Origin of the sequence: Marinobacterium alkalitolerans (assembly GCF_017776525.1) — a bacterium.
Taxonomy (GTDB): domain Bacteria; phylum Pseudomonadota; class Gammaproteobacteria; order Pseudomonadales; family Balneatricaceae; genus Marinobacterium; species Marinobacterium alkalitolerans.
In genome coordinates, this window is record NZ_JACVEW010000020.1 from 1 (window position 1) to 57442 (window position 57442).

Annotated in this window: 53 protein-coding genes, 5 tRNA genes and 1 other RNA gene (1 of these 59 cut by a window edge); 35 read left to right on the forward strand and 24 right to left on the reverse strand. The window is 57.2% G+C overall.

Going from position 1 to position 57442, the window contains the following annotated elements; all coding sequences use genetic code 11:
• Together H9C73_RS12385 and H9C73_RS12390 are read right to left on the reverse strand one after the other, a co-directional pair.
• The coding region (locus H9C73_RS12385) for a DUF4194 domain-containing protein (protein WP_209288142.1) at positions 1-692 on the reverse strand (692 nt) is incomplete at its 3' end.
• Positions 693-2093: a Wadjet anti-phage system protein JetA family protein gene (locus H9C73_RS12390; protein WP_209288144.1), complete on the reverse strand. Its 1401-nt coding sequence runs from the start codon at positions 2091-2093 to the stop codon at positions 693-695.
• Between the two features lie 309 nt (positions 2094-2402).
• Between H9C73_RS12390 and H9C73_RS12395 the strand changes: the two genes are divergently transcribed.
• The 7 genes from H9C73_RS12395 to H9C73_RS12425 all read left to right on the forward strand — a co-directional run bounded on the left by H9C73_RS12395 (position 2403) and on the right by H9C73_RS12425 (position 5052).
• Positions 2403-2478 (forward strand) — tRNA-Asn (locus tag H9C73_RS12395).
• Positions 2479-2498: 20 nt separating this feature from the next.
• A tRNA-Asn gene (locus H9C73_RS12400) sits at positions 2499-2574 on the forward strand.
• 4 nt (positions 2575-2578) lie between these two features.
• Positions 2579-2655 (forward strand) — tRNA-Pro (locus tag H9C73_RS12405).
• 15 nt (positions 2656-2670) lie between these two features.
• A tRNA-Thr gene (locus tag H9C73_RS12410) sits at positions 2671-2746 on the forward strand.
• 7 nt (positions 2747-2753) lie between these two features.
• Positions 2754-2830, forward strand: a tRNA-Asp gene (locus H9C73_RS12415).
• A 196-nt stretch (positions 2831-3026) separates the two neighbouring features.
• Positions 3027-4283 carry a glycosyltransferase gene (locus tag H9C73_RS12420; protein WP_209288145.1) on the forward strand — a complete coding sequence of 419 codons (1257 nt, stop codon included), beginning with the start codon at positions 3027-3029 and terminating at the stop codon, positions 4281-4283.
• Positions 4276-5052 carry an ABC transporter ATP-binding protein gene (locus tag H9C73_RS12425; RefSeq protein ID WP_209288146.1) on the forward strand — a complete coding sequence of 259 codons (777 nt, stop codon included), beginning with the start codon at positions 4276-4278 and terminating at the stop codon, positions 5050-5052. The genes H9C73_RS12420 and H9C73_RS12425 overlap by 8 nt, the downstream gene beginning before the upstream one ends.
• A gap of 20 nt (positions 5053-5072) precedes the next feature.
• Here H9C73_RS12425 and H9C73_RS12430 read toward each other — a convergent pair whose 3' ends face one another.
• A complete protein-coding gene (locus H9C73_RS12430; protein ID WP_209288148.1) occupies positions 5073-6035 on the reverse strand; it encodes a LysR family transcriptional regulator in 963 nt (320 codons plus the stop codon).
• A 122-nt stretch (positions 6036-6157) separates the two neighbouring features.
• On the opposite strand from H9C73_RS12430, the gene H9C73_RS12435 reads away from it, so the two are divergent.
• Genes H9C73_RS12435 through H9C73_RS12460 form a run of 6 tightly spaced genes read left to right on the forward strand, consistent with a single transcriptional unit; the run spans position 6158 to position 13017 of the window.
• The gene (locus tag H9C73_RS12435; protein ID WP_209288149.1) at positions 6158-7099 is read left to right on the forward strand and encodes a sodium-dependent bicarbonate transport family permease; all 942 of its coding nucleotides are present in this window, start codon (positions 6158-6160) and stop codon (positions 7097-7099) included.
• A gap of 39 nt (positions 7100-7138) precedes the next feature.
• The gene (locus tag H9C73_RS12440) at positions 7139-8248 is read left to right on the forward strand and encodes a response regulator (RefSeq protein WP_209288150.1); all 1110 of its coding nucleotides are present in this window, start codon (positions 7139-7141) and stop codon (positions 8246-8248) included.
• Complete coding sequence (locus H9C73_RS12445; RefSeq protein WP_209288152.1) at positions 8245-10866, forward strand: ATP-binding protein; 2622 nt, start codon at positions 8245-8247, stop codon at positions 10864-10866. The genes H9C73_RS12440 and H9C73_RS12445 overlap by 4 nt, the downstream gene beginning before the upstream one ends.
• 56 nt (positions 10867-10922) lie before the next feature.
• Positions 10923-12446 (forward strand): FAD-binding domain-containing protein, encoded by a 1524-nt coding sequence (locus H9C73_RS12450; protein WP_209288153.1) that lies wholly within the window; start codon positions 10923-10925, stop codon positions 12444-12446.
• A gap of 24 nt (positions 12447-12470) precedes the next feature.
• Positions 12471-12629 carry a DUF2256 domain-containing protein gene (locus tag H9C73_RS12455; RefSeq protein WP_209288240.1) on the forward strand — a complete coding sequence of 53 codons (159 nt, stop codon included), beginning with the start codon at positions 12471-12473 and terminating at the stop codon, positions 12627-12629.
• A complete protein-coding gene (locus H9C73_RS12460; RefSeq protein ID WP_209288154.1) occupies positions 12622-13017 on the forward strand; it encodes a DUF3429 domain-containing protein in 396 nt (131 codons plus the stop codon). The genes H9C73_RS12455 and H9C73_RS12460 overlap by 8 nt, the downstream gene beginning before the upstream one ends.
• Here the strand turns inward: H9C73_RS12460 and H9C73_RS12465 are convergent.
• Positions 13008-14312: a M18 family aminopeptidase gene (locus tag H9C73_RS12465; protein WP_209288155.1), complete on the reverse strand. Its 1305-nt coding sequence runs from the start codon at positions 14310-14312 to the stop codon at positions 13008-13010. The genes H9C73_RS12460 and H9C73_RS12465 overlap by 10 nt on opposite strands.
• On the reverse strand, positions 14312-14836 hold the full coding sequence (locus H9C73_RS12470; protein WP_209288157.1) for an FKBP-type peptidyl-prolyl cis-trans isomerase: 525 nt from the start codon (positions 14834-14836) through the stop codon (positions 14312-14314). The genes H9C73_RS12465 and H9C73_RS12470 overlap by 1 nt, the downstream gene beginning before the upstream one ends.
• Positions 14837-15022: 186 nt before the next feature.
• On the opposite strand from H9C73_RS12470, the gene H9C73_RS12475 reads away from it, so the two are divergent.
• From H9C73_RS12475 to rpsA, 3 genes are all read left to right on the forward strand, one after another.
• Positions 15023-17113 (forward strand): carboxy terminal-processing peptidase, encoded by a 2091-nt coding sequence (locus tag H9C73_RS12475; RefSeq protein ID WP_209288159.1) that lies wholly within the window; start codon positions 15023-15025, stop codon positions 17111-17113.
• Between the two features lie 2 nt (positions 17114-17115).
• Positions 17116-17910: a hypothetical protein gene (locus H9C73_RS12480; RefSeq protein ID WP_209288160.1), complete on the forward strand. Its 795-nt coding sequence runs from the start codon at positions 17116-17118 to the stop codon at positions 17908-17910.
• A 190-nt stretch (positions 17911-18100) separates the two neighbouring features.
• Positions 18101-19783: a 30S ribosomal protein S1 gene (gene rpsA, locus H9C73_RS12485; protein ID WP_209288162.1), complete on the forward strand. Its 1683-nt coding sequence runs from the start codon at positions 18101-18103 to the stop codon at positions 19781-19783.
• A 350-nt stretch (positions 19784-20133) separates the two neighbouring features.
• On the opposite strand, the gene oadA is transcribed toward rpsA, so the two are convergent.
• Together oadA and H9C73_RS12495 are read right to left on the reverse strand one after the other, a co-directional pair.
• On the reverse strand, positions 20134-21933 hold the full coding sequence (oadA, locus tag H9C73_RS12490) for a sodium-extruding oxaloacetate decarboxylase subunit alpha (protein WP_209288163.1): 1800 nt from the start codon (positions 21931-21933) through the stop codon (positions 20134-20136).
• A gap of 24 nt (positions 21934-21957) precedes the next feature.
• Positions 21958-23373 (reverse strand): acetyl-CoA carboxylase biotin carboxylase subunit, encoded by a 1416-nt coding sequence (locus H9C73_RS12495; protein WP_209288165.1) that lies wholly within the window; start codon positions 23371-23373, stop codon positions 21958-21960.
• A 139-nt stretch (positions 23374-23512) separates the two neighbouring features.
• Here H9C73_RS12495 and H9C73_RS12500 point away from each other — a divergent pair, with 139 nt between their 5' ends.
• The gene (locus tag H9C73_RS12500; RefSeq protein WP_209288167.1) at positions 23513-24460 is read left to right on the forward strand and encodes a LysR family transcriptional regulator; all 948 of its coding nucleotides are present in this window, start codon (positions 23513-23515) and stop codon (positions 24458-24460) included.
• Between the two features lie 24 nt (positions 24461-24484).
• Here the strand turns inward: H9C73_RS12500 and H9C73_RS12505 are convergent, their stop codons facing one another.
• The 6 genes from H9C73_RS12505 to dnaX are packed head-to-tail and all read right to left on the reverse strand — an operon-like array spanning position 24485 to position 29259.
• Positions 24485-24928 carry a YcgN family cysteine cluster protein gene (locus H9C73_RS12505; protein WP_209288168.1) on the reverse strand — a complete coding sequence of 148 codons (444 nt, stop codon included), beginning with the start codon at positions 24926-24928 and terminating at the stop codon, positions 24485-24487.
• Between the two features lie 2 nt (positions 24929-24930).
• Positions 24931-25221, reverse strand: a complete 291-nt coding sequence (locus H9C73_RS12510) for a YcgL domain-containing protein (protein WP_209288170.1) — start codon at positions 25219-25221, stop codon at positions 24931-24933.
• 3 nt (positions 25222-25224) lie between these two features.
• Entirely contained in the window at positions 25225-26406 is a 1182-nt protein-coding gene (gene rnd, locus H9C73_RS12515) for a ribonuclease D (RefSeq protein ID WP_209288172.1), read from the reverse strand.
• The gene (recR, locus tag H9C73_RS12520; RefSeq protein ID WP_209288173.1) at positions 26399-27013 is read right to left on the reverse strand and encodes a recombination mediator RecR; all 615 of its coding nucleotides are present in this window, start codon (positions 27011-27013) and stop codon (positions 26399-26401) included. Before recR ends, rnd begins: the two co-directional genes overlap by 8 nt.
• Positions 27014-27015: 2 nt before the next feature.
• On the reverse strand, positions 27016-27342 hold the full coding sequence (locus H9C73_RS12525; RefSeq protein WP_209288175.1) for a YbaB/EbfC family nucleoid-associated protein: 327 nt from the start codon (positions 27340-27342) through the stop codon (positions 27016-27018).
• 24 nt (positions 27343-27366) lie between these two features.
• The gene (dnaX, locus tag H9C73_RS12530; protein ID WP_209288177.1) at positions 27367-29259 is read right to left on the reverse strand and encodes a DNA polymerase III subunit gamma/tau; all 1893 of its coding nucleotides are present in this window, start codon (positions 29257-29259) and stop codon (positions 27367-27369) included.
• A 157-nt stretch (positions 29260-29416) separates the two neighbouring features.
• Here dnaX and H9C73_RS12535 point away from each other — a divergent pair, with 157 nt between their 5' ends.
• From H9C73_RS12535 to H9C73_RS12550, 4 genes are all read left to right on the forward strand, one after another.
• On the forward strand, positions 29417-29914 hold the full coding sequence (locus tag H9C73_RS12535) for an Lrp/AsnC ligand binding domain-containing protein (protein WP_209288178.1): 498 nt from the start codon (positions 29417-29419) through the stop codon (positions 29912-29914).
• 461 nt (positions 29915-30375) lie between these two features.
• Complete coding sequence (locus H9C73_RS12540) at positions 30376-31725, forward strand: alanine/glycine:cation symporter family protein (protein WP_209288179.1); 1350 nt, start codon at positions 30376-30378, stop codon at positions 31723-31725.
• A 102-nt stretch (positions 31726-31827) separates the two neighbouring features.
• A complete protein-coding gene (locus H9C73_RS12545; protein ID WP_209288181.1) occupies positions 31828-33255 on the forward strand; it encodes a YcjX family GTP-binding protein in 1428 nt (475 codons plus the stop codon).
• A complete protein-coding gene (locus H9C73_RS12550; protein ID WP_209288183.1) occupies positions 33252-34286 on the forward strand; it encodes a TIGR01620 family protein in 1035 nt (344 codons plus the stop codon). Before H9C73_RS12545 ends, H9C73_RS12550 begins: the two co-directional genes overlap by 4 nt.
• Positions 34287-34300: 14 nt before the next feature.
• Here the strand turns inward: H9C73_RS12550 and H9C73_RS12555 are convergent, their stop codons facing one another.
• The 3 genes from H9C73_RS12555 to H9C73_RS12565 all read right to left on the reverse strand — a co-directional run bounded on the left by H9C73_RS12555 (position 34301) and on the right by H9C73_RS12565 (position 35763).
• Entirely contained in the window at positions 34301-34846 is a 546-nt protein-coding gene (locus H9C73_RS12555) for a YgjV family protein (protein WP_209288184.1), read from the reverse strand.
• Positions 34847-34970: 124 nt separating this feature from the next.
• Positions 34971-35067, reverse strand: an RNA gene (gene ffs / locus H9C73_RS12560) — signal recognition particle sRNA small type.
• Between the two features lie 84 nt (positions 35068-35151).
• Positions 35152-35763 carry a LysE family translocator gene (locus tag H9C73_RS12565; RefSeq protein WP_209288186.1) on the reverse strand — a complete coding sequence of 204 codons (612 nt, stop codon included), beginning with the start codon at positions 35761-35763 and terminating at the stop codon, positions 35152-35154.
• Between the two features lie 114 nt (positions 35764-35877).
• On the opposite strand from H9C73_RS12565, the gene H9C73_RS12570 reads away from it, so the two are divergent.
• Both H9C73_RS12570 and H9C73_RS12575 read left to right on the forward strand, forming a co-directional pair.
• Positions 35878-36420 carry a DUF2058 domain-containing protein gene (locus H9C73_RS12570; RefSeq protein ID WP_209288188.1) on the forward strand — a complete coding sequence of 181 codons (543 nt, stop codon included), beginning with the start codon at positions 35878-35880 and terminating at the stop codon, positions 36418-36420.
• Between the two features lie 92 nt (positions 36421-36512).
• The gene (locus H9C73_RS12575; RefSeq protein WP_209288190.1) at positions 36513-37322 is read left to right on the forward strand and encodes a response regulator; all 810 of its coding nucleotides are present in this window, start codon (positions 36513-36515) and stop codon (positions 37320-37322) included.
• On the opposite strand, the gene H9C73_RS12580 is transcribed toward H9C73_RS12575, so the two are convergent.
• The 3 genes from H9C73_RS12580 to H9C73_RS12590 form a co-directional block, all read right to left on the reverse strand.
• Entirely contained in the window at positions 37319-37708 is a 390-nt protein-coding gene (locus tag H9C73_RS12580; protein WP_209288192.1) for a RidA family protein, read from the reverse strand. The two genes, H9C73_RS12575 and H9C73_RS12580, sit on opposite strands and share 4 nt — an antisense overlap.
• Before the next feature lie 48 nt (positions 37709-37756).
• Positions 37757-39043: a D-amino acid dehydrogenase gene (locus H9C73_RS12585; protein ID WP_209288193.1), complete on the reverse strand. Its 1287-nt coding sequence runs from the start codon at positions 39041-39043 to the stop codon at positions 37757-37759.
• Between the two features lie 387 nt (positions 39044-39430).
• Positions 39431-39976 carry a response regulator gene (locus H9C73_RS12590; RefSeq protein ID WP_407944013.1) on the reverse strand — a complete coding sequence of 182 codons (546 nt, stop codon included), beginning with the start codon at positions 39974-39976 and terminating at the stop codon, positions 39431-39433.
• A 195-nt stretch (positions 39977-40171) separates the two neighbouring features.
• Here H9C73_RS12590 and folE2 point away from each other — a divergent pair, with 195 nt between their 5' ends.
• The 3 genes from folE2 to H9C73_RS12605 all read left to right on the forward strand — a co-directional run bounded on the left by folE2 (position 40172) and on the right by H9C73_RS12605 (position 43518).
• Positions 40172-41110 (forward strand): GTP cyclohydrolase FolE2, encoded by a 939-nt coding sequence (gene folE2 / locus H9C73_RS12595; protein WP_209288197.1) that lies wholly within the window; start codon positions 40172-40174, stop codon positions 41108-41110.
• A gap of 45 nt (positions 41111-41155) precedes the next feature.
• Positions 41156-41914: a TlyA family RNA methyltransferase gene (locus H9C73_RS12600; RefSeq protein ID WP_209288199.1), complete on the forward strand. Its 759-nt coding sequence runs from the start codon at positions 41156-41158 to the stop codon at positions 41912-41914.
• Between the two features lie 74 nt (positions 41915-41988).
• On the forward strand, positions 41989-43518 hold the full coding sequence (locus tag H9C73_RS12605; protein ID WP_209288200.1) for a carbon-nitrogen hydrolase family protein: 1530 nt from the start codon (positions 41989-41991) through the stop codon (positions 43516-43518).
• 71 nt (positions 43519-43589) lie between these two features.
• On the opposite strand, the gene ftsZ is transcribed toward H9C73_RS12605, so the two are convergent.
• From ftsZ to H9C73_RS12625, 4 genes are all read right to left on the reverse strand, one after another.
• Positions 43590-44816 carry a cell division protein FtsZ gene (gene ftsZ / locus H9C73_RS12610; RefSeq protein ID WP_209288202.1) on the reverse strand — a complete coding sequence of 409 codons (1227 nt, stop codon included), beginning with the start codon at positions 44814-44816 and terminating at the stop codon, positions 43590-43592.
• A gap of 51 nt (positions 44817-44867) precedes the next feature.
• Positions 44868-46124 (reverse strand): cell division protein FtsA, encoded by a 1257-nt coding sequence (gene ftsA, locus H9C73_RS12615; RefSeq protein WP_209288204.1) that lies wholly within the window; start codon positions 46122-46124, stop codon positions 44868-44870.
• 423 nt (positions 46125-46547) lie between these two features.
• Entirely contained in the window at positions 46548-48344 is a 1797-nt protein-coding gene (locus H9C73_RS12620) for a methyl-accepting chemotaxis protein (protein WP_209288206.1), read from the reverse strand.
• Positions 48345-48518: 174 nt separating this feature from the next.
• The gene (locus tag H9C73_RS12625; protein WP_209288208.1) at positions 48519-48872 is read right to left on the reverse strand and encodes a hypothetical protein; all 354 of its coding nucleotides are present in this window, start codon (positions 48870-48872) and stop codon (positions 48519-48521) included.
• A 142-nt stretch (positions 48873-49014) separates the two neighbouring features.
• Here H9C73_RS12625 and H9C73_RS12630 point away from each other — a divergent pair, with 142 nt between their 5' ends.
• The 9 genes from H9C73_RS12630 to H9C73_RS12670 all read left to right on the forward strand — a co-directional run bounded on the left by H9C73_RS12630 (position 49015) and on the right by H9C73_RS12670 (position 56985).
• Positions 49015-50082: a potassium channel family protein gene (locus H9C73_RS12630; protein ID WP_209288210.1), complete on the forward strand. Its 1068-nt coding sequence runs from the start codon at positions 49015-49017 to the stop codon at positions 50080-50082.
• Positions 50083-50108: 26 nt separating this feature from the next.
• Positions 50109-50750 (forward strand): O-methyltransferase, encoded by a 642-nt coding sequence (locus H9C73_RS12635; RefSeq protein ID WP_209288212.1) that lies wholly within the window; start codon positions 50109-50111, stop codon positions 50748-50750.
• 17 nt (positions 50751-50767) lie between these two features.
• A complete protein-coding gene (locus H9C73_RS12640) occupies positions 50768-52819 on the forward strand; it encodes an intermembrane phospholipid transport protein YdbH family protein (RefSeq protein ID WP_209288214.1) in 2052 nt (683 codons plus the stop codon).
• A gap of 72 nt (positions 52820-52891) precedes the next feature.
• The gene (locus H9C73_RS12645; RefSeq protein WP_209288217.1) at positions 52892-53083 is read left to right on the forward strand and encodes a YnbE family lipoprotein; all 192 of its coding nucleotides are present in this window, start codon (positions 52892-52894) and stop codon (positions 53081-53083) included.
• Between the two features lie 10 nt (positions 53084-53093).
• On the forward strand, positions 53094-53426 hold the full coding sequence (locus H9C73_RS12650) for a YdbL family protein (protein WP_209288219.1): 333 nt from the start codon (positions 53094-53096) through the stop codon (positions 53424-53426).
• Positions 53426-54460 carry a lipid A deacylase LpxR family protein gene (locus tag H9C73_RS12655; RefSeq protein WP_209288221.1) on the forward strand — a complete coding sequence of 345 codons (1035 nt, stop codon included), beginning with the start codon at positions 53426-53428 and terminating at the stop codon, positions 54458-54460. The genes H9C73_RS12650 and H9C73_RS12655 overlap by 1 nt, the downstream gene beginning before the upstream one ends.
• 73 nt (positions 54461-54533) lie before the next feature.
• Entirely contained in the window at positions 54534-54905 is a 372-nt protein-coding gene (locus H9C73_RS12660; RefSeq protein WP_209288223.1) for a response regulator transcription factor, read from the forward strand.
• Positions 54906-55529, forward strand: coding sequence for a chemotaxis protein CheC (locus H9C73_RS12665; protein WP_209288225.1), 624 nt, complete (start codon positions 54906-54908; stop codon positions 55527-55529).
• Positions 55513-56985 carry a diguanylate cyclase domain-containing protein gene (locus H9C73_RS12670; RefSeq protein WP_209288227.1) on the forward strand — a complete coding sequence of 491 codons (1473 nt, stop codon included), beginning with the start codon at positions 55513-55515 and terminating at the stop codon, positions 56983-56985. The genes H9C73_RS12665 and H9C73_RS12670 overlap by 17 nt, the downstream gene beginning before the upstream one ends.
• A gap of 123 nt (positions 56986-57108) precedes the next feature.
• On the opposite strand, the gene H9C73_RS16380 is transcribed toward H9C73_RS12670, so the two are convergent.
• A protein-coding gene (locus H9C73_RS16380) for a PAS domain S-box protein (RefSeq protein WP_209288229.1) crosses the window boundary here: on the reverse strand, positions 57109-57442 show its end. Its footprint extends 1409 nt past the window's final position; the window shows 334 of its 1743 coding nt (coding positions 1410-1743); its start codon lies off the right edge, out of view; its stop codon occupies positions 57109-57111.

Below are 57442 nucleotides of genomic sequence, written 5' to 3' on the forward strand. Positions count from 1 at the left end.
TCGGCTTCGGCTTCGGCTTCGGCTTCGGCTTCGGCTTCGGCTTCGGCTTCGGCTTCGGCTTCGGCTTCGGCTTCGGCTTCGGCAGGATCATCATCCAGCTGGTCGCGGATATCCACGTCACACAGGGCTTCCAGTTGGCCGATGTAATCCTCGACCACTACATGACGGATGGTCGGGTTGATCTTCAGCGGAATATTTTTCGGATCGGTTTCATCCAGCTTGCCGCGCTCGATCAGACCGTGACGGGTAAACAGCGACAGGATCTCCTTGAGACGCGTCTCATTGGGAATATCCTTGCCGGTCAGGTTGGAAAACAGACGCAGTAATTCATCCGTGCTGGTATAGGCCTTGCCGCCTTCCACTTCAAAGTTTTCCAGTTTTTCTTCGTACTGCTGTCGCAGGCACAGCATCAGCAGCGACTCATCCAGTTTCAGCCGCAGCACCCGCTCCTCCTGCTGGGGCAGAACCCCCAGAAAGGCTTCATCGGGCTGGTAGACCAGGCTCCAGCCGATCGCTTCAAACAGGTTACGGAAGTAGTCCAGGTTGCCCGCCACCAGAAAGTAACTGTCACGGTGAACCGGGCGGTCCGCGTACAGAAACTGGCTGCTCAGCAACTGGCTGGCAGCACGGATGAAATCATCGGCATCGTGCTGATCATTGCGGGAGACGGTTTTCTGCAGATCACCAAGCATTTAGCGGTTCCTGTGAATGGTAAAACCACGACACTCCACCATGTTGGAGACATTGACGTAGTGGTCTTCAAATTGAATTCGGTAACGGTTGCGCATGCTGCGCGCCTTCTTGCCAAGCGAGTTCATGTGGCGAACGTAACTGAAGCAGATATACTCTTCGACGCTGCCAATGCGGAAGTCGGTCGCACTCATCTGATCACGTCCGGCCAGCTGGCTTTCAAGGTAGGTTTCGATGCGGTCCACATTGACCTCACGGCGTTCCTTCCACTCCTTGAACAGGCGCCGCAGCTCCAGCACTTTCGGATCGATCTCTTTCTGGGTGATGATCTTTGGCGTGGCCTCAACGCGACGACGCACGGGCGAACGCACACTGGAGGGCGAGATAAAGCCGACTTCATCCAGCGTGGTGACCGGCGGGATCAGGCGTTCCTCCACCTTTGCCAGGCCGGAGATCAGGCGCGACAGGCGAGCGGCCATGCCCGGCGTGGTCTTGTCCATGTAGCGAACGGTATCCGCCACTCGCTTTTCCAGCTGATAGCGGAAGTCATCAATGGCCGCCAGGCGTTGATCCACCGATTCAAAAATCCGGATGATACGGTTGATGTGCTGGTGTACCTGAGCTTCGGCCACGTCATAGGACAGGTCCATCTGCTGCTGGTAATGCTCGGTCAGCTGCTGCAGCTTGAGCGGGTCAAACTGCAGGTCACGCAGCATGGCGAGGATCTGGCGACGGAAACGGAACGGGTTGTTGCGGGTCTTCAGTGTCTTGTAGTCGGAGACCAGAATCTGTTCCACAAAGCGGTCGAAGAACCCGCGCACAATCTCCTGTGGATTGTTACTGGCGGTCAGGTTCAGCTTCAACTCGCGCAGGCCCAGCATCATGTCCGTCAGGTGGGCACTGAAGTCAGCGGCGGTCTGCGCCGCTTCTGCCAGCGTAATACCACGCCCTTCCGGATCATTCACGGCCGATTCCAGCGAGCTGAGCACGTTCAGTACGGCACCGCCGTAACTGCGCTTCTCAAGCCGCGCAATGCTTACCAGAGATCGCAGCAGGTGACTCACTGAAGGCGACAGCAGGACGTAGGTACGATAGACCTTCTGCTCTTCTTCCAGCCAGCCGGTCTGTACCAGTCGGCGGTAAATCCGGTTGGTATATTCGGCCGTCGAGCGTGGCAGTTCCTGCCCCTCTTCTTCTCCTATTTCGGCTTCCCAGCGCCGAACCCCCAGACGCACCACGGCGTTCTCGATGGTTGAGCGCACCAGGTCACGCGGGATAAAAGGGTCGATCAGGTCCTCGTCGAAAAACAGATCCGCCAGTTCCAGCAAAACGGACTGGTATACCTGCCGGTTTTGCCCCGAAAGCGGGAGAAAAATGTCTTCAGGAAGCTTGTTAAACAGCACTGAGTCGTCCGGTTATGATCGGTTGGCTTAAGCAGGCCATGTTAGCGAAAAACCGGGTGGGAGATAAGGGGAATTCTCCTGACGACGCACTCTCCATATTCGAAGTTCGACTATGTATCACTGATGTAAATGTACAAGCCGCGCCTTACCACAGAACCTTCCTTTGGCTTTGCTGCTCAAGCTGATTGCCAAAAACCTCTATTTATACTCACGGCTTTTATGCTGTTGATACGGCTAAGAAAAAAGTTTTATTTTTTCCTTGACGCTCTGCGGGAGCATCACTAATATACGCCCCCACGGTTGAGGTGTTCCTCGATAGCTCAGTTGGTAGAGCAGTAGACTGTTAATCTATTGGTCGCTGGTTCGAGTCCAGCTCGAGGAGCCAACCCTACCGCCACCCGGCATTCCCCGATAGCTCAGTTGGTAGAGCAGTAGACTGTTAATCTATTGGTCGCTGGTTCGAGTCCAGCTCGGGGAGCCATTTTCGGAGCATAGCGCAGCCTGGTAGCGCATCTGGTTTGGGACCAGAGGGTCGGGGGTTCGAATCCCTCTGCTCCGACCACTCCCTGTATTATTCGCCGGTATAGCTCAGTTGGTAGAGCAACTGACTTGTAATCAGTAGGTCCCGAGTTCGACTCTTGGTGCCGGCACCACCGCTGCGGAGCGGTAGTTCAGTTGGTTAGAATACCTGCCTGTCACGCAGGGGGTCGCGGGTTCGAGTCCCGTCCGTTCCGCCACTCACGACAAAAACAATCTCTAGCCTGCAAAATATCGCCCCTGAGATATTCTTGTTCGACTACCCAGTTCTATTTTAAGACTGCATCAAACAGCATACTGAAAGGCACTTACCAGGCAGGAATAACGACTGCCATAATAGCCAAGGCTAGAAAAGCCCCATTCATTATCACTGAATAAACAGTTAACAGTTGCAACATGAAGGTACTTGTTATCGGCTATGTCTGGCCCGAACCTCGATCAAGTGCAGCAGGCTACCGCATGCTGTCCCTGCTTGAAGCATTTCGTCAGCAGAACTGGGCCGTCACCTATGCCAGCCCGGCTGAAAGAAGCATTCACCGAGCAGACCTGCCCGCGCTGGGAATTGAAGAAGCCTCCATCAACCTGAACTGCTCCAGCTTTGATCAGTTTATTCAGGCACTGAAGCCCGACATCGTGATGTTTGATCGCTTCATGATGGAAGAGCAGTTCGGCTGGCGTGTCGAGCGCTACTGCCCTGATGCCCTGCGGCTACTGGATACAGAAGACCTTTCCTGTCTGCGCCATGCGCGCCACCACATCAGTAAACAGACTCAACAGCCGTGTCTTGAAGTACCCTCTGACGTACTGTTCGGTGAGCACGCGAAACGTGAAGTCGCCGCTATTCTCAGAAGCGATCTGACCTTGATGATCTCGCCTGCCGAGATCGACCTGCTTCAAAACACGTTTAGAGTGGACTCGTCTCTGCTGCACGAATGCCCTTTTATGATGACAGCGCTGCCGAGCGCCAGCACCGAAACGCTGCCCGGCCATGACCAGCGCAAGGACTTCTGCATGATCGGCAATTTTCGGCACGCACCGAACTGGGATGCCGTATTATGGATGCATCACACAATCTGGCCGCTGATTCGCAAACAGCTCCCCGGCGCGCAACTGAACGTGTATGGCGCCTATCCGCCGCCCAAAGCCAATCAACTGCACAACCCTGCCAAGGGATTCAACATCAAGGGCTGGGCAGAGTGCGTTGATGACGTCATGCGCCAGTCACGTATCAACCTGGCACCGCTCCGCTTTGGCGCCGGACTCAAGGGCAAGCTGGTCGACGCACTGGCCTGTGGCACACCTTCGGTCACAACCTCCGTTGGTGCCGAAGGCATGGCAGGCAGCCAAGCCTGGCCTCAACCAATTGCTGAAACGCCTGAAGCCTTTGCTGAACAGGCTGTCGCGCTGTACCGGAACCAAAGCCAATGGCTGGATGCACAGCAAGAGGGGTTCCGGCTATACTCGGACCGTTTCCTGTTTGCACCCAATGCCAAGCGCCTGATTGCTCGCTTGAATGAGCTGCGTCACAGCCTGCATCAACACCGACTGCAAAACTTTACCGGCGCCATGCTCAGACACCACAGCATGAAGAGCACCCAGTACATGGCACAGTGGATCGAGGCCAAGAACCGCAATGCATCACGCGATGATTGATATTCAAAACGCCAGCGTTTATCAGCATCAGTCTCTGATTCTGGATAATTTCTCGCTGCGCATCGAGCACGGGGAGCGTGTCGCACTGCTGGGGCCCAACGGGGCAGGCAAAAGTACCCTGCTGAAACTGATCAGTCGCGAGCTGTACCCGGTGAACAGGCCGGACAGCCACATTCGGCTTTACGGTAGCGATATTCTTCCTCTGTGGGAGCTGCGCAAGCAGATCGGCTTCGTCTCAAGCGACCTTCAGGATGACTACACGCCCTACACCCGCGCTCTGGATGTCGTGATCTCCGGTTTTTTCGGCAGCATCGGTCAGCACGACCACCTGCGCCCTGGCGAGGATCAGATACAGCAGGCCGAGGCGTTGCTGGACACACTGGGCATGCAGGAATATCGCGATCAGATGTTTCAGCGCCTGTCGACCGGACAGAAACGACGCCTTCTGCTTGGTCGGGCACTGATTCATCAGCCGAACGCCCTGATCATGGATGAGCCGGCCAGCGGCCTGGACATGGGCGCTGCCGCCCAGTTGCTGGGCATGTTGCGCCACTTTTGCCAGTCCGGCGGCTCACTGCTGATCGCCACCCATCATATCTCGGAGGTCATCCCGGAAGTGGAACGCGTAATTCTGCTTCAAAACGGACGGGTTCTGGCCGACGGCCCCAAACATGAAGTATTACGCAGCGATATGCTTTCCAGGCTGTACAACTCTGAATTGACCGTCAGCGAGCGGCACGGCTGGTATCATCTCTGGCAGACACCCTGAGCACGCCTCACTCAACCAGGCTACTGAGTGTCTGCCGCCCCGGCAGCAAACAGGCTCTCCACTTCGTTGCACAGATACTCGGCCGGCAGACAGCTTTCCAGGTGTGCGGCTGCATATTCCAGAAACCCTCGCGCAGCATGCGGCAGTCGCCGATCCCGGCGAACAATGAAATGCCAGTGACTTTCGACCGGGAAACCGTCAATGGGCAGAATAGTGATCCCGGGGTGGGACGCCGGCAGGGCATGGCGTGATATGACAGCGAGGCCCATTCCTGAGGCGACCCCTACCCTGATGGCTTCATTACTGGCCATCTGCAGGCAATTGGACCATTGCACCCCCTTGCCTTGCAGCCAGCTTTCAAACAGCATCCGCGTGGCCGACCCCGGCTCTCGCTGCAGCAGACGTTCCTGCAACAGGTCTTCGATCTTAACCTGCTCACCTCCCGCCAACGGGTGTTGCTCAGGCGCCAGCATCACCAGCGGATTTCGCAAAAAGCGCGCCGCCAGTGCCTGCTCCGAGGAAGGCGGATGACTGAATACATAGATATCGTCCAGCTGCCGCTCAAACCGATCCAGCAGCTGCTGCCGGTTACCGATATGCACCGTCATGTCCACTTCCGGAAATGACTGTGAGTATGGCCCCAGCACCCTGGGCAGTACATATTGCGCCGTATTCACCAGCGCAATACTGAAGCGGCCCCGGTGCCCACCTCGCAATTCAGACAGATAGTCCTGAAAGTCCATGAAACGGCCGGTTACATCCTGAGCCGTCTGGTACAGCGCCTCGCCCACATCCGTTAACACCAGCCTGCCGGAATGATGCTCAATCAGTGGTTCACCCACCGTCTCCGACAGGCGCTTCAACTGCTGTGAGACAGTTGGCTGAGTCAGGTGAAGCTGCTGAGCCGCGGCCGTGACCGAGCCCGTTTTGACGACCGTGACATATACTTCCAGCAGACGAAACGTGAGGTGGCGCAGATTCATATCGCGTCCCGATTAATAGATGATTATCTATATAGCATTCACTAAATATTAATTAGATTCAATGCTGCATTGCAGGCAAAATCGCGCCCATTCCAATTGCTTAAACCAAGAGTGAGATGTCTATGCCTGATATTGTCGTCATGTTCTTTCTGTTAGGCGTCGTGGCAGGTGTGCTCAAGTCAGACCTGAGCATCCCCAAGGCCGCCTATGACACCCTCAGCCTGCTGCTGATGCTGACCATCGGCCTTAAAGGCGGCATGGGGCTTCACGGCAACCTGACACTGGCACTGGTTCCGGAACTTTTGCTGGTCATGTCACTGGGTGCATTGATACCGCTTATTCTGTTCCCATTGCTGCGCAAGCTGGTGCGGCTGTCATTGGCCGACAGCGCCAGTATCTGCGCTCACTACGGGTCAGTCAGTGCCGGTACTTTCGCGGTTGCGCTTGCCTACGCCGAAACCAACAACCTGATCACCGGCCCCGAGGTGACACTTTATCTGGTACTGCTTGAACTGCCGGCAATCATGGTAGGCCTCGCCCTGTTCCGTCGCTTTGACCAAAGTGGTGATATTGCTCACTCCAAAATCAGCCTGCTGCATGAAACACTCACCAACCGCGGCGTGGTGTTACTGGCCGGTGGCGTAATCATCGGCTATCTCTATGGCCCCATGCATGGCGCACCGGTCACCGACCTCTTCACCGGCGCCTTCAAGGCAGTCCTTGCGCTGTTCCTTCTTGAGATGGGTCTGACAGCCGCCGAAACGCTGCGCCCGATTCCCAAGCAGCACTGGCGTCTGCTCGTTTTTGCCTGTGCAGCACCGAGTATTCTGGCCGGCTTCGGCATGGTTGCGGGCAGCATTCTGGGCCTGCCGCTGGGCACCACCCTGGTATTGGCCAGCCTGACCGCCAGCGCATCCTATATTGCGGCCCCGGCAGCCATTCGGGCGGCCATTCCCCAGGCTGATATCGGTCTGGCCATGCTGGCTTCACTGGGCTTTACCTTCCCGTTTAACGTACTGATCGGGATTCCGCTGTATCACCAGATTCTGCTTGCTCTGAGCTAGACCTGGCGCAATGTACAACCTTGGGGGAGTGTGCAATGCTTGATTGAAAGCATGCAGCTCCCCCGGGTGATAATGGAACATATCCGCGAACTGGCCATTCTGGTCGTCGATGACCAGCCCATCATTAACGAGTTCTACCGCAAAATCCTGGAAACACTGGGGTGCAAACGGATCTATTCGGCCCTGAGTGGACAGGAAGCGATTGAACGCCTGGCAGAGCGAGGCGACATCAACCTCGTCCTGACGGATATCGATATGCAACCCGGCAACGGGTTGGAGCTGTTGCAGGCTATTCGCTGTGGCGATGTCGACAACACCCCGCGCGACCTCTGCGTACTGGTCGTGTCGGACTACAACTACCGCCACAACGTCATGAAAGCCGTTGGGCTGGACTGCCATGGCTTTCTGAGCAAGCCACTGAACGCAGATGTACTGTCTGCCAAAGTGCATGCGGCCCTGCACCGCCAGATCGACCTGGCCCCCAGTGACACCTACCGCGGCATCTCAACCGAAATCAAGGTCAGCCCTGCCGTTGCCTCCTATGGCAGCCTGGTTGCGCACAAGGCCCGGCCCACCGGGAGCAGCCCTGCCGAACCGGTGAGCGCGCCGGCAGCTGTACCCCAGCCGGACTTGGAACCGCCCACGCCACCTGCCGAACCTGCCGTCGAGCCTCAGCCTGAAGCGCCCCCGACACTACCTCAATCAGACCCGCAGCAGGTTCAGAAAGCGCTGGAGCAGGCAGCAAGCTCTCTGCTGCCACCCGGCATTCAGGACAGCTTTCTGCACTACAAGCACGACACACTGCGCGAAATTCTCCATCTGCTGTATCAAGTGGGCGAGTCCCTGGCAGACAGCCCGCCCGAGGAGATCCACGCCCTGATTGAGCAGATCGAGCAGCTCAGCACCGACCTGTTTCAACAGGAGTACCTGCATCAGCGAGAGCATGGCTATCAGCCGGTCAGCTCACACCAGGCTGAACATGGACTTATCTTGCAGAGAACACAGATGTTGACCGGCAAGCTGTATGGACGCAGGAAAGACCGGATTCTGAAAGCCTACCGGCAGCTTCGCGAGGCCTGGTATCGGCACATCAGCGTCAAGGACCAGCAATATGTCGAGTTTCTTCAACATCAGGCGGGCATCAAATGATATTGGATTGGGAACACTGGGATACCGTTGCGATATTGGCCACCAGTGTGGTGGCAGCTCTTGCAACCGGCTTTGCCTTTATCAAGACCCGATACCACCTGCACCAGTCCAGGCGCCAACAGCAGGTGTTGAGCGCTGTCTCCCACGTCAACAACAACTTCCTTCTCTACAAGGACCCAAGGCGTCGTTTTGGCGAGCTGCTGGAAGTGCTGAAGTCGCTTACCGGCTCCCCCATGGGGCTGATCAGCGAGCGCATGGAACATGAGGACGGCACGCCCTACATGCGCTGCTACGCCATTACCAACCTTGCCTGGGACGAAGCCTCCAGAAGGCTGTATGAAGACAACATCGACCAGGGCATTGATTTCAACAATCTGGACAACCTGTTCGGTCAAGCGCTGACGACCGGCAATGTCATCATTGCCAACCACGACACCTTGAAACTCAGACCCGGCAAAGCGCCGAAAGGCCACCCCGAAATTGAGTCATTTATCGGCATTCCTCTGAAGTTTCGCGGCGAAGTACTGGGCATGTTTGCACTGGCCAACAGCCCGCAGGAGTACTCACAAGAATTTGTAGACTGGCTCTCGCCGTTGACCAACACGATTACCGGCATCCTGTATGCGTTCAGGATTGAGCGCGCCCAAAGGGAAGCCAGCCGACGAATGCTCGAAGCCCTGAAAGAAACCGAAGAGGCCAATCAGGTCAAAAGTGATTTTCTGGCCACCATGAGCCATGAGATCCGCACTCCGCTGAATGCCGTGGTGGGCATGCTCGACTCCCTGGCCAGTACCACCGCGCTTACTCCCTTGCAGAAAGACTACATTCAAACAGCCGACAACGCTGCAGACACCCTGTTAAGCCTGATCAACGACGTGCTCGATTTCTCCAAGATCGAAGCCGGCCAGCTCACACTGGAGCAAAAACCGGTCAATCTCTGTGAGCAGGTGCAAATGGTGATGACACTGGCGGCCTCCACACCCGCAGCCGAGGGCATCGATCTCTACATTGATGCGGATCCGGAAACCCCGCTGGAAGTCATTGGCGACCCTGTTCGCCTTCGACAGATCATGCATAACCTGATCGGCAATGCGGTCAAGTTTACGCATGAGGGGCATGTCACCGCCTCATTGGCACCGATCAAGGATGCCAGCAACCGCCAAACCGGCATCAGGCTCAGCATCGAAGACACCGGTATCGGCATTGCCGCCAGTAATCAGGCGATTATCTTCAACGCCTTTCGCCAGGCAGACCACTCTTCAACGCGTGAATACCAGGGCACCGGGCTTGGCCTGGCCATTACCCGACATCTGGTTGATGCCATGGACGGGGAAGTTGAGGTTGCCAGCCACCTGGGCCGCGGCTCCCGTTTCACCCTCAACCTCCCCTTGCAGGCCCATGGATCCGCAACACTGGATTCCGGCCTGGAAGCGCTGCCTCTCGGTCAGTGCAAGGTACTCTGTGTCACCAACTCGCATCAGCTGTATGAAAACCTTTATCGACTGCTCTCGCAGCATACAGAGTGTGTGGATTGTCACTTCAAGCCGCTTATCGAGGACGACTCAGCGGGCAGTTACAACCTGCTGCTGGTCGATGACCGCCGCTACCCGCTTGATACTCAGTCCCTGCGCACATGGATACAGCAGCAATCCGGGCAAGGCGAGGTCATTGCCCTGAGTAATCGTGACCTGTCGGAGTTGTTCATTCCGGTGAGTGTCCAGATCCCTCATCCGGTTTCAGCTCTTGAGCTGATCAATGCCCTCACGGCCCTTTACCGCCCAGAGCTTATGCCACCCCCTTCACTGCCCAAGGCTGAGCCCGCTGCCCCCGTCACCCCCATAACCGATGGACTTAACATCCTGATTGCTGAAGATAACCCCATCAACCACAAGATGATGCAAATTCTGATGGACCGGGCCGGAGCCGACTACCGGATTTGCGCCGATGGCCGTCAGGTTCTGTCAGCACTGGAGGAGGATCCGGATTACGACGTCATTCTGATGGATGTGCATATGCCACACCTGGACGGGTTTGACACCACACGTGCCATTCGCAGGCTGGACGCCCCCTTGAACCAGATTCCGATTATCGCCGTTACCGCCGATGCACTGGCAGGCGACCGGGAAAAATGCCTCGAAGCCGGCATGAACGACTACCTCGCCAAGCCCATACGGTTGACCGAATTACAGCGCGTGATCGCGCGTACTCTGGCGTCACGGTTTATACAGGAAGACATGAATAACGGGGTTGAGCCGGAATTGACCGTAGTCGATTTTGACCCCGACAGACTGACGACCGATCTTGGCGGAGTGGAGAATGCGATCGTCCTGATCAACGAATTCGCCAACAGTCTTCACTCTGAACTTGCTCTGATAAAGCAATCGATGGAGCAGGAGGACAGCGATCAGGCCAGCGCTTTGGCGCACCGATTAAAAGGCAGTGCGCGCTCACTGCAGTGTCAGAAGCTGGCACACCAACTGGAAGTATTGGAACAACAGACACGCTCAGCACATTTTGACCCTGCACGCCTCACCTTGCAGCAGCTCGAGCAAGATCTGCCTGCACTGGAGTTGCGCCTGCTGCACTTCTGCTCCCAAAACCTGAACCGGGATTTCTAGCACCGAACGATTTCCATCGACTGAACCGCCACGCTGCTGCTTCACGTAGCAGTGGCATGACGACCTCATCCCTGCAACTGGTCTGGTTCAAACGCGACCTGAGACTGGCCGATAGTCCTGCCTTAACGGAAGCGGCCCGCCACGGAAGGGTACTTCCGTTATGTGTTATTGAGCCCGGCCTGTGGCAACAGCCCGACATGTCTGAGCGACACTGGCAGTTTTGCCGTGACAGTCTCTCTGATCTGGAATCGGACCTGGCTGCGAGAGGAATACCGCTGCTGATTAGAAGCACCGACATACTCGAAGCCCTGCGCGAGCTGAAAGCGTTTTATGGCACTTTCACCCTCTGGTCTCATGAAGAAACCGGCAATCACTGGACCTACCAGCGCGATCTTCAGGTAGCTGCCTGGTGCCAGGCAGAAAGCATAGAGTGGCATGAGCTGCCACAAAACGGCGTGGTAAGACGGCTGAAAAACCGTGATCACTGGGCCGAATACCGGGAATCCAGAATGCAGTCGCCCACGCTCCCGGTGCCTGCGCTGCAAGCGCCTGACATACTACCGCTCTTGCACGGGCTGCCCGACACACCCACCGGGACTCACTTATCACCGCTGCGCCAGCAGCCGGGCGGTCGCAGCGCGGGGCTGCGCTGCCTTGAAAGCTTTCTGCACCAGCGCGGACGTGATTATCGCTTTGCCATGTCCAGCCCCAACACGGCCTATGCCGCCTGCTCTCGTCTCTCGCCCCATCTGTGTTGGGGAACCCTGTCGGTACGCGAGGTATTTCAGGCCGCAGAGCTGGCAAAAAAGCATTCTCAGGATCCAGCCTGGAAGCGCTCACTGCGCAGCTTTATCAGCCGACTCTATTGGCACTGCCACTTCATGCAGAAGCTTGAAGACATGCCAGCGCTGGAGTGGACACCGATCCACCCGCTGTTTGCCGACCTGGATCGAACGCTGGACACTGAACGCCTTGAACGCTGGGCCAAGGGCCAGACCGGCTGGCCTTTCGTTGATGCCTGCATGCGGGCACTCAACGCACGCGGCTGGATCAACTTTCGCATGCGCGCCATGCTCACGTCGGTCGCCAGTTATCACCTCTGGCTGCCTTGGCAGGACAGCGGCCGGGTGCTGGCTCGGACATTTATCGATTACGAGCCGGGCATACACTGGCCGCAGATTCAGATGCAGTCCGGTACCACCGGCATCAATGCCATCCGTGTATACAACCCTCTCAAGCAGGGGCTGGAACTTGATCCACAGGGTCATTTCATCCGCCGCTGGGTGCCCGAACTGGCCAGCGCCCCCCTCTCGGCCCTGCACGAGCCGCGCATGCTGAAACAGCCCTGTTACCCCAAACCGCTGGTTGATTTGAGTCAGGCCGCCCGTACGGCAAAAGACAGGATCGCAGCCATCCACCGTCACCCTCAATTCGATGCGATCAGTCGCGGCGTCTATCAGCAGTTGGGCAGCCGCAAACGCAATGGACGTTCAGGGCGACGTCAAGCACCAGCCAACCATGCCAGTCGCCGCCGCCCGTCAGCAGCCAGCCCCCAGCTGAGCCTCTGGGACCAGGCATAACATCCGGAACACACCATGCCGCGTATGAAACGCAAAACCGAGCTGCCTGAAAAAACCTGCCCTGTTTGTCAGCGTCCTTTCAGCTGGCGGCGCAAATGGGCCGAGTGCTGGGATGAAGTGCGCTACTGTTCCGAGCGCTGTCGCCGCCAACGCCGACCCCATGGAGGTGTTAAATATGATTAGAACCGCTCACTGGCTTGGCTATGCCGGCCTGATCCCCTTTGTGGGACTGACTCTTGGCATGGGCCTGCACCCGCTAACACCGGTTGCCTTTGTAACCTACAGCGCGGTGATCTTGTCTTTTCTGGGCGGCATACACTGGGGCGTTGCTCTCAGCAGACCGGAATGGAGCTCCGCTGTTCGATTGTGCCTCTGCATGCTGCCCAGTCTGCTGGGCTGGCTGGCCCTGCTTCTGCCGATGACCGGCACCCTGGTCCTGCTGATCGGCAGCTATCTGATCTGGTGGGGATGGGATCGTATTCAACTGGATCAACCCGACTACCGCCGCCTGCGCTTGCACCTGACAGCGGTAGCCGTGCTATGCCATTTTGTCTGGCTGATTCAGACCTGATCGGTTTGCAGGAAGCGCTGCAGCACCCGGTACAGCCCATGTGCATCTTCGCTGCCTGCCAGTTCTCGAATGGAATGCATGGCGAACTGAGGCACACCGATATCCAGGGTTTTAACCCCCAGCTCTGACGCCGTGATGGGACCGATAGTGCTGCCACAGGCCATATCGGTGCGAACCACAAAGCTCTGTACCGGCACACCGACCAGTTCGGCCAGATCACGGAACAGCGCACTGGTTTCGCTGTTGCTGGCATATCGCTGATTGGCGTTAATCTTGATCACCGGCCCCCGATTCAGCAACGGACCGTGATTGCCGTCGTGTTTGTCACTGAAATTGGGGTGCACACCGTGCGCGTTGTCAGCCGAAATCAGCATGGAACGCGACAATGAACGGTTGCGCTGATCTGCATCCGGCAATACGCGCTCAAGCCACTGGCTCAACATCGGTCCCTGGGCTCCGCAGGCACTCATGCTGCCCACTTCTTCATGGTCGTTGCATACCAGCACCTGTCCCGCAGCCGCCTCACCACCATCGATCAGGGCCTGCAGGCCGATAAAACAGCTCAGCAGGTTGTCCAGCCGGGCAGACGCCAGAAACTCCTGATGCAGGCCAACCGTTGCAGCCTTCTGGGTGTCGTAAAAACAGAGTTCGTAGTCCAGCACACTGTCAACGTCATCCACCCCCTGCTGACCCAGATGCTGCTTCAACAACTCACGAAAGTCAGGCTTCTCACCGGCCTGCCCCATGATGACCGGCAGGAAGGTTTGAGCATTGATGCTGCGGCTGGCATTGGCCTCCCGATCAAGGTGAATGGCCAGACTCGGCAGAACCGCCACCGGCTGCTCAAAATCGATCAAGTGGCTCAGAATACGCCCGGATACATCACGACAGGTGACACGCCCGGCCAGCGACAGGTCGCGGTCAAACCAGGGGTTGAGCAATACGCCTCCATACACCTCAACACCAAGCTGAAAGTAGCCCTGCTTATGCAACTCCGGACAGGGCTTGACCTTGAGGCAGGGCGAGTCGGTATGGGCTCCGATCAGCCGCCACCCTTGGCTCACGACCGCACCGGCATCCGGCTGGCGCCAGGCAATAATGGATGAGTCGTTCCGCGTGATGTAGTAGCCCTGCCCGGACTCCAGCGTCCAGGTATCGGCTTCATCCAGCACGACAAACCCGGCTGCATCCAGCCGTTCGGCCATACTGCCAACAGCATGAAAGGGGGTTGGAGAGGCATCCAGAAAGGCCTTCAGGGATGCGTTAAAGTCTGCCAAAGACTGGTGCTGCGCCATTACTGGACCTCCTCATTCTTGATCACCTCGATCAGCTCAACCTTGAAAATCAGCGTGGAGTTGGCCGGAATATCCGGTGACGGGCTGGTGGCACCATAGGCCTGCTCAGGCGGCAGATACAGCATGGCCGTTCCGCCCTCATGCATCCGAATCAGACCGTTACGCCAGCCACGCACAACCTGTTTAAGCGGGAAACGTGCAGGCTTTTCACGCGCATAGGAACTGTCAAACACATGACCATCCACGCGCCTGCCTTCGTAATGGACCACCACCGTGTCCGCCGCAGTCGGACTGGCCCCGGTTCCCTTGACCAGGTGCTCGATCTGCAAACCACTCTCCAGCACTTCGACACCTTCCCGCTTGGCATTTTCTGCCCGAAACCGATCACCCGCCTGACGGGTTTCATCGTTCAGGGCCTGCTCAAGCAGTGCCTGTTGCCGTTTTTCCTGCTCGGGGTCAGGCCCGCAGCCGGTCAGAACACCAACCGTAGCAAGGCCCAGCAGCATAGTCTTCCAGATCTGCATTCGCGATAGCTCCGTAATAACTCCAAGTCGATGATTTTACATTACCTGACGCGATGACTACACTCATCAGGCTGTAGCCGACGGAACTCAACGCTTGGAGATCTGTCACACAAGATACCTCTGACAATCAGGGACGGGATTGTCAGCCTGTATCGCTCCAGCCTCACGATCGGAGATCTGCGCCCCATGTCCAAGCTGATCCATTCCCTTGCCACCGCCGCGCTGACACTTTTCATTACGCTGCCGTCACAGGCCGCGATTGCGCCCCTGTCCCCCGCTCCCGTGCACAGCCAGACGCTGATGGATGTGGTCACGGCATTGCAGGACGATCACTACAGTGAAGTGGCGTTCAATGACCAGTTGTCGCAAGCTGTTTTCCAGCAGTACCTGGATGCGCTTGACCCCGAACGCAGCTACTTTCTGGCCAGCGACATTGCGGAGTTTGAGCAGTATCGAAACCAGCTGGATGATCAGATTCTGGAGGGGCAAACCCAGGCTGCATTTGCGATTTTCAACCGTTACCAGCAGCGCAGGGATGAGCGTCTCGAATACATGCTGAATGCGCTGGACACCGCCGAGTGGGACTTTTCACAGGAAGAATATCTGGATACTGATCGCAGTGAGTCCCCCTGGCCGGCAAACCAGGCCGAACAGGATGAACTCTGGCGCAAGCGCCTGAAAAGCGCCGTTCTGAGCCTGAAGCTGGCCGACAAAACCGTCGATGAAGCCCGTGACATCCTGCGCAAACGCTACCGGAACCAGCTCAAGCGCCTGGAGCAGGCAAAGAGTGATGACGTGTTCGAAAGCTTCGTCAACGCACTCACGCACGAATTCGACCCGCACACCCAGTATTTTTCACCGCGCGGGTCAGAAAACTTTGAAATCAACATGAGTCTCTCTCTCGAAGGCATCGGGGCTGTTCTGCAGGCCGAAAACGACCAGACCAAGGTCGTTCGTCTGGTGCCTGCAGGCCCTGCCGACAAGGCGGGTCAACTGCAACCGGCTGACATCATCGTGGGTGTCGGCCAGGGCGAAGAGGGAGAGATCGAAGATGTGGTCGGCATGCGCCTGGATGATGTGGTGAGCAAGATTCGCGGCCCCAAGGGCACGGTGGTTCGGCTCGAAATCATCCCGGCTGATGCGGTTGACCGCCAGGCTCGCAAGGTCATCGAAATCACGCGCAACAAGGTAAAACTGGAAGAGCAGGCTGCGCGCAAACGCATTCTGGAGCTGGAGCGCGACGGCAAGCCCTACAAGCTGGGCGTGATTGAAGTGCCCACGTTCTATATCGACTTTGCCGCACTGCAAAAGGGCGACCCCAACTATAAAAGTACCACGCGCGATGTGGAACGCCTTATTCATGAGCTGCGTGATGAAAACATCGATGGCCTGATAATGGATCTGCGCAATAACGGCGGCGGCTCCTTGCGTGAAGCCAACGAACTGATCGGCCTGTTCATTCAACGCGGTCCGACCGTACAGATTCGTGACGCCGATGGCCGCATCGATATACTGGGGGACTTCGACCCCAAGGTCGCCTGGAACGGCCCCATGGCCGTGCTGGTAAACCGCCTGAGCGCTTCGGCTTCGGAAATCTTTGCCGGCGCAATTCAGGATTACAACCGCGGTATCATTGTTGGCAGTCGCACCTTCGGCAAGGGCACCGTGCAGACCCTGCAGCCCATTGACTATGGCCAGGTTAAACTGACCCACGCCAAGTTCTATCGCATCTCCGGTGACAGCACCCAGCACCGAGGTGTTGAGCCGGACATCAGCTTCCCGTCCCTCTACACCCTGGAGGATATCGGTGAAAGCTCTCTGGACAAGGCACTGCCCTGGGATAAGGTCAGAGCGGTACGTCATGGTCGTTACCCCAGCCTGAGCCCGTTCATGTCAGCACTGCTTGAGCGTCACGAGAACCGCACCGCTGACGCACCGGACTTTGTCTTTATGCGCAAGCAAGCCGAACATCTTCAAACCCAAAGAGATGATCAGCGGTTGGCATTAAGTGAGGCCCTGCTGCGCGCCGAGAAAGAGCAGAATGAAGGCTGGATGCTGCAGGTGGAGAACGAACGCCGCGCCGGTGTAGGACTGCCTCCCATCAATCAGCTGAGCGAAGCGGACGACGACCTGCCGAAGGACGAACAGGGCCGACCGATCAACCCTGAAGCCGAAGCAATTCTGGCAGAAAGCGGGGAGATCCTGATCGACCTGATCGATTTGACGCTGCGCCATACGGCCTCAAGCGAAGCAGCCAACCCCAAGGGTGACCACTGACCATGAAGCTGGGCAAACTGAGTATCGTACTGCTGATTCTGGTGCCGCTGCTGCTGATTGCCGCCGGCACCGCCAGTTACTTCGCTTACCAGAGCATGCAAGCCCAGCACGAAGTCAATTTGGCCGATCTTGAAAAGTTCGGCTACGAGATGGTGCCCAGCAACACCTATACCGAAAGCACGGGAGAACTGGGTGCCAAGCAGCTGCCGGCCACTTTTGCAGAGAAGAAACTCACTCCCACAGAGCGGGTGATTCGTGGCCTGATGCAGGACAAGGAGAATCTGCTGGCCGAGCAGCTGGCCCTGAAAGACCAGATCGAGGCCCTGAAGCAGCAAATTGCTGAACTGGAAGAGTACAAAAAGCTGAATCAGCATTTTGCCCCCGAGACGTTCGAGCAGGAACTGGAGCGCACCAAGGCCCAGCTTAAAAGCACGCTGATCCGGTTACCGGAAGCAGAGCGCTTTTCCAACATTCAAATCGAAGTCATGTCAGCCGCCGGCATGCAGGAGTACCGCCGTTTTGTCCGTGCCAACCGCTTGATGCTGGAGCACGAACAGCGTGCGGATATCATTCAGAACCATCTGCCCTCCTTCGCCTTCTGTGTCGGAAGCGCCGTGGAGCTGGCAGCCAACAACCTGGAAGAGCTTCGCCTGCTGGTAAACTGGTTCAACCGCCCCGAAGAAACAAATCTGCCTGCCCCACTGGCCGCTGACCTAGACAAGCTGCTGCCGGCCTGCCAGCAACCCTTGCGCCAGGCCCTGCAGGACACCCTGCCCAAGCCCACCACTGTTGGTTAATTTTGCATCGCGTACTGGCGTGCGCTGGCATACACCTGTATAATTTTGCAACTTTACATTTACCGCGCCGGGTGCACATCGCCAGCCCAGTGCACTGCAGTGCGGATATCGACAACCGACCCTGTATAGCTGGCATACAGGCTGGAAGCTGTCCACTCCTAATCGGGCAGCGACAATATAGGATACTTTCATGAGCGAAAGCTTTGCTGATCTGTTTGAAGAATCCCTCCAAGATATTGCCATGACACCCGGCACCCTGGTGATGGGTGAAGTTGTCGACATCGACAGCGACTGGGTTACTGTCAATGCAGGCCTGAAATCAGAAGCGGTTATTCCCCGCGCTCAGTTCCTGAATGACAGCAACGAGCTGGAAATTCAGGTAGGTGATTCTGTCAAGGTAGCGCTGGAAGCGGTTGAAGACGGTTTCGGTGAAACCCGTCTGTCCCGTGAAAAAGCCAAGCGCGCCGAAGCCTGGGAAGTTCTGCAGAAGAAATTCGACGCAGAAGAGACCGTCAAAGGCTACATCTCTGGCAAGGTCAAAGGCGGCTTCACTGTCAGCATCAACAACATTCAGGGCTTCCTGCCGGGCTCCCTGGTTGATGTTCGTCCGGTACGTGACGTTGATCACCTGGAAGGCAAAGAGCTTGAATTCAAACTGATCAAGCTGGATCCGAAGCGCAACAACATCGTTGTGTCTCGCCGTGCCGTTCTGCAGGAAGCTAACAGCGCTCAGCGTGAAGAGCTGCTGGCTACCCTGGAAGAAGGTCAGATCGTCAAGGGTTACGTCAAGAACCTGACCAACTACGGTGCGTTCATCGACCTGGGTGGTGTTGACGGCCTGCTGCACATCACTGACATGGCGTGGAAGCGCATCTCTCACCCGAGCGAAATGCTGACTCCGGGCGACGAGATCTCTGTCAAGATCATCAAGTTCGACAAGGAAACCAACCGTATCTCCCTCGGCCTGAAACAGCTGAGCGAAGATCCGTGGGACGACATCAAGGACCGTTACCCGGCCGGCACCAAGGTTGCTGCTCGCGTCACCAACCTGACCGACTACGGCTGCTTCGCGTCTATCGAAGATGGCGTGGAAGGCCTGGTACACGTTTCCGAAATGTCCTGGACCAACAAGAACATCCACCCGTCCAAGATCGTTCAGATCGGCGACGAGGTAGAAGTGATGATCCTGGACGTGGACGAAGAGCGTCGCCGCATCTCCCTGGGTATCAAGCAGTGCACTGCTAACCCCTGGGTTTCCTTCTCCGAGCAGCACGCTGCCGGCGACAAGGTCAGCGGTACCATCAAGACCATCACCGACTTCGGTATCTTCGTGGGTCTGGACAACGACCTGGACGGCCTGGTTCACATGTCCGACATCGCGTGGGATGCTGATCCGGAAACCGCTCTGCGTCAGTTCAAGAAAGGCGACGAAGTTGAAGCGGTTATCCTGTCTATCGATGCCGAGAAAGAACGTATCTCCCTGGGCATCAAGCAGCTGGAAAGCGATCCGTTCGCTGAATACCTGGCCGCTAACGACAAGGGCAGCATCGTAACCGGTACTGTTAAGAGCGTTGAGCCGAAAGCCGCTATCGTAGAGCTGGCTGAAGGCATCGAAGCGACTCTGAAGGCATCTGAAATTGCCGCTGAGCGCATCGACGACGCGACTACCGTACTGAGCGTTGGTCAGACTGTTGAAGCCAAGATCACTGGCGCCGACCGTCGTAACCGCGTCATCAACCTGTCTATCCGCGCGAAAGACCAGGCTGACGAAAAAGCCGCCATGAGCGCGGTTCGCAACCAGGAAGTTGATGTTCCGGGACCGACCACTATCGGCGATCTGATCAAGCAGCAGATGGCCAACCAGAACAACTGATTTTCCTCTTCAGTTGCAACTCCAGGGGACGCCAAGGCGTCCCCTTTTTTGAGCCCGCAGGCTACACAACACAACCGCGCTGAAAAGGCGCGCTGCGTCACACCCGCCCCGCACGCGACACAAAAAAAGGCCGCCTGCTTGCACAGGCGACCTCATCCGTCTTTTTTACTGTCAAAGTGTAAGCAGCTGTCTCTAGGCACCTCCCGGCGTCAAGCACTACCTCTGTTCTTCAGCCCCTGTTTGGGCCAACGGTTTGAATTGATTAACGTGTTAAAGTTAAACCAGTTATTCTGAAATCGAAAATTGATATTGCTTTTAGCAGGAATAAGCTTTTGCTTATAGCAATTTACTCAGCTCTCAATTTCGACCAACACCTCACCCGGCGTCACCCGATCCCCTTTCTCAACGAATACGCCCAGTACACGACCTCCCACCGGCGCCTGTACTTCAGTCTCCATTTTCATGGCCTCGGTGATCAGGATGGACTGCCCTGCTTCCACCTCATCACCCTCAGTCACCAGCACATCCACGATATTGCCCGGCATGCTGGTCGTTACATGACCGGGCGCGCTGGCCTGACGACGCCCTCCGGAGCCACCCTGGTCCACATAGGCATTCAGGGGCTCGAACAGGACTTCTTCCGGCATGCCATCCAGAGTCAAATACAGGTGGCGCTTGCCGCTTGCCTGGCCACCTACTCCGGTGATAGCCACTTGATAGGTTTCACCATGCACGTCAATGTTGAACTCGGTCGCAACACCCTCATCCACCGGTCGACCCGCTTCAGCCACCGGCAGCAGGGGTTCGGGCACAAGCGTGCCGGCTGCACGCTGTTCAAGGAATTGACGCCCTACATCCTGGAACATGGCAAAGGTGAGGACATCCTCGTCACTGGATGCCAGCTCCCCGATGTCAGCGCGCAGACGCTCCATTTCAGGTGCCAACTGGTCAGCCGGGCGCCCTTCAATGGCTTGCTCACGGCCGATGGCCTGCGTTCTGAGAGCTGCGTTCACGTCTGCAGGCGGGTGGCCATAGCCGCCCTGCAGGTAACGTTTAACCTCATTGGTGATGGACTTGTAACGCTCACCGGTCAGCACATTCAATACTGCCTGAGTCCCTACAATCTGGGAGGTTGGCGTAACCAGCGGTGGATACCCCAGGTCCTTGCGCACCCGCGGAATCTCGTCAAATACTTCTCGAATACGACCCAGCGCATTCTGCTCTTTCAACTGATTGGCCAGGTTGGACATCATGCCGCCCGGTACCTGGTTGATCTGAACACTCACGTCTTCACGGGTGAACTCGGATTCAAACTGGTGGTACTTTTTGCGAACCTCGCGGAAGTAGTCCGAGATCTCGTTCAGGAGTTCCAGATCCAGCTCGGTATCCCATTCGGTCCCCTTCAAGGCAGCCACCTGAGACTCGGTTGCCGGGTGACTGGTGCCCCAGGCAAAAGCGGAAATGGCGGTATCGATATGCTCCGCTCCCGCTTCAATTGCCTTGAGCTGACACTGAGCAGCCAGCCCTGCTGTGGCATGGGTATGTATAAAGACCGGCAATACCACCGCTTCCTTGATCGCTTTCACCAGATCATAGGTCGCATAGGGCGTCAGCAACCCGGCCATGTCCTTGATGGCGATGGAGTCCGCGCCCATCTGGTGCAGCGCCCGCGCCTGCTCAACAAAGGTCTCGATCGTGTGGACAGGACTGGTGGTGTAACAGATAGTGCCCTGCGCATGCTTGCCCGCTTTCTTGACCGCCCGGATGGCAGTTTCCAGGTTACGCAGGTCATTCAAGGCATCAAAGACACGGAATACATCGATACCGTTTTCGGCCGCCTTGGCGACAAAGGCCTCAACCACATCATCCGCGTAATGGCGATAGCCAAGCAGGTTCTGTCCGCGCAGCAGCATCTGAAGTCGTGTATTCGGCAGCGCCTTGCGCAGTGCCCGCAGTCGCTCCCAGGGGTCCTCTTTCAGAAAGCGCACACAGGCATCAAAGGTTGCACCGCCCCAGCACTCAAGCGACCAGAAGCCTACACGGTCCAGCTTGTCACAGATCGGCAGCATATCTTCGGTACGCATGCGCGTTGCAATCAGTGACTGGTGAGCGTCCCTCAGAACGACATCGGTAATGTTGATTTTGCTCATTTCAATTCTCCTCTTGCCCACCAATCAAAGCCCGGCATAGGCGGCTATCGCAGCCGCAATCGCCAATGCAACCTCACTGGGGTCTCGTTTATCCGAATAGTTCAGCAGTTCAGGATGGCTCGGCACGAAACCGGTATTGAATTCACCACTGCGGAAGTCGGGGTTTTGCAGAATGGCCTGATAGTAGGACGCCGTTGTTTTCACGCCCTGTACGCGCATGTCCGCCAGTGCACGCGCTCCCCGGTCCAGCGCATCCTCCCAGTTCAAGGCCCACACAACGAGCTTCAGACACATGGAGTCATAGAACGGCGGAATGGTATATCCGGTGTAGATGGCGGTATCCGTTCGTACGCCAGGACCGCCCGGCGCATAGTATCGAGTGATACGACCAAAGCTCGGCAGGAAGTTGTTCTTGGGGTCTTCTGCGTTGATTCGGAACTGGAGCGCATAGCCTCGATAGCTGATGTCCTCCTGCCGATAGGTCAGCGGCAGGCCGGCTGCAATGCGGATCTGCTCACGCACGATGTCCACACCCGTGATCTGTTCCGTAATGGTGTGTTCCACCTGAACGCGAGTGTTCATCTCCATGAAGTAGACTTCATTACCGGTGACCAGAAACTCGACGGTCCCGGCATTTTCATATCCGACGGCTTTGGCTGCACGTACGGCCAGCTCACCCACGTATTGGCGCTGTTCCGGCGTCAGCTGAGGGCTGGGCGCGATTTCGATCAACTTCTGGTTGCGTCGCTGGATGGAGCAATCGCGCTCATAGAGATGGATTGCATTCCCTTCGCGATCTGCCAGCACCTGTACCTCAATATGCCTGGGGTCAACGATGCATTTTTCGAGGAATACCTCCGCCGAACCAAAGGCCTTGGTCGCTTCGGAGATAACGCGTGGATACTGAGATCGCAACTCCTCCGCGCTGTCACAGCGGCGAATACCCCGGCCACCGCCGCCAGAAGTCGCTTTCAGCATCACGGGGTAGCCGATTTCACTGGCGACACTCAAGGCTTCATCCAGGTCGGCCAGGTTGCCGTCAGAGCCCGGAGTGACCGGCACGCCTGCCTTGATCATGCTGTCACGCGCCTGGGTCTTGTCACCCATTTTCGCGATCACATAAGCGCTGGGGCCAATAAACGTAATGCCACGCTCGTCACAGATGCGAGCCAGCTCGCTGTTTTCGGACAGGAAACCGTACCCGGGATGTATGGCGTCACAGCCGGTCTCAACGGCGAGATTGACCAGCCGCCTCGGGTCAAGATAGCCCGCCAGCGGGTCTTCACCGACACTGTGGGCTTCATCGGCACGCTTGACATGCAGTGCATGCCGGTCCGGTTCGGTATAGATCGCCACCGAGCGAATGTTCATTTCGGCGCAGGCGCGTACAATACGCACCGCGATTTCGCCCCGATTCGCGATCAGGATTTTTGTAAGCATGGACCATCTCCCTGCTGAATAGGTCGTTACAAAAATCTAATGCACGGCAGGAAGAAGAAAAAATTGATATTTTTTCTATCAAGCATAAGCTATTGCTTATATTTGAAGTTTATTAGCATTTTTTGGGTGGTGAAATCCTATGCCTTACTCGCTCGCTCGGCTGCTGCCACGCCTGTCTTTTCGGCAGTTACAGGTGTTTCACAGTGTCTATCAGCACTTAAGCTATAGCCGCGCCGCTGAACAGCTGGGCCTGACTCAACCCGCTGTCAGCTCGCAGATTCGACAGCTTGAACAGGCTCTGGGTCAGCCGGTGTTCGAGTACGTCGGCAAACAGCTCTATATCACGGCCGCCGGGGAGCGTCTGGAGCAGGTAACGCGCAACATGTTTGCCGACCTGGAGCGACTCCAGATGGAACTGGCCGAGATGCAGGGGCAGGTGAGGGGTGAGCTGCGACTGGCCGCAGTCAGTACCGCCCAGTACGTCGTGCCCTACCTGTTGAAAGGATTTCTGGAGCAGTACCCCCAGATTGATGTTCGCCTTGAGATTGTAAACCGTGCCAGAGCGACACAGCGGCTGACCGAAAACCGGGACGACCTGATCATCATGGGCATGCCACCGGAGTCAGGGGCCCTGCGCAGCACCCCTTTCCTGAACAATGTGATGGTCCCCGTGGTGAGGACCGACAACCCGCTGCTGCAGCTTGATACGGTCGATCCGCAAACCTTTCTGGATGCCAACCTGCTGATTCGCGAGCCGGGCTCCGGTACCCGCAAGGCACTGGAACAGTGGTGTCATCAGAAGCGGCTCACCCTCTCGCCCTATATGCAGATGGGCTCGAACGCTGCCATCAAACACGGTGTACTGGCGGGGCTCGGGGTGGCCGTGCTGCCCAAGCTGAGCATTCAGACCGAACTGCAACTGGGCGAGCTGGCTTGCCTTGAACTGGAAGGGTTTCCGCTGCTGCGCTCCTGGTGCACGGTACACCCGGCCGCTAAACACCCGACACCGGTCATGCGGGCGTTTCTCGATTATGTGCAACAGCAGATGGGGCAGCTGGAGACGCTGGTTTACAGTGAAAAAACCTGATGGCGCCCCAGGTTAGAGAGGTGCCTAGTCTTCATCGAGAATGAAGTCTATCAGCTGATCTTCACTGATTTCGTTATCACGTACTTCATAAACGCTCAGCACTGAAGCATTGGCCTGCTGAACCGAGCTGCGCTCACCGGTCAGCAGCGGATGCCATTCCGGCAGGTCCTTACCTTCATGAATGAGCCGATAGCTGCAGGTGATCGGCAACCAATCGAAGGTTTCCACGTCTTCCGGCTCCAGCCGGATACAACTGGGCACGAGCTGGCAGCGGCGCTCATACTCGGTGCACTGGCAACTGTTCATGTCCAGCAGGTGGCAGACAACCGTGGTGTAGAACACCTCCTGGGTGTCTTCGTCTTCTACCTTGTGCAGGCAGCAGAGCGCGCAACCGTCGCACAGGGATTCCCACTCTTCACGGTTCATCTCACGCAGGGTCTTGCGCCGCCAGAATACTTCCTGAGCCATGCTTATCGCACCCCGGTTTCAGGGCGATCCTTGAACAGGTCCAGCATGTAATCATCCTTGGGTGGCGGCATCTGCAGGTAGTACCCCTTGCTGTCGAGATCGTCCAACAACCTGGTCGTACTCTCCACACGGGCCAGCTTGCGCTCGGCCGTTAGCGGCATATCCATCACATGCTCGGGGGCACCGAACATTTCGAGCAAGGGTTCGGGAACACGCTCGAGCTGTTCGCGCTTGTCCACGTAGAGGTACATTTCATCCTTCCGCGGACTTCTGAAAACACTGACTATCTTCATGGTTCAACTCTTCTCAAACTGTTGAATCTGCTGCAGCAAGGCATCCCCGACCAGCGACTTTCGCCAACCCGAGAGACTCGGCGGCAAGTGGTACTGCCCCTGCTCGTCACGGGAGCGAATCAACGCGTCCAGATCTCGCTTGCGCAGCAATACTTCCGGCAGGAGTCCATGCTGTTCGGCGGCCTTGCGGCCGGTGGCCCGCATCTGCTTCAAGCGCTTGCTCCAGACGTAATGCAACGGCCGCTCAATGGATGCCGGCGGCTGTGCCTGCGCCGATTGCGGGGCCTGCCTGACCAGCGCCAGAATATCCTGACCATACTCACGGACGATGCGGCCACGCTGGACAATCTTGTCCAGGTGCTGAATGTTTTGCGGCAAGCGCTCGGCAATATCCAGCAGCACCTGATTACGTAACAGGCGGTTACGCGAAATATCCCGGGCGCGGCAGGTGCGCTCGCGCCAGGCCGCCAGATCACGCAAGGCTGCCCGCCGGGTATCATCGAAATGCCACGCCTGACTGAAACGCTGGAAGTAGGTTTCGGGATCTGCCTGATCCAGCTCGACCATGTGTCGTCCTACCTCTGCACACTCTTCCTCGGCCCAGGCCAGGCGCCCCTTTTCCGCAAGCTCCTGACGCTGCATCAGTGCCAGCGTGGGCAGGTAGGCCACATCCAGCGCGGCATAGCGCTCCTGCTCCGGCGTCAGGGGGCGCTGCAGCCAGTCTGATGTGGTTTCTTCCTTGTCCAGCTCCACATCCAGCGCATGAGACACCAGACGCCGCAGGCCCATGCTGAACCCCCAGCCGGCAAAGGCAGCCCCCACCTGAGTGTCATACAGGGGCTCAGGGAGCACACCATAGCTGTGACGGAAGAGTTCCAGGTCTTCACTGCCCGCGTGCACCACTTTCAGCACGTCCGGTGCCGCCAGAACCTTGCCCAGAGGGGACATATCGGAGACTTCCAGCGGGTCAATCAGATAACAGGCCTGATCATCGGCCACCTGTATCAGGCCCGGAATGGGATAGAAGGTTTCGGTACGCATGAACTCGGTGTCCAGCGCCAGCACAGGCTGCGCCAACCAGCGCTCGGCATGCTCACGGAGGCTTTCATTGTCCCGAATGTGCACCGGGCTGGACGCTGCAGCCTCCAGTCGATGCCAGTCATAACGCTGCAACAGATCAGTCATCAGCCCCCCGGCGCAACGAGCGACGGCCCGCAAAAGCATGCGCAAGAGTGCCGCCGTCGACGAACTCAAGTTCGCCTCCAACCGGCACACCGTGTGCGATTCGCGTGATATTCACATCGCTGTCCTCAAGCTGCTCGGCAATATAGTGTGCCGTGGCTTCACCTTCCACGGTCGGGTTGGTCGCCAGAATCAGTTCCGTAACGTCACCGGCCTCGACCAGGGCAAAAAGCCTGTCGAGCCCCAACTCATCCGGCCCGATACCATCAATGGGCGACAGGTGCCCCTTGAGTACAAAATACACACCATTGAAGCCACCGGTCTGCTCGACCGCCATCAGGTCAACTGGCGACTCAAGCACACAGACAACGTGGCGATCACGGGTACCATCATCACAGATGGAGCAAAGTGCCTGTTCGGACAGGTTACGGCACCGCTCGCACTCGCCAATACGCTCGACGGCAGACTCAAGCGACGCTGCCAGTGCGAGTGCACCTGCACGGTCGCGCTCAAGCAGGTGCAGCGCCATGCGCTGCGCCGACTTGGGCCCCACACCGGGAAGCGCTCTCAGGCTGCTGATCAGCTCTTGCAATAACGGGCTCAGGCTCATAATCAGAACGGCATTTTAAAGCCCGGCGGCATGCCCATGCCGCTGGTGATCTTGGACATTTTTTCCTGGGTGTTCTGCTCGACCTTGCGCACGGCATCGTTGATGGCAGCTGCAATCAGGTCTTCCAGAATTTCCTTGTCTTCTTCCATCAGGCTGGCATCGATTTCAACGCCTTTTACATCGTGACGACCGTTCATGGTGATTTTCACCAGCCCGGCACCTGATTCACCGTTGACCTCGGCGCGCTGAATCTCTTCCTGCGCTTTCTGCATATCTTCCTGCATCTTCTGGGCCTGTTTCATCAGGTTCCCCATTCCACCCTTCATCATGGTGTATACCTCCAGACAATTAAATCAATCGATGGGACGCACCGAATCATAATCAATTTTGGCACCGAAATGCTGTGCCAGCTCGGCAACCTTCTCATCCTGTTCTATCGATTTCACCGCCTCGGCAAGCCGTGCGGCACGGCGTCGCTCTCCCAGCTGGGCCGGCGTTTCACGGCTTTGTTCCCCCTGACGGAACTCAATATCAATACGCTGACCAAGGTGCTCACAGATGGCACTGCTGATGCGCTCTCGCCGCTCGTTGCTGAGCATGGCTTCCTGCTCACGGGTGTAGAAGAAGCACAGGCGCTCCCCCTGATCCTCCTCCAGCGAAAGATTACGCGCGATACTTTCGACCATGCCGCTCAAGCCAAGTTCAGGCAGCATGGCTGCCCAGCGGTCCCCTTTCAGGTCACCCTCGAAGGCCCGCATACCGGCCGCTACAGACGGTGCATTTCCCGGAGCCGGTGCCGTACCGGGCCGAGGGGGCGCGTCAGCACTCGATGCAGCCCTGTTTGATACCGGCTGCACATCAGAAACGCCAGCCGGGTCAGGCTTTTTTGCAGCCCCCTCATCAAGATCAGGGGGAACATCATCCCAGGGTGGCGGCTCATCCACACTGGGCGGTGGAGGTGGAGGCGCAGGCGTGGCTGACGGGGGAACAGCAGACGGCTCTGCCGCGTTCGTTGGCGCCGGTGCAGGAGCCGGGCGGGCGGGCGCTGGCGCTGGAGTCGGCGCAGGCGCGGGAGCCGGTGACTCAGTTGCAGAGCCGGACTGAGCCGGGGCTGTTGACCGGGATGTGGCCTGTGCAGCGTTTTGCGGCTGTGGCGCCACACCTGCCGGTCGGAAAGCCAGCATCCGCAGCAGCGTCATTTCGAGTCCTTCACGCGGCTCAGGCACCATGGGCAGATCCTTGCGCCCCATCAAGGCGACCTGATAATACAGCTGGACCTCTTCCGGCCGCATCTGCTGAGCCAGCGCCATTACCTGATCACGATCGCCCAGGCTATTATCGACTGCCGCCGGGTACACCTGTGCCAAGGCCACACGGTGCAGCAGGCTCAACATCTCGCCCAAAACGCTGTGATAATCCGGCGAAAACTCGGACAACGACTGAACCGCAGCCAATACCGCTGCCGGGTCCTGAGCGGCCAGGCTCTGAATAATGCTGTAGACCAGGTGCTGATCAATGGTGCCCAGCATGGCACGCACTTCGGTTTCCCGTACCGCGCCTGCCCCGAAGGCGATCGCCTGATCGGTCAGGCTCAGAGCATCACGCATGGAGCCATCAGCCGAGCGCGCCAACAGCCACAAAGCAGCCTCTTCACGCTCGATCTGCTCTTCACCCAACACAAACGCCAGGTGCTGCTGGATACGTTCTGCCGTCAGGTTTTTCAGGTTGAACTGCAGGCAGCGCGATAAAACGGTCATCGGCAATTTCTGCGGATCAGTGGTTGCCAGCAGAAACTTCACATGCGGTGGCGGTTCTTCAAGTGTTTTCAACAGGGCGTTGAAAGAGCTGGTTGAGAGCATGTGCACCTCATCGATCAGGTACACCTTGAAGCGGCCATGTGTAGGCGCGTATTGGACGTTTTCGAGCAGCTCGCGAGTGTCTTCCACCTTGGTACGCGAGGCGGCGTCCACTTCAATCAGATCGACAAAGCGGCCTTCTGCGATTTCCACACAGGCACTGCACTGCCCACAGGGCTCGGATGACACGCCCTGCTCGCAGTTAAGCGACTTGGCAAACAGGCGGGCGATGGAGGTTTTGCCTACCCCGCGGGTGCCTGTAAACAAATAGGCATGGTGGAGGCGGTCGTCGTCCAGCGCATTCACCAGCGCCTTGAGCACATGCTCCTGACCCACCATTTCTGAGAAGCGTTTTGGCCGCCATTTGCGTGCCAGAACCTGATAACTCATGCTGCCTCGTCCAACTGTTTGCCGAAGGTTTCCGGGCGCAGATAGTAACATGCTTTGGCTGGCCACGCCCCTGTCAGCCACCGTTCAATGCTCTCGACTTTGCTTTCTGTCGCAAAAGGATTAAAACTGGAGTTTGATACACCAGTAAGAATGAGCCATGACCGTGACCAGGACAGCCCGCCAACGTAAGCTAGACCGTATCGATCGTAATATTCTGACCATCCTGCAGCAGGAAGGCCGTATCTCGTATACCGACCTTGCCGAGCGCGTGGGACTGTCGACGACCCCCTGCATGGAGCGTGTCAAACGCCTGGAACGAGACGGGGTCATCACCGGATACCGCGCCACCGTGGACCCGGAAATGCTGAACTACAACCTGCTGGTATTTGTCGAAATCGCCCTGTCCTACCAGTCCCCCGATGCGTTCGAGCGCTTCAACCGAGCTGTCAGCACCCTGCCCTACATTCTCGAATGCCACCTGGTATCCGGTGATGCCGACTATCTGCTCAAGGCTCGCCTGCACGACATGTCGCAATATCGAGAACTGCTGGGCGACATGTTGCTCACCCTGCCCGGCGTGAAAAACTCCAAATCCTACATCGTGATGGAAGAGGTTAAGGAGCGGCATATGCTGCCGGTTGATGCCACTAGTTAAATTTTCTGTTTTAGCGGCATTTTCCATAACTTTACCTTTGACGGTTTGAGCCACATCGCTAGTATTAGTCACGCATCTACATCACCATAATAAAAAAGAAGATACTAGCTATGCGGACTCCTACATTAAGCAGCCCATGCTTATCCCCCATACTGCACCACACCGGTGCATATTCAGGCCTTGACCCTGGATCCCTGCCCCATCATTGCGCACGCGCTCTTCAGACCTGAAACGGCCGCATCTGCGCAACAGAAAAAAAGCCCAAAACAGGCTTTGATAGCAAAAAAAATATCGAATTGAGCTGATAAAAGCTGAAATAGCCAGTTATTTTCAATTCTGGCATATTAACTGCTTTACGGGCGCTCGTACCGTCGGCCCTGCCTTGGGCCTGCTCAATTAACAGATCTACATGTCTGAGGAGTGTGTGAATACTCCTTTTCGCTGACGGAGGCACAGACAAAATGGAAGCGATTGAATCCATAATTTCCGCAATCAACGGGGTCGTTTGGGGCCCTCTCATGCTGGTGCTGATTCTCGGCGTCGGCCTTTTCCTGTCCATCGGCCTCAAATTGATGCCCATCCTCAAGATAGGCACAGGCTTCAAACTGCTCTGGAGCGGTCGCACCACCGCAAAAGATGACGAAAAAGAAGGTGAGATTCCGCCCTTCCAGGCGCTGATGACCGCCATGTCTGCAACCGTCGGTACCGGTAACATCGCCGGCGTTGCAACCGCTATCTTCCTGGGTGGCCCCGGCGCCCTGTTCTGGATGTGGATTACCGCACTGATCGGTATGGCAACCAAGTACTCGGAGGCCGTTCTGGCGGTTCGCTTCCGTGAAACTGACGAAAAGGGCGAGCACGTAGGCGGCCCGATGTACTACATCAAGAACGGTCTGGGCAAGAAGTGGGCCTGGCTGGGTGTTCTCTTTGCCATCTTCGGCGCCTGCGCCGGCTTCGGTATCGGCAACACGGTACAGTCCAACTCCGTTGCTGATGTACTGCATGCCAACTTCAGCATCCCGACCTGGGTCAGCGGTGTCGTGATGGCTGTACTGGTCGGCGCGGTCCTGATCGGCGGCATCAAGCGTATCGGTCATGTTGCGGGTACTCTGGTTCCCTTCATGGCCATCTCTTATCTGGTTGCAGGCCTGGTCGTTCTGGCCATCAACTCTCACCTGCTGCCGCAGGCTCTGGATCTGATCTTCACCCACGCGTTCTCACCGATCGCCGCTCAGGGTGGTTTCGCCGGTGCTGCCGTTTGGGCCGCTCTGCGCTTCGGTGTGGCACGTGGTGTCTTCTCCAACGAAGCAGGCCTGGGTTCTGCACCTATCGCCCACGCGGCCGCGCAGACACATGACCCGGTACGTCAGGGTCTGGTCGCCATGCTGGGTACGTTCCTGGATACTCTGGTCATCTGCACCATCACCGGTCTGGTTATTGTCAGCTCCGGTGCCTGGACCGGTGGCGAATCCGGCGCAGCCCTGACCAGTCAGGCGTTTGCCACTGCATTGCCGTCGTTCGGTAACTACCTGGTCGCCATTTCACTGGCTGTCTTCGCATTCACCACCATTATTGGCTGGTCCTTCTATGGCGAGCGTTGCATCGAGTTCCTGTTCGGCGTCAAGGCCATCACGCCTTATCGCATCGCCTGGATCATCGCTATTCCGCTGGGTGCGACCCTGAGCCTGGACTTTGTATGGCTGGTTGCGGACACCCTGAACGCCATGATGGCCATCCCCAACCTGGTGGCCCTGGCTCTCCTGAGCCCGGTGGTATTCAAGCTGACACGCGACTACTTCGCCAAGCACTAACCCGCCCCCTGCAGCGGCCTGATGGCCGCTGCACTCTTCTTTAAGCCCTGTTTAAGCGTTACTCTGGCACCGTGAATATTCATTCAAGCGGCTGGAGGGACGATGGGCCTGACCGGACACCTCACGTCACTGATCAGTGATGCCCACAAGGACAGACTGCAACGTGTTGCCGAGCGCACATTTGAGCAGCACCTTAACCTGGCTGTGACGGGACTGAGCGGTAGCGGCAAAACCGTTTTTATTACCGCACTAGTCCACCACCTTTTGCAGCTGGATCAGGATAATTCTCTGCCGCTACTGGAAGCCGCAGCAGAAAAACGTCTATTGGGATGCCGACCGATTGACGCTCCAGGCACCCGCCCCTTCCCTTTCAAAGGCAACCTGGCGGCCCTTTCCGCCTCGGAACCGCACTGGCCACGCTCAACACGTGATCTGTCCCAAATCCGACTGGCCATTCGCTACCGCCGCAGCACCAGCATCAAGCGCCTGCTGGGAGAGTGGGGTACGGTTTACCTGAACATTATTGATTACCCCGGCGAGTGGCTGCTTGACCTGCCCATGCTGCAGCAGGATTTCCTGTCGTGGAGCCAGCAACAGACCAATTTACTGCAGGCCTCTCCGCGTGTGGAAGCCGCCGCCCAATGGCTCAAGGCCAACCGTGCAATTGACTGGCACGCACCCGCCAACCTGGCGCAACTGAATCAACTGGGGCTGGAGTTTCGCGACCTGCTCCAGTCATTCAGGGAGCCTCCCCATGCCTTGAGCATGCTCCAGCCCGGCCACCTATTACTGTCCGAAGCTTCCAGTCCCGAGCAGGACCTGCTGCTGTTTCCGCTGACTGCCGAGGTCTCGAATGAAACCGGCACACCTGAGGGCTCGGCACTGGCAGAGATGACACGACGTTACCGATCTTATTGTGAACGCTGGGTCAGACCCTTCTATACAGAGCATTTTTCTCGCTTTGACCGTCAGATCATTCTGACGGACTGCCTCAAAACGCTTAATCAGGGCGAAGCCTGTTTTGATGATATGCAGCTGGCACTGAACACCATTTTGAGCAGCTTCCACTACGGCAAAAACAGCCTGTTCAGGCGTCTCTTTTCGCCCCGCATCGACCGTGTGCTGTTTGCCGCAACCAAGGCGGACCACGTCACCGCGAATCAGCACGCCAACCTGGACCGCTTTCTGGAACTCATGGTGCATGATGCTCGCAAGGAGATGCGTTTCGAATCGGTTCAGACACGTTGCATGGCATTGGCATCCGTGCGCTCCACACAGGCTGCGCAGGCACGCAAGGATGGCCAGCTGCTATCCTGCCTGAAAGGGTACCGCAAGGAGACCGGCGAGCCTGTCGCACTTTTTCCCGGCGAAATTCCCACTGAACTGCCGCGCGCGGAGGACTGGCACCAGGACAGGTTCAGATTTATCGACTTCGCCCCACGTGCTCTGCCCCGCAGTGGACTGAAGCCGGAGCATCACATCCGCCTGGATCAGGCACTGGAGTATCTGACGGGAGACCTGTTTCGATGAGTTCAAGCAAGCACGACTGGCATCGCCCCACCTTTCTGGACCCGGCCTCAATCGAGAACACAGACACCCGACAGGGCTTTATACCGGCGACGGACATCCCGCCCGATGAAGCGGAAGCGGTCGATGAAACGCCTGAAACAGGTATCCCCGAGCCCAAAAAACAAAAATCAACCTGGCCGGCACGGGCCTTGACCGCAAGCCTGATCGCACTGCTCTCCCTCGCGGTCGGCGCCGAGCTCTATCGACTGCTGGACTGGAGCTTCGGCCTGCACACTCTGCTCGGAACAGCCGTAGCATCCCTGATTATTGTCTGCACCGGCTGTGGCCTCTGGCAACTTCGCCGCAGTCTCAAGGGACTCAGACAGCTTCGTCACACCCGGGATCTGCGCACCGAAGCCCAGCGCCTGAGTACGCGGAACTCGCACGGCGGAGCGGCCCACTTCCTTAACCGGCTGGAAGCCCATTATCGCGACCACCCGCAGCAGGACAGCATCATCCAGCAGATTCATCAGGTGGACTCGAGCTACAACGATGCCGAGGTGATCCGTTTTCTGTCATCGCACGCACTGACGAAGCAGGACAAGCTGGCCCGCGCCTGCATACGCAAACACAGCCTTGCAGCCGGCACTCTGGTTGCACTCAGCCCCTGGGCCAGCTTTGACATGCTGCTGGCGGGCTGGCGCAACCTGCGCATGCTGCGAGAGATCATGTCAATCTACGGCGTAGCGCCGGGAGCCAGCGCCCAAATCAGGCTGCTCAAGCAGGTTTTTCACAGTATCGCCTTTGCCGGCATCAGCGACCTGGCACTGGATGCCGGTTCGACATTTCTCGGTACGGGCCTGACATCAGGCCTTTCATCACGCGCAAGCCAGGGCCTTGGAGCCGGCCTGTTCACCGCTCGTACTGGCCTGACCGCTATGGAACTGTGCCGCCCACTGCCCTTCAACGTGCGCCGAAACAGTGTAATGAAGCGTCTGGCGGGCGAACTGGTTACCCAATTGGCAACCGGCGCCAGGACAAGCGGTCGTTAAACCGTCCGGCTGATCTATTTGCGCACGGGCTGAAGATCATTCAGGTCAATCCCCTGCTGTTTCAAACGGTATAGTCGGTAAATCGTAATGGCATTGGTGATGACCACCAACGCTTCCGCCATAAGTCCGCCCACGGAACCAACCAGCAAATGGCTGAGCCCCCAGAAGGTTGCGGCGAGCCCCAGACTGACCCGCAACGGAATACCGCGCAGCAGAAACATGCCCAGCGTACCCAACACCATGGCGATCATGGCAGGCAGGTCCGGCCAGCCCTGCCAGGTCAGGACAGACGCAACACCACTGGCTCCGAGCACGCCCAGCATAACCGGAACACTGCCGGGGTAACGGCGGGCCAGTACAATGCGCACAATCACCAGCACCGTCAGTGCGGCGGCCGTCCAGCTCTGAAACACCAGAAACTGCAGTGCAAAAGCCACATTGGCTGAGATCAGCAGTATCAGCAGGCGATCATCCTTTTTACTGGAAAACGCCAATACACAGAGCACCAGGGCCATCAAGCCAAAAAACTGACCCGCCAGCACGTTCAGGTTGTCCATCATTTGAGCATGCAGTCCTGTTGTGAAAATTACACTGAGCTTGGCAACTTTAGCCGAGGTTTGAAAGCGAGAAGAGTTAGAAATGAAGCCGAACGTTCAGATGACGCCGGATATAGAATGGAGGCAGCCCCGCCAGCCACATCCCGGCACACGAATCCACCGCTGTGGCTGCTCCCTTCCGGGCCTGACCAGGTTCACGGTTTATCGTTGCGGGAGGACCAACAGGGCTACCATAACGGGCAAGATGCCCTGCCTCTCACAAGACAGGGGCGCAGTATAAGCACCCTATCGGGCAAATGCAAACAGAATCAGGGGATTGCGACACGAACCGCCAGCCCGATCAACACCATGCCGGTCAGCTGTTCTACCCGTTTCAGATGACGCCGCAACCAGGCCAGCAGAGCCGGCTGAGAAAACAGCAATGCGACCAGCGAATACCAGATCCCGTCAACAAGCGTGGCTGTCATCACCATCAGCAACTGGTCCTCCCAGGCCTGGCCTGCGCTGACAAACTGGGAAAAGAGCGCCGTGAAGAATACCGCCAATTTGGGGTTCAGCAGTGAAATCAGTGCCCCGGAGCGGGCAGCTGACCAAAGGCTTTCCACCCCGCCGCGCCGGGCCTGCAGCTCGGGTGTCGCCGCATGTCTCAAGGCTCCAATCCCCAGCCAAACCAGATAGGCTGCACCGGCCCAGGTGATCAACTGATACAGCAGCTCGTGCCGGCTTACCAGCAGCGCCAGCCCCCATACGGTCATGGCCGCCCAAAGGCCCACACCCAGCGCATGGGCACAGCCTGCCGCTATGCCATGGCCACGCCCGTTACTCACGGTTTGGCGCAACACAACCGCCAGACTGGGACCCGGTGACATGGCGCCCAATACACAGATCAGCAACAGCGAAAGCCACAGCATCAATGACATCTCTTTCTCCCTGTTCAAAACAGCCTCGGCCCGTCCCGGACCGCTGCCAGATACACGACGATATGCTATAGTCCGCGCCCTGCACTCAACCGTCAAGCAACGAGGTCGACGATCATGGCAGGCTCACTGCAGGACCAGTTACTGAATGCTGGCCTGGCCTCCAAACAGCAGGCCAAACAGGCCAAGCAGCAAAAACGCAAAAAGGCCAAGCAGCAAAAAGCCGGCAAGGCCGAAGATGACCAGCAGCGCCAGCGCGAGGCGCTTGAAGCGGCCCGCAAGGCGAAAGCCGAAAAAGACCGCGAGTTGAACCTGAAGCGCCAGCAGGAGCAATCCGACAAGGCGCGCCGGGCAGAAGTTCAACAGTTAGTCGAAGCACACCAGGTGAAACTGCCGGACGACAGCGAGCTGCGCTATAACTTCGTGGAAGGCACGACCATCCACCACCTGTATGTCGATCAACGTCAACTGGACCAGTTGGCTCGCGGCCAGCTTCGCATCGCCAGCCTCGATGGCCAGCACAAGGTGGTGCCCGCCGATATCGCCGCCCGCATCGAACAGCGTCTCGAAGGCGTTATCCTGCCTCTGCCGAAGGATGATACACCGGACGAGGATGATCCCTACGCGGATTACGTCATTCCCGACGATTTGATGTGGTAACCCCCACAGGGCCTGACCTTGATCAGGTCCTGTACTGTCATCATCTGCAGACTGCTGTTATTCTGGTCAGAAAACGGGTCAGGATGCAGCAAATGAGCACCCTTTGTATCAGTGAGCTCGATATCCTTCTGGTCGAGCCCTCCGCCATGCAGCGCAAGATCATGATCCAGCAGCTGCAGGATGAAAAAGTCATGGCGATCGAGACGGCCTCCAACGTCCATGAAGCCCTGCAGGCGATGCTGCGACGCCAGCCGGACCTTGTGATCAGCGCCCTGCATTTTGACGATGGTTCAGCCGCATCCCTGCTTGGCGCCATACGCCGCCTGCCCGACCTGGCCGATATTCCCTTCATGCTGGTCTCCAGCGAAACACGCAAGGAGCAGCTGGAAGTATTCAAGCAATCCGGTGTCGTGGCCATTCTGCCCAAGCCCTTCACGCGCCAGCACCTGGGATCGGCCCTGAATGCCACACTGGACATTCTGGATCACGACGAGATTGATCTGGACTTCTATGACGTCGAACGGTTGCGGGTACTGGTGGTCGATGACAGCCGCATGGCGCGTAAGCTGATTCGCCGCGTGCTGAGCAATCTGGGAATTGAGCACTTCATTGAAGCAGAGGATGGCAGCGAAGCCATTGAACTGCTGAAGCGGGAAACCGTTGATCTGGTGGTAACCGACTACAACATGCCGGAAGTGAATGGCGTCGAGCTCACCGAGCATATCCGACACTCCGAGCTGCTGGCCCACTTGCCGGTGATGATGGTGACCTCGGAAGCGAACGAGGCACACTTGAGCCAAGTCGCTCATTCAGGAGTGAATGCGTTGACGGATAAGCCGTTTGAACCTGAAACGGTCAAACGGCTTCTGGTACAACTGCTGAACCAGGGTTCGGCCGATTAGCCGCGCGGTACCATAACCGCATCTACTTCAATGTCAGCACCCTTCGGCAGTGCCTTGACGGCAAAGGCGGCACGCGCCGGGTACGGCTCCTGGAAGTAGCGTGACATCACTTCATTTACCTGCGCGAAGAAGTCCATATCGGACAGCAGGATCGTCAGCTTTACACAGTCATTCAGAGAACCACCGGCTTCCTCGGCAATCGCCTTCAGGTTGTCAAAAACCCGCACGGCCTGCGCCTCAAACGATTCGGTCACCATCTCCATGCTGGCCGGGTCCAGCGGGATCTGGCCGGAAATGTACACGGTATCACCTGCCTTCACCGCCTGAGAATAGGTACCGATAGCGGCCGGTGCATGGGGCGTATTGATAATGCTGCGATTGGACATCTTTCCTTCCTGTATGCTGTTGTGAGTGTAAACCTTGTTCAACTCGGCTCAGGCCCGCGCCAGGCGGACATTCTGCTGGGCACGAGTATAGCGTGAAACAGACAAGCCTTCGGCACTGATTACCGGTGTCCGCTGGCTGATCAGATCACTGACATAACGTGCCGAGCCCAGTGACATGGTCCAGCCCAGAGTGCCATGCCCCGTATTGAGGAACAGGCCCGGGTACCGGGTCTCGCCCAGAATCGGGGTGCCATCCGGCGTCATGGGTCTCAAACCGGTCCAGAGCTCGGACTGCGACGGGTCACCACTGCCACCGAACAGATCATTTACGACATGCTCAACATTCGCACGTCGGCTCTGCGGTGTCGACAGGTCAAACCCTGTCAGCTCGGCGGTCCCGCCTACACGGATTCTGTCACCCAGACGGCTGACGGCTACCTTGTAAGTTTCATCCATTACGGTGGACTCGGGCGCTCGATCCGGATCGGTGATCGGAATGGTCAGTGAGAAGCCCTTGACCGGATAGATCGGCAGCTTGATGCCCAGCGGGGCCAGCAGTGCCGGGCTGTAACTGCCAAGCGCTACAAGACAGGCATCACCTTTCACCAGCCCCTGATCAGTGTTGGCCCCAATGACGCGACCCTTTTCCAGTTCCAGAGATTCGATATTGGTGTTGAAACGGAACTCAACACCCAGTGACTTGCAACGCTCCGCCAGTGCCTGTGTAAACAGGAAGCAGTCACCTGTTTCATCGCCCGGCAGGCGCAAACCACCGACGAGCTTGTCGGCTACGTGGCGCAGAGCCGGTTCGTACTGGAACAGCTCATCGCGCTCCAGCGGCTGATAATCCACGCCGCAAGACTGCAGGATCTTGATGTCATTGGCCGATGCAGCCTGCTGCTTCTCACTGCGGAACAGCTGAATCAGCCCCTGTGCACGGTTGTCGTACTCGATGCCAATCTCCTGACGCAGCTCAACGAGGCAGTCACGACTATACTCGGCCACACGGAGCATACGTGCCTTGTTGCGCGCATAAGCGTCATGGGTACAGTTGGACAGCATCCGTCCGAGCCAGGTCAGCATGGTGGCATCCAGTCGTGGAGAAATACGCAGCGGTGCGAGGTCCTGCACCAGCCATTTCATGGCTTTCAAGGGCACACCCGGAGCAGCCCAGGGCGCAGAATACCCCGGTGAAATCTGACCTGCGTTGCCGTAGCTGGTCTCCAGCGCCGGCTCAGGCTGCCGATCAAGTACAACCACACTGTGACCTGCCTGAGCGAGATACCAGGCAGAGGTTACGCCAACCACACCACTTCCGAGTACAACAATGCGCATATCAACACCTTAATCTTATTAGAATCATCGGATGCCACTATGCTTGCGCAATTTGACCGGAAATTTTTTGTGAATTTAGTATTTTTTGCAGTTTATTTTTCTAACAAAAAGCAAATTTTATAAAGTTACACCAGAACATTTCCAGAACTCAGGCAGCATCAGGCCTACACGAAAACGCGCAAGAATAAGGTAAAGCCAGACAAGGCCGTTACTGGATCAAAAGAGTGTAAACGGAGGGAGAGAGGAGGTGGCCCTATTCAGCTACATCAGATGGCCCCCACCTTACTGATGCAGCCTTTCAGGCCATAACGAAAAAGCGAACAGACTGTTGCCGTTTAATTCCGCTTTTTCCGAATATTAGCAAGACCACACACGATATCAAGCCTTTTACCGGTTTTTTTCCAACAGCTGCTCGACTGTTGACCGAATACGCTCGAAGGGAATCGGCTTGGGCAGAACTTCAATACCTGACACCACATCGTCGATGCGAGATTGCACCCAGGTCACATCCAGAGCGGTAACAACCAGCAAGCGGAGCTGGCTCAGCACTCCCTGTCGCTGCATCGCTTCTATGATGCTGAAGCCGTCAATATTGGGCAGGTTCAGGTCAAGTATCAGCAGGTCAGGCTCAAACTGCCCTAGTTCAAGCAGGCCCTGATAGCCGTCCATTGATTGACGCAGCTCTACCGGCAACTGCCAGCTTTCAAAACTGCGTGCATAGAGCCGCTGCAGCGAGTGCTCATCCTCGATAATCTGCACACGCACCGGGTCCGGCATCTCACCCTGCCCCTTCGATGTATTGGACGTCTCCGCTCTCACATCCTGTGCAAAGCGTCTGACTTCCTTGAGGCTGTACCGGCGATGCCCGCCTGGCGTTTTCCAGCTGGGCAAAATACCGGAGTCCGCCCACAGCTGTACGGTTCTCGGAGTCACCCCAAGCAGCTCTGCAGCTGTGCTACTGGTACAAATATCCTTTTCTGACACCGGAAATACTCTCAAATCAGACCAACAACTCGGTAATGGTAATCTTTTGCAACAGATTTGCCAAAGATGCCAAGCCACCAGAGGTGACAGATAAATCAGAAATATTTACTATTACGTTATATTGTAACATTCAGGATGCCAGCCATGACCCTCTCCGATTTGCCCGACGTAGCGCAAGAAAACAACCCAGCCCTTTACCCACCTCTCAATAAGGTCGGCATGAGCGGTATCGACCTGCCATGCCGGCTATTACACTCTGATTTGTCCGTCACCCCGGTCATTGCCAAGGCCAATATCCACGTCGATATCGCCACACCCGGCCACCGTGGCATCCACATGTCTCGGCTATACAAGGCACTGCAGCACGCACTGGCCGAACCGATCTCGACCCACTCCATACAGGCGTGCCTGAACGCATGTATTGAAGCGCATCAGGGCATCAGCCAGCACGCCTGTCTGGAATTACGATTTGCCTTACCCCTGGCGCGAGACGCCCTGATATCCCGTCATCAGGGGTATAAATCCTACCCTGTGCTTTTGCGGGCCGAGATGGGGCCTGAAGGCTACTCACTGGAACTGGAAGTCGAGGTTCCTTACTCCTCCACCTGCCCCTGCTCTGCCGCCCTGTCTCGCAAGCTGCTCAGTCAGGCTTTTCTGGACGCCTGGAAGGACACTCCCTCGCGCTCTATCGACGAGATGGCCGAATGGCTGGACACACATGGCAGCCTGGCCACCCCGCACAGTCAGCGCAGCACAGCTCGACTGCGGGTCAAACTGCAGCATCAGAACCTGCTTGTTCTGCCAGTGCTGAACCTGATTGATCAGGCCGAGTCCAGCTTGAAAACGGCCGTTCAAACCGCCGTCAAGCGCGAAGATGAGCAGGCGTTTGCGGCACTTAACGGGCAAAACCTGATGTTTTGTGAAGATGCGGCACGCCGTCTGAGTAACACCTTGAGACAAAATGCCAGTTGGCAGGATTACTGGATCAGCGTCGAACATCACGAAAGCCTGCACGCGCATGACGCCTCGGCGGTGTGCGTTAAAGGCGTTCCGAACGGCTATACGCCCCAGCTTCATCGCTGAATAGCGCCGACGCTGTATAATGCCGGCTTGTCATGAGGTAACGAAATGCAGCGTCTCGATATTCTTCTTGTAGAGCGCGGGCTGGTGGACAGCCGCAGCCGCGCACAACGCCTGATCAAGCAAGGGCGTGTCAGCGCTCGCCTGAGCGGCTGGCAGGTACAGACCAAACCGGGGCTGAAACTGCCAGCGGACACACCGCTAGAAGTTCAACCCGCTCCGGAAGACCAGTACGTTTCCCGCGGTGCGCTGAAGCTGCGTCATATTCTGGAGGCCCTCACCATCAACCCGCAGGGACTCAACGCGATCGATGTGGGCCAGTCCACCGGAGGCTTCACGGACTGCCTGCTGCAGGCCGGCATCGCGCAAGTGCTTGGCATTGAGGTCGGCCATGATCAGCTGCACCCGCGCCTGAGAGACGATGAACGTGTCACCTGCCTTGAAGGCTATAACGCGCGCGCGCTGTCACCCGACCTGTGCCGTTACGCCCGTGATGCGTCCGGCTTTGACCTGGCCGTTATGGATGTATCCTTTATCTCCCAGACCCTCATCATCCCTTCTCTGTCACAACTGATCAGACCAGGGGGCTGGCTGCTGACGCTGGTTAAACCTCAATTTGAGGTCGGCCCCGCTCATATCAGCAAGGGCGGCCTGGTCAAGGATGAAAGACTCTACCGAAGCGTCCGAGACAGCGTGGAACAGTGCTGCATCGACCAGGGCCTGACACCCCTGTATTGGGACGAAAGCCCCATTCGTGGCGGCGATGGCAACCGTGAATTTCTGCTGGGAGCACGGCGGGCAGAATAAGCCTCTGAGCTTGCGCGCCAACTCAGCCTGCCGCACACTGAAGCATCAGTCTGACCCTGTTTAGAGGAACGAGCATGCGTATCGAAGAGATGCACCTGATAACACGCAACCTGGAGCATGATGACTACCCCAGGCTGCAGGTGTTGATGGATCAGGTTTATGACGATATTGGCGGTGCCTGGCCGGAGCATACGATCAGCAAGCTGATCAATGAATTCCCGGAAGGCCAGATCTGTGTGTTCGATGGCGAAGAACTGGCTGGCATCGCACTCACGGTGCAGGTGCGGTACGACCGCTTCAGTAACCCTCACTCGTACGATGATCTGATCGGCAAGCGCATGACCATCCTGAACGACCCTGAGGGGGATGCCCTCTATGGTCTGGATGTGCTGATCCACCCGGATTATCGCGGTTTTCGTCTCGGGCGTCGTCTATACGAAGCGCGCAAGGAGCTGTGCCGCCAGTACAATCTGAAAGCCATTCTGGCCGGCGGTCGCATACCGAACTACTACAAGCATGCCAACGAGATGACGGCCAGTGAATACATCGGCAAGGTTCGTCAGCGCGAAATCTACGACCCGATTCTCACCTTTCAGCTGTCCAACAACTTCCAGGTGAAGCGACTGCTCGGCAGTTACCTGCCCGAAGATACCAAGTCGCAGGGGTATGCCACTCTCCTCGAGTGGAACAACATCCTGTTCGAGCCGGAAGACACCGTTATCAGCAGCCGCCCGACCCGAGTCCGCATTGGCGCCATCCAGTGGCAGATGCGTCGCGTAGAATCCGTTGAAGAGCTGCTGCAGCAGGTCGAATACTTCATCGACACCCTGTCCGATTACCAGAGCGACTTTGCCCTCTTCCCGGAGTTTTTCAACACGCCCCTGATGGGCCTGACCGATCAGACCAGCCAGATGGAGGCCATCCGTTTCCTGGCCGGGTTTACCGAACGTTTCCGTAATGAAATGTCACACATGGCGGTCAGCTACAACATCAACGTCATCACCGGCTCCATGCCTCTGCTGGAAGGTGATCACCTGTATAACGTCAGCTACCTCTGCCGGCGTGACGGCACTGTGGAAGAGCAGCGCAAGCTGCATATCACGCCTCATGAGCGTCAGGACTGGGTGATTCGGGGTGGAAACCAGCTGCAGGTGTTTGAAACCGATGCCGGACGGATCGGTATCCTGATCTGCTATGACGTGGAATTTCCTGAACTGGCTCGCCTGCTGTCGGATCAGGACATGGATATTCTGTTTGTGCCTTTCTGGACCGACACCAAGAACGGCTACCTGCGTGTTCGTCATTGCGCTCAGGCACGTGCCATCGAAAACGAGTGCTACACCGTAATCTGCGGCAGTGTGGGCAACCTGCCCTCTGTTGAAAGCCTGGATGTTCAGTACGCCCAGTCCGCCGTATTCTCGCCTTCTGACTTCGCCTTCCCGCATGATGCCGTGATGTCTGAAACCACCCCCAACACCGAGATGATCATGTTTTCGGATCTGGACCTGGACCAGATCCGTGTAATCCGCAATGAAGGCTCAGTTACCAACCTCAAAGACCGCCGCAAGGACCTGTATCGCCTGAAGTGGCGTCACGAGGTGTAAACCAGAAAACCCGCCGGGCCTGACGGCCGGGCGGGTCAATCTGGAGGGTATGCCCCTTGGGGCTGAGCAGATCAGTCCGCCTGACGGCGGAGGAAAGCCGGAATATCGAGGAAATCCATATCATCGGTGCCGGTTTTCTTCATCGGCTGACTGTCAGCAGCAGAATCCGCAGCTTTATCAGCTACTGCACGTGCGGCAGGTGCCTCTTCATTCTGGCGATTACGCAGCACGGTAGGCAGCTCAAGCTGGCTATAATCCGAGGTCGGCGCAGTCTTTTTAACCGAAGTCGTCGCCGTTGCGGTGGTGGTGCTGCCGTTAACCACGCGTGATTCAGCCGACTGAGCACGCTCCAGACCGGTTGCCACAACGGTCACTTTAAGCTCGTCACTCAGCTCCGGATCGATAACGGTGCCGACCACTACAGTCGCATCCTCATGGGCGTAATCCTCTACCAGATCACCCACTTCAGAGAACTCGCCCAGGCTCAGATCCAGACCGGCCGTGATGTTGACCAGAACGCCGCTGGCGCCTTTCAGGTCGATATCTTCCAACAGCGGGCTGTTGATTGCCGCTTCAGCCGCTTCACGGGCACGGTTCTCACCGCGAGCCACCCCGGTCCCCATCATGGCCATGCCCATTTCAGACATGACCGTGCGAACGTCGGCGAAGTCCACGTTGATCATACCCGGACGGATGATCAGATCGGCAATGCCCTGGACCGCACCCTTGAGTACATCATTGGCCGTCCCGAAAGCGCTGACCAGCGTGCAGTTCTTGCCCAGCACCGGCAGCAGTTTTTCGTTCGGTATGATAATCAGTGAGTCCACGTTTTCCTGCAGCTCACGGATACCCTCTTCCGCCACTTTCTTGCGACGACGGCCTTCAAAAGGGAAGGGCTTGGTCACCACAGCCACAGTGAGGATGCCCATTTCCCGAGCCACCTCAGCCACGATTGGAGCCGCACCGGTACCGGTCCCCCCCCCCATGCCGGCGGTGATGAACACCATATCCGCGCCCGACAATGCACTGGCGATTCGCTCGCGATCCTCGACCGCCGCCTGGCGCCCGATTTCAGGGTTGGCACCGGCACCCAGTCCCTTGGTCAGCTCACCGCCGATATGCAGTGCGGTTTTCGCCGACATGTTATTCAGTGCCTGAGCATCGGTATTGGCGCAGATGAATTCGACGCCTTCCAGCTCGGTGGTCACCATATGGTTGACGGCATTACCACCGCCGCCGCCAACGCCGACAACCTTGATTACAGCGCTCTGGGGTACGCTATCGACCAGTTCAAACATTTTTAACACCCTCCAGTCGGCTCCGTTCTTGCGTCGAAGTCCACGTATTAATCAGAAATTCCCCTGCAGCCAGTCCTTGAACCGGACAAACAGGCCACCAGAACCGGCTTGCTCATGGCCGGTATCGATGAAATCTTCCAGCTCGGTGATCGGTTTCACCGGGCCCAAATCCAGTTTTGCGTAGTGCAGCAGCCCAATGGCCGTGGCATAGATCGGGTTACTCAGCTGTTCTTCCATGCCCCGTATACCCTGAGGTCTGGCCAGCCGTACCGGCATGTGGAATATCTCTTCCGCCAGTTCAACGGCGCCTTCCATCTTGGCAGTGCCACCGGTCAGGACGATGCCCGCAGCAACCAGGTCTTCAAACCCGCTGCGACGCAGTTCGGACTGCACCAGCGTGAAGAGCTCGTCATAACGCGGCTCAACCACTTCAGCCAGGGCCTGACGCGACAGATCCCGCGGGGGACGGTCACCCACACTGGGCACCTTGATGGTTTCATCTGCCGAAGCCAGCTGCGCCAGTGCACAGGCGTATTTAACCTTGATCTTTTCAGCGTGCTGGGTTGGTGTTCGCAGCGCCATGGCCAGGTCGCTCGTGACCTGATCCCCCGCCACCGGAATCACGGCCGTATGGCGAATGGAGCCACCGGTAAAGACCGCAATATCCGTGGTACCGCCGCCGATATCGACGATGCAGACACCGAGGTCTTTCTCGTCATCCGTTAATACCGAATAGCTGGACGCCAACTGCTCAAGCACGACGGCATCGACATCAAGGCCGCAGCGACGCACGCATTTTTCAATATTCTGGATCGCGTTCGAGGCTCCGGTCACCAGGTGCACCTTGGCTTCCAGGCGCACACCCGACATGCCCAGCGGCTCCTTGATGCCTTCCTGGTTATCAATCAGGTATTCCTGCGGCAGGATGTGCAGTATTTGCTGGTCAGCCGGAATTGCAACGGCACGTGCAGCGTCAATCACCCGCTCCAGGTCATGATCCGTCACTTCACGGTCTTTCACGGCCACAATGCCGTGGGAGTTCAGGCTGCTGATGTGGCTACCGGCAATCCCGACCGTTACGCCGCCGATTTTGCAGCCGGCCATCAGTTCGGCTTCTTCGATCGCACGCTGAATGGAATTGACGGTGGCTTCAATATTGACCACCACACCGCGCTTCAAGCCTGAGGAAGGCTGGGTGCCGACACCAACAATTTCGATCGTCCCTTCAGGGGTCACTTCACCGACCAGACACACCACCTTTGAGGTGCCAATATCCAGGGCCACGATCATATTGTTTGTTGTCATCATATACCTGTTGCCCGTACCGGGTATCCAACGAGATCCGTTGGCGATATTTAACGCAAGAAGTGGGCCAACTTTTTCAGGATTTCTCCACAGCCCGTATACCCGTTAAGTATCGCCGCATAGTGTTCAAAAAATCAACAACATTGTGAGCTCTGTTATCGGCAACCTTTTGCCGTTATTTAGCTTTTTTCTTTATTTTTCAGTGAGATATTTTTTGCCGGGCTGAAAAAAATTGCCGCTTTTTTAAATAGAGTTTTTTCGTCTAAAGCCAGAGCGCGTCAACACAAAGTGTTGAATATTTGATGATTAATCAAATCTTTATTTTGACGAAACGCTATTAAATCAAAATTGGATATTGATTTTAGAAGCATCTAGTTTGGAATTTTTCATGAGCGGCCGACTCAACGAGCCGGCCGCACGGGAAGGTTACTGCTGGTCCAGCAGGTGATCGGGGGTAAAGGCAACGCAGAAGCTGCCCCAACGGCGACCTTTCACAAACAGCGGAATGGACAGGGAGTTGAGAATTTCACCCGTGTCACGAATAAAGGTCTGTAACAGGAAAGGTGCATCATGATTGGCACGGCGCAGCTCGGCCCGTGTGCCATCGTACATGCGGCGGTGACGACTGAGGGCGTTATCGGTTTCAAAATTACCCGTCATCGGCTGCGACACCTTGGTGATATGTGCCGGGCAGTAACTGTTCAAGTCAAACCCGGAGGCAATCATGAAGGCCGGGTTCTCCTCCACGCACTGGTCGTATATCGGCTGGATCCGGCGCGTAAAGACTTCGACATAACCGGTGTCGAACTTGGCCGGCTCCTGACCTTCGTTCGTGCGCTTGTAGCGGGTATCAAACAGGTCGACACCTTCAGCCGCCATCTTCTCCATTTCCTGCTCAACACGCTTGGCCCATTTCTGGGTTGCCTTGAGCATATTTTCAAAACCACCGTAACCGATGGTGAAGCGAGACAGCAGGGCCTGCATCTCTTCAGTGGCAGCATCAAGCGTCCGTGAATGGTTGCCGGACTCTTCCATTTCGGCACGAATATCATCCGCCAGCCGCGTAATATCGGAGACCTGCTCATGGCTGTGCTTGTTGGTGTACGACAGCTCCTCAATGGCGGCGCTGATCTCGCCCAACTGCGCACTGAGCGCTTCAAAGTCATTCACCATCTGGCCGAAGCGATCACTGGTCTGGCCCAGGAAGCGATCTGTTTCCGACACACCTTCCAGAATCACGCCAGCACCACTGCGGGTACTGTCGACCAGAGACACCATGTCGTTCACTTTCTGGTCTATCTCGACGGTAGCCGCATTCACCTTCTGTGACAGGGTGCGTACTTCATCTGCCACCACCGCAAAGCCACGACCGGCCTCGCCCGCTCGAGCGGCCTCAATCGAGGCATTCAGCGCCAGCAGGTTGGTCTGCTCGGAGAAGCCCTGCACCAGCGAAAGGATATCGATGATACTGGCCGAGTTTTTCGCCAGCTGTTCAACCACCTGCTGAAACGACTGAACCTGCGACTCTATGCGATTGACCTGTTCACTCACCCGCGCCAGCTCAGTACTGGCATCTCGCACTTCATCCATGTTGTGACTGTTGCGCTCGGAAATGGCCAGCGTGTTGGCAGCGATGCCGTCTATCGCTTCGGTCGATTCCCGGCTGGCCTGGAAGACAGCCTGAGCCTTGTCTACCTGTTCGCTGGCCGACTGCTGGGCGGCCCATACCACCTGCTGCAGCTGAGCGGCACTGAGCGACACCCGCACACTGCGCTGGCGCGTATCGGCGATCATCTGTTTCAGCGTGGCCGAGAAGTCGTTGTAACTGTTGGCCATGGATGCGATTTCGTCATGCGTCTGGGCCGGCAGCGTGGCGGAGATATCGCCATCCTTGTTTTTAACAGCCCCCAGCACTTCGGTCATGCTGGCGATGGGGCGCAGAAAGAGGTGACGCATGAACATCAAGGCAAAAACCGCACCGCCCAGAGTGAGTACCAGCATCACGCCCGCCAGCGTCAGCGTTATATCAGTCAGCTCACTCAAGCGTGTGCCAGCCTCGGTCACGCCGGGCAGAAGTTGGTTAAGCTCCAGTAGAGAACGGTAAATCCAGATACTGACGCCCACCATGATCAGGCTGGGCAAAATCAGAAACAGAACGTTGCCAAGAATCTTGCGTGTCAGGGTATTGAAGAAAGTTCTTTCAATTGTGCGGTAGAGACTCATCGGACTTACTCTTATTGTTATGGCTCATCATGCTCCAGGACATGAATACACCAAAGAGTAATGCCGATTACGGCTCCAAACAATAAGGAATGATACGCAATTTAGCTATATTTGTATCAACATGTAACACGTTGTATCGGCCCCGCCGTCGCTGCCGGGGCCTTGTCTGCCGCGTTACCAGGCGTAGTAGAGCGCACCAGCCGATACAACCACCAGCGGCACAGTAACAATCAGTGTTTTAAGATCCCCCAGCAAACGCTGGAACAGCACCAGATGAATCAGCGGGAAGGTCAGCAGCAAGCAGCTCAGCGGAATCCACCAATCCAGCACACGAAACCCGTACGCCATGGCACCCACCAGCGTCAGCGCACCCAGGTTACCGGCCATGATCACGGCGACCTGCCCATTCCGACTCTGCATACAGGCCGGGCGCTGATCCTCCGGCAACTTATTCAGGGCGCCTGCGCTCAGGGCCGCCGCCATGGAAACCACTCCCGTGGCCAGAAACAGATACAGGGCTTCGTACATGTTGTCCTCCTTCAATTGCCGCCGATTGTAAAAGATAAGCTGCCGTTTCGGTATGCCGATGTTCAGTTTCTGCAAAACGGCCCCAAGCCTGTTAACCTTGCGTGCACGTATTTCGGCTGGTTTCAGGGCGCTGACACGACACATGAATCTGTTTACACGCATTCGCATCGAGCTGTACCGCCACCTCAAGGAGTTGAGCTGGCAGGGGTTGCTGCTGTTTCTGGGCGCCTATCTGGCAGTGAGTTGGCTGCTGCTCTGGTCGGCGGGGGAGTCCGACCTGATTGGCCAGGACTTTTTCTACTGGATGGTGGTGACGGCCTCGACCGTCGGGTATGGCGACCTGTCTCCGTCCACGCAAACGGGACGCTGGCTGACCACCCTGTTTATCATACCGGTCGGACTGAGTCTGTTCGCGGTTACCGTTGGCCGTGTGGCCGCATTCAGCGCACAGCAATGGAGGAAAGGCATCATGGGGCTGAAACAACTGCAATTGAACGAGCACATTCTGGTGATCGGCTGGAACGGCAAGCGTACGCCCCAGTTGCTGAAACTCTTGATGCTGGAGGCGTCTCAGCACCGCGGACGTGACCTCTGTCTCTGTGTAACCGATGAGATTGAGAACCCCATGCCCGGGCAGATCAGTTTTGTCAGGGCCTCCGCCTACAACGATGACCAGGAAATGGATCGGGCCTGCATCGCCAACGCCTCCAGCATCGTGATCGACACTCCCCAGGATGATCAGACTCTGACCTGCGCACTCTATGCCTGGCAGCGCAACCCGAATGCACAAATCATCGCCTACTTCAGAGACGAAAGCATTGGCGAGCTGCTCAAGCACCACTGCCCGTCCGTGGAATGCACCCCGTCCGTCTCCGTCGAGATGATGGCCAAGGCAACCATGGACCCGGGCTCCACCCGACTGCACCAGCAACTTCTGAATGCGGACGACGGCATGACGCAGTATTCGGTCACCTACCCGGAGTCAGAGCCGGTCATGACGATCGAGCAGCTCTATACCCCACTGAAGCAGCTTTACAAGGCAACGCTTCTGGGGGTTCACCACAGCGGCGCTGACTACCCTCAACTGAACCCGGACCTGACCACCAAACTGCACCCGGGCACGCGCATCTACTACATGGCAGAACGTCGCATTCAGGACATTGACTGGGCACGCTTACGCCAGCACCCGGCCGAATCAGTGGTAGAATAATCCTTTTGGCTGTACCGAGAACCACCATGCCCGAATTTCTTGTCGACGAAGCGATTGAAGATTACGCCTTTATCAACACCGGCTCCGAGCCACCGCTGCTGCAGGAACTGATCGACCAAACCAATCTGAACATGGGCTGGCCGCAGAAACTGTCAGGACGTCTGGTGGGCCGGACCCTGAAAATGCTGGCGGCTTTGGCCCAACCCAGGCACGCCCTTGAGATCGGCATGTTTACCGGCTATTCGGCACTGTCCATCGCCGAGGGAATGCCGGAGGATGGTCGCCTGATCTGCTGTGAGACCAACCCCCGCGCCATCGAATTTGCCAAGGGCTTTTTTGATCGCAGCGAGCACGGACACAAGATTGAAGTGATCTTTGGACGTGCGCTGGATACGATCGAAACACTCGATATTGAACTGGACTTCACCTTTATTGACGCCGACAAGCGTAATTACCTGAACTACTATGAGCGCGTAAAGGAGATGACGCGGCCAGGCGGCCTGATCGTGCTGGATAACGTGCTCTGGTCCGGCAAAATCCTCCAGCCCGAGTCGGAAATTGACGATATTCTGGTGGAAACCAATCACCGCATTGCCAACGACCCGGACGTGGAAAACGTTTTCCTGACCGTTCGTGATGGTCTAAACGTGGTCCGCAAACTCCCCTGACGTTCAATGGAGGCCGCATGCGCAAAGGGTTAACGCTGCTGTATGTCCTGCTCGCGCTGCTGCCTCTGCTGACCTGGTTCAGCCTGCCCTGGACCGGTCAGCACCTGTTGCGTGAATGGCTTGAGCAACAGGGCTTCAACGCCCCATCACTGGATCTGAACCGCCCCTCCTGGGAACGCTTCCATATCGACCACCTGAAAGTGTTCCGTGAGCAGGACGGGCAAAGGGTTACCCTTGAAGCACATAATATCCAGCTCCGCTTTGAGCCGCTTGAACTGTTGAAGGGACAGCTTAAAGAGCTTCGAGTCGAGCGCGCCGAGATGAGCGTTCAAGGCAACGCCCCTGCTACACCCGACTCATCGGTTGACCTGTCCCTGATCAGGCCCGATCAGTGGTTTGCGTTTGCGCCGTCGGAACGGCTGGTGATTGCCCGCCTGCGCCTGAACATATTGCAGCAGGATCGGCTGGTCTGGCAGGCCGAGGGCAATCTGGACCTGGAGCCGGATTACCTGCAAAGCCGGCTGGCGCTGACCCACGAAAATGAACCGCTGGGATATCTGGATCTCGGGCTGTCTCCATCGCTGGAGGCAAGGCTCGGATTCAGCCAGGGCGCCGAACCTTTATACTCAGGCAGTTTCAAGCTGACCCCTTCTGCTGAAGGCTGGATGGTTGATGCCGATCAGCAGCTAACCCTGAGTCCTGCCCTGTTTTCATGGCTCGACATTGTGGGGGTGAGCCTGCCGCCCGAAGCTTCAGCCCTGGAGGGACAGGTCGCACTCAGCGCTCAGCTCACACTGCCACTTATACTGCCCCTTCAACCGGAGCAACTGCTGGCACAAACCCATGCTCGCTTCGACCTGGATGCGCGACTACAGGCGTCCCAAACCACTCAATTTGCGCGCGCTTCTGTCAACCTTGAGGCCGCAGGCGAACTGCAGGAGCAGCAACTGAATCTTGCACGCATAGAGGGGCAGATCGAGACAGACCAGCCACTGCAACAGCCTGTGAGGATGGCTACACAGGTAAACGCCAGCGCCCGGGTGGACCTTGCCCGGCAACGGCTGGCCCTCGGAGGCACGCTGGAGGACCCACTGCTGCCTGCCCGGCTCACATTTGACGGCCAGGTGCAACTGCACGATCAGGCAGGAAAGGTGCTGTTCGAGCTGCCGACCTTTGCCGTCAAACCTCTGCTTACAACCCATGCAGCCTTGCTGCCCACCTCTTTAAAGCCACTGAAAATAGCCCGAGGACAGGCCAGTCTGACAGGCTCTCTGAGCTTCTCACCGAACCAGTGGCAACTGAAACTGAACCCGGCGCTACAGAGCCTGGACCTGAACTGGGACCGCACCACCCAGATCAGCGCCCTCAATCTGAGCGCATCGCTGTCGTTTGATCACCGCCAGCGCTTGTCCGGCAGCGGTCGACTGGAGGTGGATCATCTGGACTCAGGGCTGAGAATATATGGGCCTGAACTGGACTTCTCTCTCAAGGGCCAACTCCCCAGTGCCATCCGGCTGGCCACCTCCCCCTTCAGCCTCTCTGTTCTGGATGGCGTTGTGGCCGTGCCGGCACTGGCGTTCGACCCTTTTTCGCCGAACATCAACACCCGCCTCGCTGTCGCTGCACTGGACCTGCAGGATATTCTGGCGCTCTATCCTCAGGAGGGCCTCTACGGCAGTGGCATGCTGGGTGGCGAACTGCCTGTGATCGTTCAGGATGGCCAGATCAGCATTCACGACGGGCAGCTTCTGAGCTCCGCCGAGGGCGGGGTTATTCGCTACCAGCCCACGCCTGAAGTGGCCCTGATGGGCCAACAAAACCCCGGCATCAAACTGGCGCTTGATGCACTGACCGACCTGCGCTTTGATCTGCTGGACCTTACCCTGGATTACGCCCCGGACGGCGAAGCTCTGTTCAAGGCCCGACTGCGCGGACACAACCCGGGCTGGCAGCAGGGCCGCCCCATCGACCTGAACCTGAACATAGAAGAAAACCTGCTCGACCTCTGGCGAACGCTGCAGCTCACCGAAGGCATCACGGATACCATTGACCGCCGATTCCAGCGCTGAACATGGCGTTCGTGAAATATTCAGGTATTCTGATGTCCAATGGATATGGATAATCAACGCAGAAGGTGCACCATGCCTCGCTCACTACTGCCTCTTACACTGGCGGCGACCCTGCTGGCAGCCGGCTGTACGCCGACCGTCCAGGTCGCGGCTCCCTCAGAGCCGATCACCATCAACCTGAACGTCAAGATCAAGCATGAGATTCTGGTCAAGGTCGACCGGGAGATTGATGACATGCTTGATGAAAACAGTGAACTCTTCTGAGGAGCCCACCATGCGACTGCGCCAAACACTTACCACGACACTGCTGGCTTTGCTGATCAGCCTGCCGGCACATGCAATCTCACTGGATGATGCCAAGCAGCAGGGGCTGGTCGGTGAACGTGCCAGCGGTTACTTGGGGATCGTCACGCCTTCCCCCAGTGCCGAGATCAAACAGTTGGTCAATGAAATCAACGCCAAGCGCAAGGCACTGTACCAGCGCAAGGCTGAAAAGGCGGGTGTTGCCACAGACATCATGGAACTGCGCACCGGCCAGCGCCTGCAGGAGCGCGCACCGTCCGGCGAGTACATCCAGGACCAGAACGGCCAGTGGATTCGCAAGTAATGCGCCCCTGGCTCACGACCGCATTGCTCACGGGCTGTGCGCTGGTGCCATTTCAGGTTCAGGCGGAGCAGAACTGGACTGCCAACCTCTATTTCGAGAATGACCTGTTCAGCGAAACCGACCAGCAGTACACCAACGGCATTCGTGTATCCTGGGTCTCGCCCGAGATCGAAAGCTTTCTGGACGACCCGGACCTGCCACACTGGATGCGCTCGGCCAACCGCTGGCTGACCCCGCTGGATCCGGAGCCGGTCTCTCTGGGAAATGATGTCAGTCGGCGTCTTATTTTCTCGCTGGGGCAGCAGATTTACACACCCGAAGACCGTGACCGCCGTACACTGGACCCTGATGATCGTCCCTATGCCGGCTGGCTGTACGCCGGCTTCGGCTACCACACCCAAACCCGGCGCCGCATGAACTCCTTTGAGGTCAACCTCGGCATGGTAGGCCCTGCCGCGCTGGGGGAAGAGGCACAGGATTTCATCCATGAACTGCGCGGGTTTGAAACCTTTAAAGGCTGGGATAATCAGCTGAAAAACGAACCCGGCATCCAGCTTATTTACGAGCACAAATATCGCTGGCTGCGGCACACTATACAGCCTGGCTGGGAGCAGGAGGTGCTGCTTCACGCCGGTGGCAGCCTGGGCAATGTCGCCACCTATCTCAATGGCGGCTTTGAGTATCGTGTTGGCTATCGACTGCCGCATGATTTTGGCACCTCAGCCCTTCGCCCCGGCGGCGACAACAGCGTTCCCGGCCGTGGAGACCCTCGCCTCAAGCACCAGTGGGGGATCCATGCTTTCGTATCACTGGATGCCCGTTACGTTGCCCAGGACATCTTTCTCGACGGTAACACCTGGCGTGACAGCCACAGTGTTGATCGCACGCCATGGGTAGGCGATTCGGCCTATGGCATCGCCGCCACCTATGGCCGCTGGAAGCTGTCATATGCCCGTGTATACCGAACGCGCCAGTTCGAGCAGCAGCCCGACAACCACAATTACGGATCCCTGGCCGTTTCCTACACTTTTTAAGTGTATTCGCTTACGTACAGAAGGGCTCTTTGTTATATTGAATGCCTGTTTCAAGTCCTTCAAAGCCGTAAACATGACCGATAACTCACCCCTGAACATCCTGCTGGTCGATGACAGCCGCATTGCTCGCATGACAATGAAGCATATGCTCCAGTCACTCGACATGGAGCTGGTCCTGCTTGAAGCAGGCTCGGCTGACGAAGCGGAATCTGTTCTGGAAAACGCATCCGCATCCATTGCGCTGATCGACTTCAACATGCCCGGGCGCAACGGAATCGAGTTGGCAGAAGCACTCAAGGAACGCTCCCCGGACATGCGAATGGCACTGGTCACCGCCAATATTCAGGATGCACTGGCGCAACGTGCCCGTGAACTGGGCCTGGCGTTTCTTCCCAAACCCACCTCGGCCGAACAGCTAGAGGGCTTTATCCGACAGGGTGAATGAATGGATCTCTTCAGTGCGGATGAACACGACCTGATCGTAGAGCTGATGAACCTGGGCGTTGGGCGTGCAGCTCATGCCCTGTCTCAGCTGGTCAATGACGAAGTACTGCTGTCAGTCCCACGGCTTGAATTCATCTCCGTGCCGGAAGCGCAGGAAGCCTTTCGCAAGGATCTGCCCCCCTTCCTCGCGGGCGTACTGCAGGATTTTGAAGGCTTTATTAATGGCCGAGCGGCACTTCTGTTTCCGGAAGCCCGAAGCCTTGAGCTCGTGAACGCCATGATTGGTGAAGAGCTGTCGGCCGATGAAATTACCGAGCTGGAACAGGAGACGCTGGCAGAACTGGGCAACATTCTGTTGAACCACTGTCTGGCAACTCTGGCCAACCAGCTCAAGCAACAGGTTCAGACCGACATTCCCCGTGCGTTCAGCAGCAGCGTCAGCGAGCTGCCCGGTAACCTGAGCCTGTATGACAACAATGATGACAACACGCTCGTCATGCTGGTGCAGATCGACTTCAGCCTCCGCAACAGCGCTCTGCGTGGCTATCTGGCCTTTGTGATCGACCTGCAGTCGGCCGACAGTTTCTTGCATGCACTGAGGGAATACCTTGCCGAGCTCCTCTGAAACAGCCAGTGACTGCCTGGCCAGTATTCTGGATCATATCGACTGCACGGAACTTCTGCACAGTCTGGACGGTGGCGTTCTGCTGTTGAACCGTCGCTGCCAAATCGTTTTCTGTAACCGCTGGATAAGCCAACACATCGGGCTGGGTGACGACGAGCTGATTGGCAAAACCCTGGCCCAGCTTTACCCGGGCCAGATTGCACCGGCATTGCAGGAAGCAATCGAGAACGCCTGCCTGTATCGCATGGGACGCATTTTGTCCTACCAGCTGCACAAGCGCCTGCTGCCTCTGAGACAGCGAACGCCCTCAGGCGAGCTGCGCCCCCTGCACCAGTCCATTCTGATCAGGCCCCTGAGCGAGAGCGACCTGACCCTGATTCAGGTGCATGACATCACCAATGCGGTCAAGCGAGAGCAGCATCTGCGTGCAAGTGAGCGCGTGCTGAGGCTGGAGCGAAAGGTGCTGGAGCTGATTGCGACCGGTGACAGCATGGACGATGTGCTGACCGAGATCTGCACCACCATCGAAACACTCCTGCCATCCGTACACAGCGCCATCCTGCTGCTGGACGAGGACGGCAAATCGCTGTCGGTCAGATGTGCGCCCAGTCTGCCACCTGCGTTCATGAAACGGGAAAAAGGCCTGAGGGTTGGCCCCGGCGGGACCACCTGTACCCAGTCCATACAGCACCGCGCCCTGACCATCACCCCTGACATTGGCAGCGATGAGCTGTGGCGCCCCTTCGCTGAAGAAGCCAAGCGGATGAATATCGCAGCCTGCTGGGCGCAGCCAATTGTGGCGGCGTATGACGAAGTGCTGGGAGTTCTGGCCTGCTACCCTGAATGCCCGTCCTCCCCCTCGGATGCCGACAAGCTCCTGCTGCAACGCATGGCCAACCTGACCGCCATTACGCTGGAGCGCCACAAGCGTATTGAGCGCATTCGCTTTCTGGCCATGCACGACCCGCTCACCGGCTTGCCCAACCGCAGTCTGCTGAATGAGCTGCTGGGTCGTAACCTGAGACGCGCGCACCGTGAAGGGAACCGTTTTGCCCTCATGTTTATCGATCTGGACGGTTTCAAGGAGATCAACGACCACCACGGCCATGATGCCGGGGACGACCTGCTGTCCGTACTTTCAGGCCGCATGACGGATCAGCTGAGAGGGACCGATACCTGTGCGCGTATCGGGGGTGACGAGTTTGTGATAATGCTGGAAACCGTACACTCGCCGGAATCGGCACAACTGGTTGCCGAAAAGATACTGACCAAACTGAACTCACCGGTTCAGCGCGGACCGCTCTGCTTGCAGGTATCAGCTTCCATCGGCATTGCGCTCTACCCTGATCACGGCGTTTCAGCAGACGCTCTTCTGACACATGCAGATGATGCCATGTACAAGGCAAAAGCCGAGGGTAAAAACTGCTGGCAGCTTGCCAACCCTAATGGGCAATAAGCCCTGCTGTGATCAACAAGCGCCGGTGGCGCGCTTCAGGCTACAGGCAGGGCGCATGTTGACCGGCAGCTCTATCCATTGCTTCAAAGGCCGGATTACTCAGCCATCCGGCAATGCCCAGTCTCAGTTGTCAATTTGCTGCATGGATTTGGACAACTGATCCACTTTTTTACGTGTTTCCGCCACCAGCTGGCTGATCTGTTCCGCGGACTGGCTGGAGCGTTGTGCCAACTGGCGTACCTCATCGGCTACTACCGAAAAGCCTCGTCCGGCTTCACCTGCTCGAGCGGCCTCAATGGCGGCATTCAAGGCAAGCAGGTTGGTCTGATCGGCGATCTGACCAATGGTTTCCACTATACCGGCAATATTATCACTGGCCTCCTCCACCGACTGCATGGAATTGAGCGTCTGCCTTACTGCCTCATGACGATCCGATACATCAATGCCGAAAGCCACG

Coding starts and splice junctions, on each gene's coding strand:
- H9C73_RS12420 (WP_209288145.1), top strand. CDS start 3,027: ATGAAGGTACTTGTTATCGGCTATGTCTGGCCCGAACCTCGATCAAGT.
- H9C73_RS12425 (WP_209288146.1), top strand. CDS start 4,276: ATGATTGATATTCAAAACGCCAGCGTTTATCAGCATCAGTCTCTGATT.
- H9C73_RS12430 (WP_209288148.1), bottom strand. CDS start 6,035: ATGAATCTGCGCCACCTCACGTTTCGTCTGCTGGAAGTATATGTCACG.
- H9C73_RS12435 (WP_209288149.1), top strand. CDS start 6,158: ATGCCTGATATTGTCGTCATGTTCTTTCTGTTAGGCGTCGTGGCAGGT.
- H9C73_RS12445 (WP_209288152.1), top strand. CDS start 8,245: ATGATATTGGATTGGGAACACTGGGATACCGTTGCGATATTGGCCACC.
- H9C73_RS12450 (WP_209288153.1), top strand. CDS start 10,923: ATGACGACCTCATCCCTGCAACTGGTCTGGTTCAAACGCGACCTGAGA.
- H9C73_RS12455 (WP_209288240.1), top strand. CDS start 12,471: ATGAAACGCAAAACCGAGCTGCCTGAAAAAACCTGCCCTGTTTGTCAG.
- H9C73_RS12460 (WP_209288154.1), top strand. CDS start 12,622: ATGATTAGAACCGCTCACTGGCTTGGCTATGCCGGCCTGATCCCCTTT.
- H9C73_RS12465 (WP_209288155.1), bottom strand. CDS start 14,312: ATGGCGCAGCACCAGTCTTTGGCAGACTTTAACGCATCCCTGAAGGCC.
- H9C73_RS12470 (WP_209288157.1), bottom strand. CDS start 14,836: ATGCAGATCTGGAAGACTATGCTGCTGGGCCTTGCTACGGTTGGTGTT.
- H9C73_RS12475 (WP_209288159.1), top strand. CDS start 15,023: ATGTCCAAGCTGATCCATTCCCTTGCCACCGCCGCGCTGACACTTTTC.
- H9C73_RS12480 (WP_209288160.1), top strand. CDS start 17,116: ATGAAGCTGGGCAAACTGAGTATCGTACTGCTGATTCTGGTGCCGCTG.
- rpsA (WP_209288162.1), top strand. CDS start 18,101: ATGAGCGAAAGCTTTGCTGATCTGTTTGAAGAATCCCTCCAAGATATT.
- oadA (WP_209288163.1), bottom strand. CDS start 21,933: ATGAGCAAAATCAACATTACCGATGTCGTTCTGAGGGACGCTCACCAG.
- H9C73_RS12495 (WP_209288165.1), bottom strand. CDS start 23,373: ATGCTTACAAAAATCCTGATCGCGAATCGGGGCGAAATCGCGGTGCGT.
- H9C73_RS12500 (WP_209288167.1), top strand. CDS start 23,513: ATGCCTTACTCGCTCGCTCGGCTGCTGCCACGCCTGTCTTTTCGGCAG.
- H9C73_RS12505 (WP_209288168.1), bottom strand. CDS start 24,928: ATGGCTCAGGAAGTATTCTGGCGGCGCAAGACCCTGCGTGAGATGAAC.
- H9C73_RS12510 (WP_209288170.1), bottom strand. CDS start 25,221: ATGAAGATAGTCAGTGTTTTCAGAAGTCCGCGGAAGGATGAAATGTAC.
- rnd (WP_209288172.1), bottom strand. CDS start 26,406: ATGACTGATCTGTTGCAGCGTTATGACTGGCATCGACTGGAGGCTGCA.
- recR (WP_209288173.1), bottom strand. CDS start 27,013: ATGAGCCTGAGCCCGTTATTGCAAGAGCTGATCAGCAGCCTGAGAGCG.
- H9C73_RS12525 (WP_209288175.1), bottom strand. CDS start 27,342: ATGATGAAGGGTGGAATGGGGAACCTGATGAAACAGGCCCAGAAGATG.
- dnaX (WP_209288177.1), bottom strand. CDS start 29,259: ATGAGTTATCAGGTTCTGGCACGCAAATGGCGGCCAAAACGCTTCTCA.
- H9C73_RS12535 (WP_209288178.1), top strand. CDS start 29,417: ATGACCGTGACCAGGACAGCCCGCCAACGTAAGCTAGACCGTATCGAT.
- H9C73_RS12540 (WP_209288179.1), top strand. CDS start 30,376: ATGGAAGCGATTGAATCCATAATTTCCGCAATCAACGGGGTCGTTTGG.
- H9C73_RS12545 (WP_209288181.1), top strand. CDS start 31,828: ATGGGCCTGACCGGACACCTCACGTCACTGATCAGTGATGCCCACAAG.
- H9C73_RS12550 (WP_209288183.1), top strand. CDS start 33,252: ATGAGTTCAAGCAAGCACGACTGGCATCGCCCCACCTTTCTGGACCCG.
- H9C73_RS12555 (WP_209288184.1), bottom strand. CDS start 34,846: ATGATGGACAACCTGAACGTGCTGGCGGGTCAGTTTTTTGGCTTGATG.
- H9C73_RS12565 (WP_209288186.1), bottom strand. CDS start 35,763: ATGTCATTGATGCTGTGGCTTTCGCTGTTGCTGATCTGTGTATTGGGC.
- H9C73_RS12570 (WP_209288188.1), top strand. CDS start 35,878: ATGGCAGGCTCACTGCAGGACCAGTTACTGAATGCTGGCCTGGCCTCC.
- H9C73_RS12575 (WP_209288190.1), top strand. CDS start 36,513: ATGAGCACCCTTTGTATCAGTGAGCTCGATATCCTTCTGGTCGAGCCC.
- H9C73_RS12580 (WP_209288192.1), bottom strand. CDS start 37,708: ATGTCCAATCGCAGCATTATCAATACGCCCCATGCACCGGCCGCTATC.
- H9C73_RS12585 (WP_209288193.1), bottom strand. CDS start 39,043: ATGCGCATTGTTGTACTCGGAAGTGGTGTGGTTGGCGTAACCTCTGCC.
- folE2 (WP_209288197.1), top strand. CDS start 40,172: ATGACCCTCTCCGATTTGCCCGACGTAGCGCAAGAAAACAACCCAGCC.
- H9C73_RS12600 (WP_209288199.1), top strand. CDS start 41,156: ATGCAGCGTCTCGATATTCTTCTTGTAGAGCGCGGGCTGGTGGACAGC.
- H9C73_RS12605 (WP_209288200.1), top strand. CDS start 41,989: ATGCGTATCGAAGAGATGCACCTGATAACACGCAACCTGGAGCATGAT.
- ftsZ (WP_209288202.1), bottom strand. CDS start 44,816: ATGTTTGAACTGGTCGATAGCGTACCCCAGAGCGCTGTAATCAAGGTT.
- ftsA (WP_209288204.1), bottom strand. CDS start 46,124: ATGATGACAACAAACAATATGATCGTGGCCCTGGATATTGGCACCTCA.
- H9C73_RS12620 (WP_209288206.1), bottom strand. CDS start 48,344: ATGAGTCTCTACCGCACAATTGAAAGAACTTTCTTCAATACCCTGACA.
- H9C73_RS12625 (WP_209288208.1), bottom strand. CDS start 48,872: ATGTACGAAGCCCTGTATCTGTTTCTGGCCACGGGAGTGGTTTCCATG.
- H9C73_RS12630 (WP_209288210.1), top strand. CDS start 49,015: ATGAATCTGTTTACACGCATTCGCATCGAGCTGTACCGCCACCTCAAG.
- H9C73_RS12635 (WP_209288212.1), top strand. CDS start 50,109: ATGCCCGAATTTCTTGTCGACGAAGCGATTGAAGATTACGCCTTTATC.
- H9C73_RS12640 (WP_209288214.1), top strand. CDS start 50,768: ATGCGCAAAGGGTTAACGCTGCTGTATGTCCTGCTCGCGCTGCTGCCT.
- H9C73_RS12645 (WP_209288217.1), top strand. CDS start 52,892: ATGCCTCGCTCACTACTGCCTCTTACACTGGCGGCGACCCTGCTGGCA.
- H9C73_RS12650 (WP_209288219.1), top strand. CDS start 53,094: ATGCGACTGCGCCAAACACTTACCACGACACTGCTGGCTTTGCTGATC.
- H9C73_RS12655 (WP_209288221.1), top strand. CDS start 53,426: ATGCGCCCCTGGCTCACGACCGCATTGCTCACGGGCTGTGCGCTGGTG.
- H9C73_RS12660 (WP_209288223.1), top strand. CDS start 54,534: ATGACCGATAACTCACCCCTGAACATCCTGCTGGTCGATGACAGCCGC.
- H9C73_RS12665 (WP_209288225.1), top strand. CDS start 54,906: ATGGATCTCTTCAGTGCGGATGAACACGACCTGATCGTAGAGCTGATG.